The organism is Variovorax paradoxus B4, assembly GCF_000463015.1.
In the GTDB taxonomy this organism is placed as follows: domain Bacteria; phylum Pseudomonadota; class Gammaproteobacteria; order Burkholderiales; family Burkholderiaceae_C; genus Variovorax; species Variovorax paradoxus_E.
In genome coordinates this window covers 3,191,467-3,248,025 of the sequence record NC_022247.1, presented here as the reverse complement: position 1 = coordinate 3,248,025, position 56,559 = coordinate 3,191,467, and the positions used below count along the sequence as shown (strand labels likewise).

Sequence of the window (56,559 nt, the reverse complement as noted above, 5' to 3'; positions counted from 1 at the left end):
CGCCGGCGGAGAAGGGCGCGAACAGGCGCTGGCGGAGTTCGGCCGGAATGCCCGGCCCCTCGTCGCGCACCGTCAGCACGGCGTCCTGGCCGTCGCGGCGCACCATCACCGAAAGGGCGCCGCCGCGCGGGCTTTGCTTGATGGCGTTGTGCAGCAGGTTGCGCGTGAGTTCCTGCAGCATCCATTGGTGCGCGCGCACCACGACCGGCTGGTCGATGGCCAGTTCGAAGTCGAGCGCCTTGTCGGCGATCAGCGGCGACAGGTCCAGCGCAATCTGGCGCACCACCTCGCCGAGCTCCAGCGGCACCGACTCCGGCTGCTGGCGCAGCTGCTCGACCTTGGCAAGCGACAGCATCTGGTTGGCGAGCGTGGTGGCGCGCTCCACGGTCTGGCTGATTTCGCCCAGCGCCTGCTCGGGCGGCACGTCGCCGCGGCGCGCCGACTGCACCTGCGCCTTGAGCACCGCCAGCGGCGTGCGCAACTGATGGGCACTGTCGCGCACGAAGCGCTTCTGGTGGTCGAGCAGGCGCTGCAGCCGGCCCATGACCTCGGTGGTGGCATCGACCAGCGGGCGCAACTCGCGCGGCGCATCGGGCGCGTCGATGGGGGAGAAGTCGTCGGCCGCGCGCTTCTCGATGGCTTCGCCGAGCTCCCTGACCGGCCGCGTGGCGCGCTGCACCACCAGCACGGTCACCAGCGCGATCACGCCCATCAGCAGCAGCTGGCGCCACAGCATGTCGACGAGCAGCTTGCGCACCAGCGTTTCGCGCAACTCGAGGGTTTCGGCCACCTGCACCACGGCCATGCCGCGGCCGTGGGCGCTGGCCACGGGCTGCAGCAATACCGCCACCCGCACCGGCTGGTTGCGAAAACGCGCGTCGTAGAAGTCGACCAGGGCCGAATAGGCCCCGCGGTCGGGGATGCGGCCGCGCCAGAACGGCAGTTCGGCAAAGCCCGAGACCATCTCGCCGTCGAGCGCGGAAACGCGATAGAAGAGGCGGCTGCGGTTGTCGGCCTCGAAGGCCTCGAGCGCGGAATAGGGCACGACGGCGCGCAGCCGCGCCTTCTCGTCGTAGCCTTCCACGTCGAGCTGTTCGCCGATGGTCTTGGCCGATGCGAGCAGGGTGCGGTCGTAGGCCGTGGTGGCCGCGGCCAGGCTTTGCCGGTACAGGCTCACGCTGTTGATCACGATGAACAGCGCCACCGGCGCGAGAATGCCTAACAGCAGCCTCGCGCGCAGCGACAAGGCGGTCTTCATGGCTCCGCGCGCAACAGGTAGCCCAGCCCGCGCAGGGTCATCAAGGCCGCGCCGGTGCCCGCGAGCTTCTTGCGCAGGCGATACACCACCACTTCGATGGCCTCGTACTGCACATCGGTTTCGCCCGGAAACACGAGTTCGAAGAGCCGCTCCTTGCTCACCGCATGGCCGGGCTTCATCATCAGCGCCTTGAGCAGCGCCAGTTCGCGCGGCGTGAGTTCCAGGATGCCGCTTCGGTGATAGATGGCGCCGCTTTCGGGTTCGAAGCGCAGCCCGCCCACCTCCTGGGGATTCAGGACCACGTCGGCGCCGGCGTTCTGGTGGCGCCGGCGCAGCGCCCGGATGCGCGCTTCCAGTTCGTCGAGATCGAAGGGCTTGGGCAGGTAGTCGTCGGCGCCGGCATTCAGGCCCATGATGCGGTCGCCGACCGTGCCGCGGGCAGTGAGCAGCAGCACGGGCGTGCGCAGCCCCGCGGCGCGCGCCTGGGCCAGCACCTGCAGGCCGTCGAGGTTGGGCAGGCTCAGGTCGAGCGCCACCACGTCGGGCTCCAGGGCGCGCCATTGCTCGACGGCCAGGGCGCCGTCGCCGCAGACGCGCACGTCGATCTTGCTGCGGGCGAGGGCGCGCTGCAGGGTGACCTGCATCGAGGGATCGTCTTCGACCAGCAGCAGCTTCATGGGGGTGTGGTGGGGAATGGTACTTCGGTGTTTTCCCCAGTCCGGTGGACAGCCAACTGACAGCGGGGCGGCGCATGATAGCGGCTCAGGTCCAAGTCAGGTTTTCTTTAGTTCTCAGGAGACAACGATGCGTCGCGACACCTTTTTGAAGTCATTGGCCGCGCTGGCCGCCGCCGGAGCCCTGCCGTTGTCGGCGCGCGCCGCAGCCAACGTCAAGATGATGGTTCCAGCCAACCCGGGCGGCGGCTGGGATACCACGGGCCGCGCGCTGGGCAAGGCCCTGACCGAAGCCAAGCTGGCCGACACGGTCACCTACGACAACAAGGGCGGCGCCGCTGGCGCACTGGGCCTGGCCCAGTTCGTGAACGGCTCCAAGGGCGATCCGAACGCGCTCATGGTGATGGGCTCCGTCATGCTCGGCGGCATCATCACCGGCAAGCCGCCGGTCAATCTCTCGCAGGCCACGCCGATTGCGCGCATGACCACCGAATACAACGTGTTCGTGCTGCCGGCCAATTCGCCGTTCAAGACCATGAAGGACGTGGTCGAGCAGCTCAAGAAGGACCCGGGCAGCGTCAAGTGGGGCGGCGGTTCGCGCGGCTCCACCGAGCACATTGCCGCGGCCATGATCGCGCAGAAGGTCGGCGCCGATCCGTCGAAGATCAACTACGTGGCCTTCCGCGGAGGCGGCGAGGCCACGGCCGCCATCCTGGGCGGCAACGTCACCATCGGCGGCAGCGGCTACAGCGAATTTGCCGAGTACATCGCCGCCGGCAAGATGAAGGCCATTGCGGTCACGTCGGCCCAGCGCCTGCCCGGCATCAACGTGCCCACGCTCAAGGAGCAGGGCATCGACGTGGAGATCGGCAACTGGCGCGGCGTGTATGGCGCCCCAGGCATCAGCGCCGAGCAGCGCAAGGCGCTGACCGACATGGTGCTGGCCGCCCTCAAGAGTCCGTCGTGGGCCGAATCGCTCAAGAAGAACGACTGGACGCCGGCCGTGCTTTCGGGCGAGGCCTTTGCCAGGTTCGTCGACGACGACTTCGCGAGCCTGCGCGCCATCATGGCCAAGTCCGGGATGATCTGAATTTGGCTCGCCCCCAGTCTTCGCGCACTTCGTGTCGTTACGCCCCCTACCGGGGGCAACACCAGAGGCCCGGCGGAGCCGGTTCCTCGGTGTTCCTGGAAGGGGACGGGGCTTTTTCGAAGAATGAGGGCTTTGAACGCGGGCCTTTCTTTCCCTGACTGCGGGAACAAAAAATGACAATTCCAGAATCCTCGGTCTCGCCGCAACCTGCGGCCGTGTGGCCGCAAACCCTGGTCGGCGCCGGCGTGCTGCTGACCGGCCTGGCGCTGGCTTTCGGCGCCATCGGCATTTCTTCCGAAGCCGGCTACGGCGGCGTCGGACCCAACTTCCTGCCCTGGCTGGTGTCGGGCGTGCTCACGCTGTGCGGCGGCTGGATCCTCTGGGAAGCACGCACCGGCGGCTTTCGCGAGCTCGATGCACCTTCGGGCGCCGAGCATGCCTACTGGCCGGGCTTCGTCTGGGTATCGGCGGGCCTGCTGCTCAACGCGGCGCTCATCGTCCAGCTTGGCTTCGTCCTGAGCTGCACGCTGTGCTACGTGCTGGCGGTGCAGGGCTTGCGCCGCGCGAGCGGCCAGCCCTCGGCCAACCTGCCGCGCACGTGGGCCATCGACTTCCTGACCGGTGCGCTCATCGCCGCCCCTGTGTTCTGGATGTTCACCAAGTTCCTGGCCATCAACCTGCCGGGCCTCACAACGTCGGGATGGCTCTGACATGGACATCTTCAACGCACTCATGACGGGTTTCGCCGCGGCGATCACCCCCGTCAACCTGCTCTGGTGCCTGGTGGGCTGCGCCCTGGGTACAGCCGTCGGCGTGCTGCCGGGCATCGGCCCGGCCGTGGCGGTGGCCATGCTGCTGCCCATTACCGGCAAGGTCGACATCACGGCCTCGATGATCTTCTTCTCGGGCATCTACTATGGCGCCATGTACGGCGGCTCGACCACGTCGATCCTGCTCAACACGCCGGGTGAAACGGCCAGCATGGTCACGGCAATGGAAGGCAACAAGATGGCCAAGAGCGGCAGGGCGGGCGCTGCGCTCGCCACTGCCGCCATCGGGTCCTTCGTGGCCGGCACCATCGCCACCGTCATCGTCACGCTGTTCGCACCCTTCGTGGCCGAGTTCGCGGTGAAGCTCGGGCCGCCCGAGTATTTCCTGCTGATGCTGCTGGCCTTCACCACGGTGAGCGCGGTGCTCGGCAAGAGCACGCTGCGCGGCATGACGGCACTGTTCATCGGCCTGGCGGCCGGCTGCGTCGGGCTGGACCAGATCTCCGGCCAGGGCCGCTACACCGGCGGTGTGCCCGAACTGCTCGACGGCATCGAGATCGTGCTGGTGGCGGTGGGGCTGTTTGCCGTGGCCGAAGTCCTGTACGCCGTGCTCTACGAGGGCAAGGTGGTGGAGGCCCAGAACAAGCTGAGCCGAGTGCACATGAGCAAGCGCGACTGGAAGCGTTCCATTCCGGCGTGGTTGCGCGGCACCGCCATCGGTACGCCGTTCGGCTGCATTCCCGCGGGCGGCACCGAGATTCCGACTTTCCTGAGCTATGCGATGGAAAAGAAGCTGGCCAAGGACCCGCAAGACAAGGCCGAGTTCGGTACCACCGGCGCCATCGAAGGCGTGGCCGGCCCCGAAGCCGCCAACAACGCCACGGTGACGGCGGCGCTGATTCCGCTGCTCACGCTCGGCATTCCCACGTCGAACACCACCGCCATCCTGCTGGGCGCGTTCCAGAACTACGGCATCCAGCCGGGGCCGCAGCTGTTCACCACATCGGCTGCGCTGGTGTGGGCGCTGATTGCCTCGCTCTACATCGGCAACGTGATGCTGCTGGTGCTGAACCTGCCGATGGTGGGCCTGTGGGTCAAGCTGCTGAAGATTCCCAAGCCGCAGCTCTATGCAGGCATCCTGATCTTTGCGACGGTGGGGGCCTACGGCATGCGCCAGAGCGCATTCGACCTGTTCCTGCTCTACGGCATCGGCCTGCTCGGCGTGGCGATGCGGCGCTTCGACTTCCCGACCGCACCCGTGGTGGTGGGCATGATCCTCGGGCCGCTGGCCGAAGCGCAGCTGCGCAACGCCATGTCCATCGGCGAGGGCAGTGCGGTGGTGTTCTTCCAGCGGCCGATGTCCATCACGCTGGTGGTCGTCATCGTGGCTGTGCTGGTGCTGCCGCGCGTTGCCAAGCGCATGAGCGAACGCAAGCTGGCGAGGCTGGCGGCCTGAGCCCTTGCGCGAATCGTCTTCTTCCTTCTTCCCGGAATGCCGCGGTGTCTTGCTGGCCCCGCGGCATTTTTCTTCTTTTCAAGCCGCCGACACGGGCGCGAGGAAGTACGCCGTCTCCTGCCTGAGCGAGGCGTAGCTGTACTCGTTGCGCGCGATCACGCTCTTGTTGCCCTTGCTCTTGTCGTTGCGGTCGGGGCCGAAGGCGTTGCCGTCGATGCTCTCCATCCGGTCGTTGCCGTTCGAAGTGACGATGAAGTGGTGGTTGCGTCCACCCGGGGCGATGCCGCTCACCACCCCGATGCAGCCCGGAAACACGGCCGAATAGTCGGTGATCCGCCGGAACACCGTGCTGTCGAACACGTTCTTGCTGTGCTGGGCCCAGCCGCCCGGCACATGGACGCCGGCCGTGCGGTACACGTAGATGCAGAAGATGCCGCACCATGCGCACAGGTCGTTGGCGTTGCGCCAATTGCCGGCGTCCATTTCCTGCCATTTCGACACGGCCGTCGCGCTGATGGTGGGGCAGCGGCCGATGTAGGCGCCGGCGGCGTTCGCATCCTGGAAGATTTTCTGCAGGCCCATGCCGCCCTGGCGCGGACGCTGCGGGCTCGCCGGATTTGCGCACAGCGCCGCGGCAATGCGCTCGATGTTCGGGCTGGGCTGGGACGAGGTCGTCCATCCCCATCGGAGTAGCGCCGCCTCCGCTGCTGCAACCGCGCTGTCGCCCAGCGCCGATGCCGGTTTGCCGCCGGGCGGCGGCGTGACCATGCCGATGACCTGGGCGATCAGCGTTTCGAGCATGCCCCAGGTCTTCGGCCCGACGATGGCATCGGGCACCAGCTTGCAGAAACCCTGGTATTCCTTGACCTTGGAAGTGGTCTTGGATCCGAACTGCCCGTCGGCCACCAGCTGCGGAAGCCTGGAGGCCACCCACTGGTTCAGGGCCGATTGCAGAAGCGAGACGTCGGCGCCTTGTGAGCCGAATCGCAGGGTGGGTCGAATCATGGGGTCTCGCCGCGCAATGCCGGTGCCTTGTGTGTGTACAGGCACCGGATTATTCGAAGCGGCGCCCTTCGGCGGAATCCGCCATGCAGCCTATTCCTCTGGCCGAACGGGCAGCCCCTTTGCCGCTCGATCCCTCCTCCCGCCCATGGCGAGGAGGAGGGAGTGGAGGAGGGAATCGCAGCCGCTCAGGCCGCGGGGCGGGGCGGTGTCTCGACCAGGTCGTCGTCGATGTGCGGATCGGCCGGCTGCCCGCGCAGCTTGCGCACGGTGCGCCGTATCCAGTGCTCGATGTCGTCCACGTACGTGAACACCGCCGGCACCACCAGCAGGCTCAGCACGGTGGACGTGATCAGCCCGCCGATCACCGCCATTGCCATCGGCGAGCGGAAGCTCGAATCGGCGGTGCCGAAGCCCACGGCAATCGGCAGCATGCCGGCGCCCATCGCGAGCGTGGTCATGATGATGGGCCGCGCCCGCTTGTGGCAGGCGTCGCGCAGGGCGTCCCAGCGGCTCATGCCGTGGTCGCGGCGCGCCACGATGGCGTATTCCACCAGCAGGATCGAGTTCTTGGTGGCGATGCCCATCAGCATGATCAGGCCGATCAGCGACGGCATCGACAGCGCCTTCTGCCCGATCAAGAGGCCGACGAAGGCGCCGCCGAGCGCCAGCGGCAGTGCGCAGAGGATCGTCACCGGATGCAGGAAGTCCTTGAACAGCAGCACCAGCACGATGTAGATGCACAGCACGCCCGTGAGCATCGCGAGGCCGAAGCTCGCGAACAGCTCGGTCATCACTTCCGCATCGCCCACCTCGGTCACGCGCACGCCGGGCGGCAGCTTCTGGATCGATGGCAGCGCCGTGACTGCGGCCTTGGCATCGCCCAGGCCCACGCCGGAGAGCTCGATCTCGAAGTTGACGTTGCGCGAGCGGTCGTAGCGGTCGATGACGGCCGGGCCGCCTTCCATCGTCAGCGAGGCCACCTGGCTCAGCATGACCGGGCCGCGCGCGCCGGGCACCGAGAGGCGGCCGAGCAGCTCGAGGTTCTGCCGTGCCGAATCCTCGAGCTTCACCACGATGGGCACCTGCCGCTGCGCCAGGTTGAGCTTGGCCAGCGCCTGGTCGTAGTCGCCCAGCGTGGCCACGCGCAGCGTTTCGGCGATGGCCGAGCTGGTCACGCCCAGGTCGGCGGCGCGCGCGAAGTCGGGGCGCACGGCGATCTCGGGTCGGATCAGGCTCGCGGTGGAAGTGATGTTGCCGAGGCCGGGCACCGTGCGCAGGTCTTTCTCGACCGCGCTGGCCGCGCTGGCCAGCGCGGCGGGGTCTTCACCCGTGAGCGCGAGGATGTACTTTTCACCCGAGCCGCCCAGGCCCACGGTGCTGCGCACGCCGGGCAGCGTTTCGAGCGCGGCGCGGATCTGGTTCTCGATCACCTGCTTGCGCGGACGGTCGCCGCGCTCGTCGAGCTTGATGGTGAGCGTGGCCTTGCGCGTCTCGGGCGTGCCGAAGTTAGCGAACGGGTCGCCGCCCGCGCTGCCGCCGGCCACCGTGGTGTAGACGCTTCTCACATGCTTGATCTGCATCACGCGGTGGCGGGTTTCCTCCGCGGCCGCGGTGGTCTGTGCGAGCGTGGAGCCGGGTGCGAGCGAGAGATAGATCTGCGTTTGCGAGTTGTCATCCGGCGGAATGAAACCGGTCTTCAGCAGCGGGATCATCGCCAGCGAGCCGAAGAAGAAGAGGGTGGCGAGCACCATCGTCTTGAAGCGATGGTGCGTGCTCCACTCCACGGCGCGCATGTAGGCCGTGAGCCAGCGCGGCTCCTTTTCGGCACCGACCACCGGCTTCAGGATGTAGGCCGCCATCATCGGCGTGAGCACCCGCGCCACCACCAGCGACGCGAACACCGCCAGCGAGGCCGTCCAGCCGAACTGCTTGAAGAACTTGCCGGCTACACCACTCATGAAGGCGGTGGGCAGGAACACCGCGATCAGTGTGAAGGTGGTGGCGATCACCGCCAGCCCGATCTCGTCGGCCGCCTCCATGGCCGCCTCGTAGGGCGACTTGCCCATGCGCAGGTGGCGCACGATGTTCTCCACCTCCACGATGGCGTCGTCCACCAATATGCCCACCACCAGCGAGAGCGCCAGCAGCGAGATCACGTTGACCGAAAAGCCCAGCAGGTGCATGCCGATGAAGGCCGGGATCACCGACATGGGCAGCGCCACGGCCGAGACGAAGGTGGCGCGCCAGTCGCGCAGGAACAGCCACACCACGATCACGGCCAGGATCGCGCCCTCGTACAGCAGGTGCAGCGAGCCGTCGTACTCTTCTTCCACCGGATCGACGAAGTTGAAGGCCTCGGTCAGCTCGATGTCGGGACGCTGCGCGCGCAGCTCGGCCAGCGCCTTCTGGATCGCACGGCCCACCTCGACCTCGCTCGCGCCGCGGCTGCGCGCCACTTCGAAGCCGACCACCGGCTTGCCGTTGAGCAGCGCTGCGGCGCGTGGCTCGGCGATGGTGTCGCTGATGCGCGCCACCTGGTCGAGCCGGATGCGGCGGCCGTCGGAAAGGGCGATCTGCATGTCCGCCAGCTGGTCGGCCGACTGCACGGTGGCCATGGTGCGCACCGGCTGCTCGCTGCCGCCCAGGTCGATGCGGCCACCTGCGCTTTCGGTCTGCACCTGGCGCAGCTGGCGCGAGATGTCGGCCGCCGAGGCGCCCAGCGCCTGCAGCTTGGCCGGATCGAGATCGACGTGCACCTGGCGCGTGACGCCGCCCACGCGGTTCACCGCGCCCACGCCGGGCAGCGCAAGCAGCTTCTTGGTGATGTCGTTGTCCACGAACCAGCTCAGCGCCTCGCCATCCATGCGCGACGAGGCGATTGTGAAGGCCAGCACCGGCTGGGCCGCGAAGTCGAGCTTGGTGACCACCGGGTCGCGCACGTCGGCCGGCAGGTCGGCGCGCACGCGCTGCACTGCGGAGCGCACGTCGTCCACGGCTTCCTGCACCGGCTTCTCGAGGCGGAACTCGACGATCAGCGTGGCCGCGCCGTCCTGCACCTTGGTGGTGATGTGCTTGAGGCCCTGCACCGTGGCAATGGAGTTCTCGAGCTTGCGCGCGACGTCGGTCTCGAGCTGCGAAGGCGCGGCGCCGGGCAGCGATGCCGAGACCGTCACGGTCGGCAGGTCGATGTCCGGAAAGTTCTGCACCTTCATGGCGTTGAACGACAGCAGCCCGCCGAAGCTGAGCAGCACGAACAGCATCACCGCCGGAATCGGGTTGCGGATGGACCAGGCGGAAACGTTCATGGGCGTGCCCTCGTTTCGCCGGTGCCCTGGCCGCCTGCGGCGGGCGCTGCGGCGGGCTGGGCCCCGGCGCCCGCGGGCGCAGCCGCGGCCACGACGCGAACCAGGTCGCCGTCGTTCAGGAAGCCGGCGCCTTGCACCACGATCTGCGCGCCCTCGGGCAGCGCATTGGTGATCTCCACCCGCTCGCCGACGCGGCGGCCGGTCTGTACCTTGAGCTGTGCCACGCGGTTGTCGGGCAGCAGCATGAAGACGTTGTTGAAGCCGTCGCGCGGAACGATGGAGCTCTGCGGCACGGTGGGTGCCGAGCTGCGTCCGAGTTCGAAATCGCCGCGCGCGAACATGCCGGCCTTGATGCCGGTGTTCTGCTGCACGTTGGGCAGGTCGACATAGACCAGCGCCGCACGGGTTTGCGGATCGACCGTGGGTGCGATGCTGCGCACCTTGCCGCGCACCTGGGCGCCGCTCGCGCTCACCACGAAGGCCGTGGTGCCCACCGCAATGCGGCTGAGCTCGGCCGAGGTGACTTCGGCGCGCCATTCGAGCCGGCCCTGGCGGATCAGCCGGAACAGCTCGGTGCCGGCGGCCACCACGCTGCCGACGGTGGCGGTGCGCGAAGAGATCACCCCGTCGTCGGGCGCCAGCACCTGCGTGTTGCGGCCGCGCACTTCCTGCGCTGCCAGCACGGCCTCGGCAGCTTCGACGCGCGCCTTGGCGGTCTGCTCGGCCGTCTGGTACTGGTTGATCTGCTGCTGGCTCAATGCGCCGGTGGCCTGCAGCGTGCGGGCGCGTGCCGCGTTGCCCGCGGCGTCGGCCGCAGTGGCCCTCGCCTCGGCGAGCGAGGCGCGCGATTGCGCGATGTCCGCGCGCACCGTCTCGGGCGAGAACACGGCGAGCAGCTGGCCCTTCTTCACCTCGTCGCCCACGTTCACGCGCACTTCGGCGAGCTTGAGGCCGCTGGATTCGGAGCCCACGCTGGCCTCCTGCCAGGCCGCCACGTTGCCGTTGGCCGCGAGCGTGAGCGCGAGCTCGGTGGGCTCGGCCTTGGCGACGGTGACCGTCAGTGTCGGGCGAGCGGCCGGTGCACCCGCCTTGCCCTTGGCGGCGGCGGCCGGCGTGCCGGGTTCGTTCGCGGGCTTGCGGGTCAGCCACACGGCTGCGGCGGCGATGACGACCAGCGCCAGCAGTGCGATGGCAAGGGTAGAGCGTTTGATTCTTTTCATGGCGACGTCGCGACCTTGGCGGCCGGGTTGGAAGTCATTGAGGGCGATTCGGGGCGGGCCCAGCCGCCGCCCATCGAGCGGTAGAGCGCAACCCAGGCTTCGGTGCGTTCGCGTTGCAGCGAGACGCGGGAGGTCTGCGCGGCAAAGAGCGTGCGGCGCGAATCCTCGAGCTCGAACAGGCTGGCCAGGCCGCTCTGGTAGCGCGCCTGGGTGGCGTCGAATGAGGCCTGGTAGTTCTTCACCGCAGAGTCGGCGTCGGCGGCGCGCGCGTCGGTGGCGTCGAGGTTGACCAGCGCTTCCTCCACCTCGCGCACCGCCTGCCGCACGTTCGCACGGTAGAGCGACACGGCCTCGGTGTAGCGCGCCTTGGCCGCGTCGCTGTTGGCCGCGCGGGCACCGCCGTCGAGCAGTGGCACCGTGAGAGACACCGGTCCGATCGTCCAGGTGTCGAGCGACTCGCGGAAGCCGCTGGTGCGGATCTGCATGCGGCCGATGGAGCCGGAGATGCTGAGCTTGGGGTAGCGCTCGGCTTCGGCGGAGCCCACGTCGGCGCTGGCCGACGCCACGCCGAGCTCGGCTGCGTACACGTCGGGCCGCTGCGAGATGGCCTGCGCCGGCACGCTGGCGATGCTGCCGACCGCCGGCAGCGTGCGCTGCGCGGGCGAGGCGGCGAGCTTCTGTTCGAGCGTGGTCTCGTCGATGCCGCTGAGCGCGACCAGTGCCTTGCGCTGCACCGCGCACTGGGCCCGCTGCTGGGTGAGTCGGCCCGACGCGTCGGAGGCGCTGGCGCGTGCGAGCGCAGCATCGGCCGGCGCGGTGAAGCCGGCGCGTGCCGACAGGTCGGTCAGGCGCGCGGTTTCGCTGCGCGATTTAGCGTCGGACTCGGCCACGCGCAGTTGCTGCTGGCAGGCGCGTTCGGCGAAGTACGCGTTGGCGGTTTCAGCCGCTACGGCCACGCGCGCGTCGTGCCACTTGGCGGTGGCGCTGTTGAACTTCTGCTCGGCCGAATCGCGGTCGGCGCGCAGGCGGCCGAAGAGGTCGATCTCCCACTTGGACTGCAGGCCGGCCTGCAGCGTGGTCAGCGGCGCGATGGCGGCAGTGCTGCTGCTGGATGAGGAAGCCGTGCCGCCCGAGCCGAAGGAGGAGCCCGAGACGCCGCGGCTGGCCGACGCCGTGCCGTCCAGGTTGGGCAGCAGCGCCGCGCCGGCCTGCACGCGCGTGGAGCGCGCCTCGGCCACGCGCGCCGCGGCGCTCGCGAGATTGGGGCTTGCGGCTTCGGCTGCGGCAATCAGTTCGACCAGCAGCGGGTCGTCGAGCTGGCGCCACCAGTCGGCCAGCGACGCCAGCGAGCCGCCGTGGGGCAGGGGCGCGTGCCATTGCGCGGGGAAGGGGGCCTCGACTGTGGCCGGCGGACGCGTCAGGCCGCAGCCGGCAAGCCCGAGACCCAGGCCCAGCGGCAGGCAGAGGGCGGCAATCGATCGGAGTCGTCTCATGTCTTCTTTCTCCCGGAACGGGCAGGTGCGGCTGCGGGCTTGGCAGCGGCCTGGCGGCGCAGGGCTTCGGCCTCGACCAGCGCAATGGCATAGCCCGTGAGGCGCTGCGCCCAGGTGTCCACGCTGCGCGGCGTATTCAGCAAGGAAGGGCGTATGGCCTCAACCAGATCCTGGCTCACGAAAAGCTGCATCGCGAGGCCGGTGATGGCAAAGCTAAGCCGGTGCACGTCGTCGTCGGGCCGCGCAAGGCCCAGGCGGCGGCACAGCACGCCCGCGATGGCGTTGTGCGGGCCCTTGATGTCGCGCTCCATCTCCTCGGCCCACTGGCTGGTCGGTTCGAGCATTTCGCGCAGGTGCAACTGGATGCACTGCCGCACGATCTCTCCCTGCTTCAGGGGCTCGATCATGCGAGTGAAGAAAACTTGCAGCGCTTCTTCCATCGGCAGGCCGGGCGCGTCATAGAGCGAGATGAAATCGCCCGCGTTGCCGCCCATCGGTTCGCCGAAGGTGGCGGCATACAAGCCGGCCTTGTCGCCGAAGTAGTAGCTGATGGCCGAGATGTTCACGCCCGCCGCGCGCGCGATCTCGCGGGTCGAGGTCTTGGCGTAGCCGTTGGCGGCAAACAGCGCGAGGGCGGCATACAGAAGGCGCTGTCGTGCTTCGACGCCGTCGCTGCGTGGCGCGCGGGCGGAAAGTGCTTGGAGGGCGGAGGCGCTCATGCCCGCGATTAGACCATGCAGGCAATCAAACGTTTGATTTACTTATTCCTGCATGAGGGCTTTCTTCGCATTGGCGGCGAATGTGCATTTGGGGCATTTCCGGTGGCCGCATCGACGCCCCAATGAGCGGCCGAATGATGCGCGCTACGATCCGCCCATGTCCGCCGTTCCGCCTGTTGCCGCATCGCCCGCCTTGCCTCTCGACGCCGAAGGCATCCTCGCGCTGGCTGCGCGTTCGATGTTCCATCTGTTCTCGAGCATCAGCCAGGGCATGTTCCTGGTGGACCGCAGCGGGCGCATCGTGTGGGTCAACGAAGGCTATCGCCGCTTCCTGCCGGCGCTGGGTTTTTCGTCGATCGACCAGTTCATGGGCCACATGGTCGAGGACGTCATTCCCAACACCCAGATGCGCCGTGTACTCGAAACCGGCGAGCCGATCCTGGTCGACCTGCTCAACAACAAGGCGGGCACCTTCGTGGTCAGCCGCATTCCGCTGCGCGCCGAGAGCGATGGGCGCGAGGGGCAGGCAGGAGAAGTCATCGGCGCCATCGGCATCGTGCTGTTCGACCAGCCCGAGACCACGCTGCAGCCGCTGATCAGCAAGTTCGCGCTGCTGCAGCGCGACCTCGACGACGCGCGGCGCGAGCTCGCAAGCCAGCGCAACAACCCGCTCTACCAGCACGCGGCCGACGGGCAGCGCCGCTCCAAGTACACCTTTGCCAGCTTCATCGGCAGCAGCCCGGCCGCGGTGGAGGTGAAGCGCCATGCGCGGCGCGCCGCGCAGTCCGCAAGCCCGGTGCTGCTGCTGGGCGAAACCGGCACCGGCAAGGAACTGCTGGCGCATGCGATCCACGCATCGTCGGCGCGCGCCAAGGGCCACTTCGTCAGCGTCAACATCGCGGCCGTGCCCGACACATTGCTCGAAGCCGAGTTCTTCGGCTTCGCGCCCGGCGCCTTCACGGGCGCCGACAGGCGAGGGCGCGAAGGCAAGTTCAAGCTGGCCGATGGCGGCAGCCTGTTCCTCGACGAGATCGGCGACATGCCGCTCGGCCTGCAGGCCAAGCTGCTGCGCGCGCTGCAGGAGGGCGAGATCGAACCGCTCGGCTCCAACAAGCTCGTGCCCTTCGATGCGCGCGTGATCGCCGCCACCTCGCGCGACCTGCCCGAGCTGGTGCGCCGCGGCCTGTTCCGCGAAGACCTCTACTACCGCCTCAACGTGCTGCCGTTGCGCGTGCCGCCGCTGCGCGAGCGGCGCAGCGACATTCCGGCGCTGGTCGAGGCGCTGGGCGAGGACATGGCGCTGCGCAGCGGCGAAGCCCCGTCCGAGATCACGCCCGATGCGCTTGCGCTGCTCGCCGGCCAGCACTGGCGCGGCAACATCCGCGAGCTGCGCAACGTGCTGGAGCAGGTGACCATGCGCAGCGACTCGCAGCGCATCGACGCCGCGCAGCTCGAACGCATCCTGCGCGAAGCCGGGCTGGAGCAGATCGAACTGCCCGCCACCCTGCAGAGCGCGCACGATGCCGACGAGCAGGCGATGCTGCTGCGGCCGCTCGCGCAGCAGGTGGCCGAACTGGAGCGCAAGGCGATCGCCGCCGCGCTCGCAAGCACGGGCGGCAACAAGCTCGCCACCTCGCGGCTTCTCGGCATTTCCCGCGCGACGCTGTACGAGCGCATGACGAGCCAGGAGCGGCCGGCGTGAAGCCGCCGAGCCTCGTGCGCCGGATCGGCCTGGAGCGAGCGCGCCTGTGAGCGTCCGAGCCCTGCGTTCCACCTTCGGCCCCAACTGCCATTGGTGCGGCCTGGCCATGGACTTCGACGAGCCGCACGGCAGGCCCGAGTCCGCGACCATCGAGCACCTGATCGATTCGACGCTCGGCGGCGTGCGCTCGCAAAAACACCGCCGGCTTGCGCACGCCGCCTGCAATCACGCGCGTAACGAGTTCCGCATGCAGGCCGAGCGCCAGTTCCAACGCTGGATCGCCGAGCGCCAAGTCTCCGAGAAAACCCTGACCGATAAATAGACAGTTGATTGAAATTCAGACACATCAAGTGTTCTGAATTCAGTCGAATGGCGCTTCCTCCGAATGAAGAAGCGTTTGGTATCAAGGGGTTAGCAGATGGCACGAAGTGTGCAATATTCAGTCACCTATTTCAGGAGACAAAGAATGAACCGTCGCCACCTCGTTGCCCTGGCCGCACTCACCGCCTGCGCCACCGCCGCACCCGCCTGGGCTCAGTCCAGCGAAATCCGCATTGCCCACATCTACAGCAAGACCGGTCCGCTCGAGGCCTACGGCAAGCAGACCCAGACCGGCTTCACGATGGGCTTGGACTACGCCACCGGCGGCACGATGATGGTCAACGGCAAGAAGCTCGTGGTCATCGAGAAAGACGACCAGGGCAAGCCCGACCTGGGCAAGTCGCTGCTGGCCGCTGCGTACTCCGACGACAAGGCTGCGCTGGCGGTGGGCCCCACGGCCTCGGGCGTGGCGCTCGCCATGCTGCCGGTGGCCGAGGAGTACAAGAAGATCCTGATCGTGGAGCCGGCGGTCGCCGATTCGATCACCGGCGACAAGTGGAACAAGTACATCTTCCGCACCGGCCGCAATTCGAGCCAGGACGCGATCTCCAACGCCGTGGCCATCGACAAGGCCGGCGTGACCGTGGCCACGCTCGCGCAGGACAACGCCTTCGGCCGCGACGGCGTGAAGGCCTTCGGTACCGCGCTCAAGAAGGCGAAGCTGGTGCACGAGGAGTACCTGCCGCCCGCCACCACCGACTTCACGGCCGGCGCGCAGCGCCTGATCGACAAGCTCAAGGACCAGCCGGGCCGCAAGATCATCTGGATCGTCTGGGCCGGCGCGGGCAATCCGTTCAAGATCGTCGACCTCGACCTGAAGCGCTACGGCATCGAGATTGCCACCGGCGGCAACATCCTGCCGGCCATGGCGGCCTACAAGAACCTGCCGGGCATGGAAGGCGCGGCGTACTACTACTTCGGCATCCCGAAGAACCCGGTCAACGAGGCGATGGTGGCCGCGCACTACAAGCAATTCAAGGCACCGCCGGACTTCTTCACTGCCGGTGGTTTCTCGGCCGCGATGGCGGTGGTCACGGCGCTCAAGAAGACGGGCGGCGACACCGGCACCAACAAGCTCATCAGCACCATGGAAGGCATGAGCTTCGACACGCCCAAGGGCAAGATGACCTTCCGCAAGGAAGACCACCAGGCGATGCAGTCGATGTACCACTTCAAGATCAAGGCCGACCCGGCATTCGCCTGGGGCGTACCGGAGCTGGTGCACGAGATCAAACCCGAAGAGATGGACATCCCGATCAAGAACAAACGCTGATCGGCGCCCCGCGATCGCGGCCCTGAGGCCGCACTCCCTTCGCCCCGGAATGGCCGCCGGGCGAAGCGCCAGCCTGCGCTGCCGAAGCGCGGGCGGGCGCAACCAACGGCCGATTCGTCAGCAATCCAGCAAGCGTTCGATACACCTACAACAGAAGGAGACAGCGATGGCAGCGATGCGATGGAAAAACTGGAAGGGATGGGCCGCGGCTGCGGCGATCACGATGGCGGCAGGGCAGGCCGCGACAGCGGCGGTGCCGCTGCCGGCGCTGGGCGCCAATCCGGCGGAGGTGAGCGTGTCCGGCCTCTCGGCGGGCGGCTTCATGGCTGTGCAGTTGCACGTGGCCTATTCGGCCACCTTCAAGCGTGGTGCCGGCGTGGTGGCGGGTGGTCCGTACTACTGCGCCGAGGGTTCGGTGGTCAATGCCACCGGGCGCTGCATGGCCCACAGCAGCAGCATTCCCGTGTCGTCTCTCGTGAGCACCACCAACAGCTGGGCCGCCAGCGGCGCGATCGACCCGGTGTCGAACATGACCGGCTCCAAGGTGTACCTTTTTTCCGGCACCTCGGATAACACCGTCAAGCCGGCGGTGATGGACGACCTCAAGACCTACTACCAGAGCTTCGTGCCCGCGGCCAACACGGTCTACAGGAACAACATCGGCGCCGGCCACGCGATGGTCACCGACGACTACGGCGGCGCCTGCAGCACCACCGCCGCGCCCTACATCAATAACTGCGGCTTCGACCTGGCAGGCGAGATCCTGCAGCAGCTCTACGGGCCGCTGAACCCGCGCAACAACGGCACGCTGGGCGGCACTTTCACCGAGTTCAACCAGTCGGAATTCATCACCGGCCACGGCGTGGCCGCCACCGGCTGGATCTACGTGCCGCAGGCCTGCACCACCACGTCGTGCCGCGTGCACCTGGTGCTGCATGGCTGCAAGCAGAACTACACCGACGTGGGCGACCAGTACGTGCGCAAGACCGGCTACAACCGCTGGGCCGACACCAACAACATCGTCCTGATCTACCCGCAGACCAGCACCGCCGCCACCAACAGCTGCTGGGACTGGTGGGGCTACGACAACGCGAACTACGCGAAGAAGTCGGGCCCGCAGATGGCGGCGCTCAAGGCCATGGTCGACCGGGTGACCGGCTCCGGCGGTGGCTCGTCGCTGCCGGCTCCTACCGGCGTGGGCACCTCGGGCGCGACCAGCAGCAGCATGGTGGTCGGCTGGGCCGGCGTCTCGGGTGCGAGCGGCTACAACGTCTACCGCAGCGGCAGCAAGGTCAACGCCGCGCCGGTGGCCGGCACCAACTACACCGATACCGGCCTGGCCCCGTCCACCACCTACAGCTGGACCGTGGCGGCGCTGGACGCCGGCAACGCGCAAGGCGCAATGTCGACCGCGGCCACAGGCACCACCCTGGCCGGCAGCGGTGGCGGCGGAACCTGCTACACCGCCAGCAACTACGCGCACACCGTGGCGGGGCGCGCCTACGCGCTGTGGGGCCTCACCTATGCCTACGGCTCGGGCCAGTCGATGGGCCTGTGGAACGTCTATGTCACCACCACGCTCAAGCAGACCGGGCCCAATTACTACGTGATCGGCACCTGCTGAGGCCGATCGGCACCTACTTTTTTGTTTGCAATGACACACGATGCTTGAGACGCTAGACCTGACCATCCGCTTCGGCGGGCACGTGGCCGTCAACGGCGTGAGCTGCGCGTTCGCGCCGGGCACGCTGACGGCCATCGTCGGCCCCAACGGGGCGGGCAAGACCACCTACTTCAACCTGATCTCGGGCCAGCTCAAGGCGAGCGCGGGCACGGTGTCGCTCGATGGGCAGCTGCTGTCGGGGCTGTCGCCGTCGGCGCGTACGCACGCGGGGCTGGGGCGGGCCTTCCAGCTCACCAACCTGTTCCCGAACCTCACGGTGCTGGAGAACGTGCGACTGGCAGTGCAGGCCACGCGCGAGGGCGCGCACCGGCGCGGGCTCAACCTGTGGAGCATCTGGAGCGACCACAAGGGGCTGACCGAGCGCGCCGACCAGATCCTGTCCGACGTGGCGCTGAAGTCGCGCGAGCATGCGACGGTGGCCAGCCTGCCGCACGGCGACCAGCGCAAGCTCGAGGTGGCGCTGCTGATGGCGCTCGAGCCCAAGGTCTTCATGTTCGATGAACCGACGGCCGGCATGAATGCGGCCGAGGCGCCCGTCATCCTCGACCTGATCCGCAAGCTCAAGCAGGACAAGACCAAGACCATCCTGCTGGTCGAACACAAGATGGACGTGGTGCGCGAGCTTGCGGACCGGATCATCGTGCTGCACAACGGCACGCTGGTGGCCGATGGAGAACCGGCGGAGGTGATTGCTTCTCCGGTGGTGCAGGAGGCCTATCTGGGCATTGCGAAGGAGGCTGCATGAGCACGAACCTGTTGACGCTCGAAGCAGTGCAGACGCACATCGGGGCGTATCACATCCTCCACGGCGTGGACCTCGCCGTGCCCCGCGGCCAGCTCACCATGCTGCTGGGCCGCAACGGCGCGGGCAAGACGACGACGCTGCGAACCATCATGGGCCTCTGGCATGCTTCGCAAGGCCGGGTGCGGTTCGGCGACAAGGACATCACCGCGCTGCAGACACCGCAGATCGCGGGCCTCGGCATCGCCTACGTGCCCGAGAACATGGGCATCTTCTCCGACCTCACGGTGAAGGAGAACATGCTGCTCGCCGCGCGCGGCGCGAAGAACGCCGGGCAGATCGACGACACGCGCCTGAAGTGGATCTTCAAGCTCTTCCCTGCGGTCGAGAAGTTCTGGAACCACCCAGCGGGCAAGCTCTCGGGCGGGCAGAAGCAGATGCTGGCGGTGTCGCGCGCCATCGTCGAGCCGCGCGAACTGCTGCTGATCGACGAGCCCAGCAAGGGCCTCGCGCCCGTGATGATCAACAACATGATCGACGCCTTCGCCGAGCTCAAGGCGAGCGGCGTGACGATCCTGCTGGTGGAGCAGAACATCAACTTTGCCCAGCGCCTGGGCGACACCGTCGCGGTGATGGACAACGGCCGCGTGGTGCACAGCGGCTCGATGGCGGCGTTCTCCGCCGACGCGCAACTGCAGCAATCGCTGCTTGGACTGGCTCTATGAAATTCGACTTCGACTGGAAGCCGCTGCTACTCGCCCCGATCCTCGCGCTGGTCGCGCTGCCGCTCACGGGCTCGTTCTCGACCTGGCTCACGCTCACGGTCGCGGGGCTGGCGATGGGCATGATCATCTTCATCATCGCGTCGGGCCTCACGCTCGTGTTCGGGCTGATGGACGTGCTCAACTTCGGCCACGGCGTGTTCATCGCGCTCGGCGCCTTCGTGGCCAGCAGCGTGCTCGGCCTGATGGGAGACTGGACGGGCTCGGGCGAACTGTGGCGCAACCTCGTCGCCGTGTTTCCGGCCATGCTGGTCGCAATGGCGGTGGCCGGTGCGGTCGGCCTCGCGTTCGAGCGCTTCATCGTGCGGCCGGTGTATGGCCAGCACCTGAAGCAGATCCTGATCACCATGGGCGGCATGATCATCGGCGAGGAGCTCATCAAGGTGATCTGGGGGCCGGCGCAGATCCCGCTGCCGCTGCCCGAGGCGCTGCGGGGCTCGCTGTTCGTGGCCGACGCGGCCATCAGCAAGTACCGGCTGCTCGCGGTGGCAGTGGGCGTGGTGGTGTTCGGGCTGCTCGCATGGACGCTGGGGCGCACCAAGATCGGCCTGCTCATCCGCGCCGGGGTGCAGGACCGCGAGATGGTCGAGTCGCTCGGCTACCGCATCGGCCGGCTGTTCGTCGGCGTGTTCGTGGTGGGCAGCGCACTGGCCGGTCTGGGCGGCGTGATGTGGGGGCTGTTCCAGCAGAACCTGGTGCCGCAGATGGGCGCGCAAGTCAACGTGCTGATCTTCATCGTGATCATCATCGGCGGGCTCGGCTCGACGGGCGGCGCGCTGATCGGTGCGCTGCTGGTGGGGCTCATGACCAACTACATCGGCTTCCTGCTGCCCACGCTCACGCAGTTCGCGAGCATCTTCCTGATGGTGGCCGTGCTGTTGTGGCGTCCGCAGGGCGTGTACCCGGTGGCGAATCGTTGAGAAAGAAGAGTCCGCCATGTTCCTGAAACGTCTTCTCTCCAACGACATGCCCCGAAGCCGCCTGCTGGCGCTGCTGCTGGTGGTGCTGTTCATCGCGCTGGCCTTCGCGCCGTTCATCTTCCCGGGCGTGAAGGCGCTCAGCGTCGCGGCCAAGGTGCTGGTGTTCGTGGTGCTGGTCGCGAGCTTCGACCTGCTCCTGGGCTACACCGGCATCGTGAGCTTCGCGCACACCATGTTCTTCGGCATCGGCGCGTATGGCATCGCCATCTCGGCGTCGCGGCTCGGGCCCAACTGGGGCGCGGTGCTGCTCGGGCTCGTGGCGTCACTCGCGATCTCGCTGGTGCTTTCGTTCGCCATCGGGCTGTTCTCGCTCAGGGTGCGCGCGATCTTCTTCGCGATGATCACGCTGGCCGTGGCCTCGGCCTTCCAGACGCTGGCCTCGCAGCTGTCGGACTTCACCGGCGGCGAGGACGGCCTGACCTTCAAGCTGCCCGAGCTGATCTCGCCGAGCTTCGAGTTCTCCGAGGAGCCCTTCCTCGGCGTCTCGCTCGACGGCCGGCTGCTGTGCTACTACCTGCTCTTCGTGGCTGCGGTGGTGCTGGTGCTCGCGCTGCTGCGCATCGTGAATTCGCCCTTCGGCCGCGTGCTGCAGGCCATCCGCGAGAACGAGTTCCGCGCCGAGGCCATCGGCTACCGCGTGGTGGTGTACCGCACCACGGCGGCCGTGCTGTCGGCGCTGTTCGCCACGCTGGCCGGCGCCATGCTCGCGATCTGGCTGCGCTACAACGGGCCCGACACCTCGCTGAGCTTCGAGATCATGATCGACGTGCTGCTGATCGTGGTGATCGGCGGCATGGGCACCATCTACGGCGCGGCCGTCGGTGCGGTGCTGTTCGTGGTCGCGCAAAGCTACCTGCAAGACCTGCTGCGCGTGGGCAGCGAGGCCGCGAGCGGGCTGCCGTGGCTCGCGGCGCTCTTGTCGCCCGACCGCTGGCTGCTGTGGCTGGGGGTGCTGTTCGTGCTCTCGGTCTATTACTTTCCCACCGGCATTGTCGGCAAGCTGAGGGCGAGGGCCGCACGATGAGCAACGATCTTTCCGTTCCGGCCTCTTGCTACGCCCAGCTTGCGGGCCGCGAAGTCCATTGGCTCGACTGGGGCGCACCGGACGCGCCGGTGGTCATTGCCTGGCACGGCCTCGCGCGCACCTGCCGCGACATGGACGAACTGGCGCAGCACTTTGCAGCGCGCGGCTTCCGCGTGATCTGCCCCGACACCATCGGCCGTGGCCTGAGCCAGTGGAGTCCGCTGCCCGACGAGGAGTACCAGCTCTCGTTCTACGCCCGCATTGCTGGCGCGCTGTGCGACGAGCTGCGGCTGGCCCGCATGCACTGGGTCGGCACTTCCATGGGCGGCGCCATCGGCACGGTCTGCGCCTCGGGCCTGTTCGAGCCGCGCATGAAGGCGCGCATTGCGAGCCTCACGCTCAACGACAACGCACCGCAGCTCGCGCAGGCGGCCATCGAACGCATCCGCGCCTATGCCGGCGAGCCGCCCGCGTTCGGCACGGTGGTCGAGCTGGAGGCGTTCTTCCGCACGGTCTACAAGCCCTATGGCTGGCTCAGCGATGCGCAGTGGCGCCGGCTGACCGAAAGCTCCACGCGCCGCCTGCCCGACGGCCGCGTGACGCCGCATTACGACCCGGCGATGGTCCGCCAGTTCAGCGCGCACGACAACGACTACCTGATCTGGCCGCACTACGACGTGATCGAGGCGCCGGTGCTGTGCCTGCGCGGCGCCGAGTCGGACCTGGTGCTGCCCGAGGTGACACAGGAGATGCAGCAGCGGGGGCCGGGCGCCGCCGGGTTGCTGAAGGTGGTCGAAATCCAGGGGTGCGGCCACGCACCTGCGCTCAACGTGCCGGAACAACTGGAGCTGATCGAAGGGTTTATCCGGGCCGCCGGTCGCTAGCGGCGCGTCGGCGAGACAATCGCCGCCGATTCCAACCACAAGGATTAACGCCATGGCGCTTTCGATGTACGACCTCTCCGTGCCGGTCTTCTCCCGCGGACTCGGCCAGCTCACCCACCTGCTCGAGAAGAGCCTGGCGCACGCCAGGGCCAACGACATCGATCCGGCAACGCTGGTGGACGCGAGGCTCGCACCGGACATGCTCACGCTGGCCGGCCAGATCCAGCGCGCGAGCGACGCTTCGAAGCTCAGCGTGGCGCGCATCGCGGGCATCACGGCGCCGAGTTTTCCCGACGAGGAAAAGACCTATGACGAGCTGCTGGCCCGCATCGCGAAGACGCAGGATTTCCTCGCGACCGTGGACCGCACGCTGATCGACGGCCAGGAGGAACGCCCCGTGACCATCAAGGCACGCGAGGGCGAGGCGCATTTCACCGCGCAGCGCTACCTGCTCCAGTTCGCGCTGCCCAACTTCTTCTTCCATGTGACCACGGCCTACGACGTGCTGCGCCACAAGGGCATGCCCATCGGCAAGATGGACTATCTGGGCAAGTTCTGAGTGCCGGCGGCGGGCCGGGTGGGCCAGCCCGCCAGGTTGCGCTCGGCAATGCCCGTCAGCGCAGTGATCCACGCCGGGCTGTCGTTGAGGCAGGGGATGTAGCTGAAGGCCTCGCCGCCTGCATGCATGAAGGCTTCGCGGCCTTCCATGGCAATTTCTTCCAGCGTCTCCAGGCAGTCGGCCGGAAAGCCCGGGCACACCACGTCGATCCGCTTCACGCCGCTCGCGCCGAGTTCGCGCAGGGTCGGTTCGGTGTAGGGCTCGAGCCATTTGGCGCGGCCGAAACGCGACTGGAAGGTGACGCGGTGCTGTGCGGCTGAAAGGCCGAGCCGCGCCGCGAGCAGGCGCGCGGTTTCCAGGCACTGGGCCTGGTACGGATCGCCGAGCGCGATGTTGCGCACCGGAATGCCGTGGAAGCTCATCAGCAGCACCTCGCCGCGGCCCTCGCGCTTCCAGTGCGCTTCGATACCGAGCGCCAGCGCCTCGATGTAGGCGGGATCGTCGTGGTACTGGTTGACGAAGCGGAACTCCGGAATGCGGCGCTGGCGGCGGCTCCAGTCGCTCACCGCGTCGATCACGCTGGCCGTGGTGGTGGCCGAATACTGCGGATAGGCCTGCAGCACCAGCACCCGCGTTGCGCCTTCGGCCTGCAGCGCATCCAGGCGCGAAGCGATCGACGGACTGGCGTAGCGCATGGCGTCGTGCACCGTCAGGCGGTGGCCGCGCTCGCCGAGCCAGCCGGCGAGCAGCGTGGCCTGCTTGCGGGTCCACACCTTCAGCGGCGAACCCTCGGCCATCCAGATGCTCGCGTACTTGGCGGCCGACTTGGCGGGCCGCACGCGCAGGATGATGCCGTGCAGGATCAAGGCCCAGATCAGCCTGGGAATCTCGACCACGCGCGGGTCGCCGAGAAACTCCGCCAGGTAGGGCCGCACGGCGGCTGCGGTGGGGGCGTCCGGCGAGCCCAGGTTGCACCAGAGGATGGCGGTGCGTTCGATGGCGCGTCCGGGGGCGATGGAACCGTGGTTCCCATGGTCTTGAGGCATGCGATATTCTCGGGCATGACCTCCGTTTCCACGGCGCCGGCGGGCGCCGAGCCCCTCGATATCAAGCGCATCTCGGCGATCTCGCTCGACCTGGACGACACCCTCTGGCCGATCTGGCCGACCATCGAGCGTGCCGAGACCGTGCTGCAGGAATGGCTGCTGCGCGAGGCACCGAAGACCGCGTCGCTGCTGTTGACGCCGGGCGTCCTGCGCGAGCTTCGCGAAGCCACCGCCAAGGAGCGCTCCGACCTGGCGCACGACCTGAGCGCGCTGCGCCGCGAGTCGATCCGTGCGGCACTGAAGCACGCGGGCGAAGACCCGGCGCTGGCCGATCCGGCCTTCGACGCCTTCTTTGCCGAACGCCAGCGCGTGACGCTCTACGAAGACGCGCTGCCGGCCCTCAAGTGGCTCAGCGAACGTTATCCGCTGGTGGCGGTTTCGAACGGCAATGCGGACATCCACCAGACCGGCGTCGGCCGATGGTTCCGCACTGCGTTCAACGCGCGCGCCTTCGGCAGCGGCAAGCCGCATGCGCCGATCTTCCGTGCCGCGGCCGCGTCGGTCGGCCTGCTGCCGAAGGACGTGCTGCACGTGGGCGACGACGCGGAGCTCGACGTGGTCGGCGCACTCAGCGCCGGCATGCAGGCAGCCTGGCTGGTGCGCGACGAGCGCCCATGGGTGCACGGCGCGCGGCCGCAGCTGATCGTGCCGAACCTGCACGCCCTGTGCATGGCGCTCGGCGCCTGAACGCCGGTGCTATGAAAAGACCGGCCTGAAGAAGCTGCGCTCGTAGCTCAGGATGCACCGGGTGTCCTCGGCGTACCTGAAGGCGGCCTGGCATTCGGCGTCCTGCATCGAATCGGCGCGGTACCGCTCGTACGCGGCCAGGCTGGGAAAGCTGAACATCGCCAGCGCCACGTTGTTGGCGCCTTCCGACGGCAGGAAGTAGCCGTGGTGCTGGCCGCCGAATTTCTCGACCAGCGGGATCCACAGCTTGCCGTAATGCTCGAATTCCTTGAGCTTGTAGGGATCGACGATGTAGCGGAGGTAGCAGGTGACCATGGTTCTTTCCGTATGAACAGAGGGGACGTCAGTCCAGGCTGAACCGCTCGCGCAGCGCGGCGCAGAAGTCTTCCGTGCCGCTGAGCGAGAAGCTTACCGTGTCCAGCTCCGGCGCTTCGCGGGTCTGCTGCAGGTCGAAGTCCCAGGCCGCCCCCTCGTCGAGCGCGCCGCGCGCGTCGGGATAGGCGGCATCCGCCCAGGCCAGCACCTGTGCGATCTCGGCAAGCACTTCGTGTGTTCTTGTAGGCACGGTCGAGGCCATGGCATCGAAGGTGCCGTGGCCCTCGGTGTCTTCGCTGTAGTCGAAATCCAGGTAGCGCAGTTCGGTCATGGCGTTGTCGATGCTTTGGCGGCGGCCAGTCCGCTGAGGACCGCGCCTTCGAGTGTGGCAGGGTAGGGGCCTTCGGTGTAGTCGCCGCAGGCGTGCAGGCCGGGTGCGATGCGCATCGGCGGCCGTGCGAGCGCCGGCGTGCAGGCGAAGGTGGCGCGCTTTTCGATCACGGTCTGCACGATGTGCAGCGCCGTCTGGCCGAGCTGCACGGCGGCTTGCGCAAGCACCTGTTGCTCCAGCGTTTCGCGCGGAGTTTCGTTCGCGCTCACCACCAGCGCCAGCACGCCTTCCGGTCCGCCGAGGTGGCCGCGATCGAAAACGAATTGCGCCGGTGAGGTGGCGGGATGGCTGCGCAGCGCCAGCATCGGTTCCGCGAGCGGCGAGGCGCCGCGCACGTAGACGGTGGCAATGGCCTCGAAGCGCAGGGCCTCGGTGTTTTTGCACCAGCGGTCCGCTGCCAGGCCGGACGCGCGAACGAGCCGCGCCGCGTCCCAGGGCGCACACGCCAGAACGACGTGGTCGAAGCGCTCGCCGTCGACTCGCCATGCCGCGCCCTCGGGCGAGATGGCGTGCACGCGCGTGCCGATGCGAAGTGTCGCGTCGTGCTGCGCGAGCCACGCCAGGGCCGCATCGGGAAAGAGCGCGCCCAGATCGACGCGCGGCAGCAGCAGGTCCGCGCCGCCGCTGCCGCTGAAGAGCGCGTCGCGCAGCACGCGCAGGAACACCTCACCGCTCGACTGATCGATCGGCGTGTTGAGCGCGGACACGCACAGCGGCTCGATCAGCTCTTCCATCACGCGCGGCGTGAGGCCGGTGCAGAGCGTGGCCACGGTGGTGCCGGCGGCGCAGCGGAATCCCGCGAGGCGCCATTGCACGGCGGTGCGCAGCAGCGAGGACTTGTCGCGCCACGTCCAGCCGCGCGCCGTGAAGATGCCGGCCAGCAGATCGAGCGGGGCAGGCAGCCGCGGCAGCTTCAGGCCGCCGCCATCGGCAAAGCGCAGCGAGAGCGGCAGCCGCAGCAGTGCCTGGTCGATATCGATGCCCACCTCGTGCATCAGCTTCAGCGTCGCGGCGTAGGCGCCGATCAGGATGTGCTGCCCGTTGTCCAGCACCAGCCCATGCATGTGGTCGACCCGCCGCGCGCGACCGCCCGCCATGTGCGCCGCTTCATACAGCGTCACGGCATGGCCGAGCCGCGTGGCTTCGACGGCGCAGGCAAGCCCGGCCCAGCCGGCGCCGACGACGGCTGTTCTCAAATGCGCCCCAATGCTTGGACCTTCCACGCCAGCCAGAACTTGCGCACCGGCGTCAGGCTGACGCGCTGGTTCAGCACCTGGAAGTCGTCGCGCTCGATCTCGCGCAGCAGCGTGCGGTAGATGCTGGCCATCATGAGGCCGGGCTTCTGTGCGCGGCGGTCCGCGGCGGGCAGGAGGGCGATCGCTTCGTCGTACGCCGCATGCGCGCGCTCGGCCTGGAACTTCATGAGCGCGACGAAGCGCTCCGAATGCACGCGGTTGAGAATCTCGTGTGCCTTGACGTCGAATTTCTGCAGCTCGTTCACGGGCAGGTAGATGCGGCCGCGCAGCGCGTCCTCGCCGACGTCGCGAATGATGTTGGTGAGCTGCAGCGCCAGGCCGAGCTTGTGCGCATAGGCGGTGGTCTGCGGATCGGTCTGGCCGAAGATGCGCGCCGCGACTTCGCCCACCACGCCGGCCACCAGGTGGCAGTAGCGCGCGAGGCCGGGAAAGTCGAGGTAGCGGGTCTGGTCGAGGTCCATCTGGCAGCCGTCGATCACCTCGTTGAGCTGGCCGGGCTCGATGCCGTAGGCGGCGGCATGCGGCACCAGCGCCTGCATCACGGGATGGCGTGGCGGGCCGGAGAAGGACTGCGCCACCTCGGTGCGCCACCAGGCGAGCTTGGTGGCGGCCACGCCGGGGTCGCTGACCTCGTCGACCACGTCGTCGATCTCGCGGCAGAAGGCATAGAACGCGGTGATCGCGGCACGCCGCGGCTTGGGAAGGAACAGAAACGCGTAATAGAAACTGCTGCCCGAGGCGGCGGCCTTGTCCTGTACGTATTGCTCGGGAGTCATCGGAGGGGCGCTTTCATGGGCGGCAATTGTCTCCGCATCCGCAGGGCCCGCCAGACCAGCAGGGGGGCGTCGGCCTTGCCGATCTTCGGTCGCTGCGAAAAGGTGTCGAAGCCCAGGTCTTCGATCTTGTCGAGAATGCGCAAGCCGCCCTGGACGACGAAGCGCAGCTCCCAGCCGGTGCGGCCGGGCAGGCGATGGACCAGGGGCGCGCCCTGGGCCATCAGCTCCCGCGCCCATGCGCTTTCGACGGCGATCAGGTTGATGGCTTCCTGCGGGGGCGGTGCATCGGCCAGCGGCATGAAGACCTTGAAGCTCTCGCGCGTCAGGCCGCGCCGGGCGCAGTCGGCCAGCGGCGGATAGAAGCGGCCGCGCGGCAGGTCCACGCTCGGGTCCTGCCAGAAATTGATGAGTTGCAGCGCGCTGCAGATGGCGTCGCTTTGCGCCAGCGCCTGCGCATCGTTCACGCCATACAGATGCAGCAACAGGCGGCCGACCGGGTTGGCGGAGCGGCGGCAGTAGTCGAGCAGTTCGGCGCGGTCGGCGTAGGTTGCGCCGTCGCGGGTCTTCTCGATGTCCTGCATGAAGGCGCTCAGCAGGTCGGCGAGCAGCTGTTCCGGGAGCTGGAACTGCGAGATGCTGTGGGCGAGGGGGCCGAACACCTGCGGCCAGCGCGAGGAGGCCGTCACCTGGCCGCGCGCCGCGGCTGCGAGTTCCTCGCGGTAGTGGCGCAAGTCGGCCAGCCGCTGGTCGGGCGAGGCATCGCCTTCGTCTGCGATGTCGTCCGCGGTGCGCGCGAAATGGTAGATCGCGGCGATCGGCGGCCGCAGATGCGGCGGGCACAGCCAGGAGGCCACTGGGAAATTCTCGTAGTGCGCCGGCGGCGCGGCAATGTGGGGTGGTGCAGACACGCGGCGATTGTCCGCGACGCGTGGCGCGGACTATGCTCGCAGCGTCGCCAACGCCCCACTTCTTTTTCATGAATGCACCGACGCCGGCTCCCGCCGCCCCGAGTCCAGCGCCAGGCGAGGCGCCTCATGCGGCGGGTCCGGGCCTGATGATCGCGGCGCTGGGGGTGGTGTTCGGCGACATCGGCACCTCGCCGCTCTACGCCTTCAAGGAAACGCTGAACCCCGAGCACGGCGTGGCGTTCACGCCCGATGCGGTGCTGGGCCTGCTCTCGCTGATCTTCTGGGGCCTGATGTTCGTGGTCACGCTCAAGTACGTGGTGTTCGTGCTGCGCGCCGACCACGACGGAGAGGGCGGCATCCTTGCGCTGCAGGCGCTCGCGCGCAGCGCGGCCGCGGGCCCCCGGACCCGGCCCTGGGTGTGGAACGCCATCGGGGTGCTCGGCCTGGTCGGCGCGGCCATGTTCTATGGCGACAGCCTCATCACGCCTGCCATTTCCGTCCTGTCGGCGGTCGAGGGGCTGGAGGTGCAGGCGCCGGTGCTGCAGCGCGTGGTGATTCCGATCACCATCCTCATCCTGCTCGCGCTTTTCGCGGTGCAGCGCAAGGGGACCGGCGTGGTGGGCAAGGTGTTCGGGCCGGTCATGGTGTTGTGGTTCCTGGTGCTGGCCATCGCAGGGGGCTGGCAGGTACTGCAGCATCCGCAGGTGCTGGCGGCGCTCGATCCGCGCCGGGCCATCGGTTTCCTGGTCGAGCACCGGCTCCAGTCGCTGGGGGTGCTGGGCGCGGTATTTCTCGCTTTTACCGGAGGCGAAGCGCTGTACGCCGACATGGGGCACTTCGGCGCGCGGGCGATCCGGCTCGCATGGCTCTTCATTGCGCTGCCGGGGCTGGCGCTGAACTATTTCGGCCAGGGTGCACTGGTGCTGGCGAATCCAGCGGCCATAGACAACCCGTTCTTCCGGCTCTTTCCTGCCTGGGGCGTCGTGCCGATGGTGGTGCTCGCCGCCATGGCGACCGTCATCGCATCTCAAGCTGTGATTTCGGGCGCCTTTTCCCTCACAGCCCAGGCCATGCGCATGGGCTACCTGCCGCGCATGCGCGTGGTGCAGACCTCGAGCTCGGCCATCGGCCAGATCTACGTGCCCGTGGTCAACTGGCTGCTGATGACGGGGGTGCTGCTGCTGGTGCTGGGCTTTCGCAGTTCGGGGGCGCTATCGGCGGCCTACGGCATCGCGGTATCGGTCACGATGGTGACCACCACGCTGCTGGCCGGCATCGTGGCCTGGGGCCTCTGGCGCTGGAACAGGGTGGCGGTGGTGCTCGGGGTGGTGGCTTTTGCTGTCGTCGACCTGGCTTTCGTGGCGGCCAACAGCCTCAAGATCGCCGAGGGCGGCTGGCTCACGCTCGCGGTGGCGGCTGGGGTGATGGTGCTGTTCACGACCTGGGCGAAGGGCCGCCGGCTGGGCCTGGAAGCCGCCGCGGCCGAAAGCCTGCCGCTCGATTCCTTCGTCGAATCGCTGGCGCTCAACATGCCGCACCGCGTGCGCGGCACGGCCGTATTCCTGAACGCCGATGCGACCGCCGTGCCCCACGCCCTGCTTCACAACCTCAAGCACAACCAGGTGCTGCACGAGCAGGTGATCGTGCTGCGGGTGCTGGCCTGCGACACGCCGCGCGTGGACGCGCGGCACCGCATCGAGGCTGAATCGCTGACGGGCGGCGTCTGGATGGTGACGGCGCGCCACGGCTTCATGGAGCGGCCCGACGTGCCCGAGTTCGTCCGTATCCTGGCCTACCAGAAGACGCTGGCCATCGATTCGATGACGACCTCCTACTTCGTCTCGCGCGCCTCGGTGGGGGAGGAGAACCTGCCCGGCATGAACCCCGTGCGCCGCGCGCTCTTCGGCTGGCTGCAGCGCAACGCGGGCCGCGCGTCGGATTATTTCGAGCTGCCGGACAACCGGCTGGTCGAAATGGGGCAGAGGACCTAGCAACCCCCGAACAACCCCCGAACGGCGATTGACAGTGCCTGAGGTTTACCCTAGATTACTAACCGGTGGGTCATTAATGATCCGGTTCGACCTTTCTAGGGTGTCCCATGACTGCCTCTTCCGGCTTTTCTCCTCTTGCCCGCGGTGCCGCCTGGCTGCTGCTTTCCGCCTTGTTCCTGGCCGGCTGTTCGCAGTCGAAGCCGGCCGAGGAGCCTGTGCGCGCGGTCAAGCTGGTGACCGTGGGCACCAGCGATTTCGATGCCCAGCCCGAGTTCTCGGCCGAGGTCCGGGCGCGTGTCGAATCGCGGCTGGGCTTCCGCGTGGCGGGCAAGATCACCAAACGCCAGGCCGAACTCGGCCAGCACGTGCAGGCCGGCCAGGTGCTGGCCCAGCTCGATCCGCAGGACTACAGGCTGGCTGCTGAAGCGGCGCGCGCCCAGCTCGCCGCGGCGCAGACCAACCGCGATCTCGCGGCGGCCGATCTCAAGCGCTACAGCGAACTGCGCGAGCAGAACTTCATCAGCGGCGCCGAGCTGGAACGCCGCGAATCCACATGGAAAGCCGCGCAGGCGCAGCTCGAGCAAGCGCAGGCGCAGCTTTCATCCCAAGGCAACCAGGCCAGCTACACCACGCTGGTGGCCGACGTGGCCGGCATCATCACCGCCATCGAGGCCGAGCCGGGGCAGGTGGTGCAGGCGGGCACGCCCGTCGTGCGCATTGCGCAGGACGGCGCGCGCGACGTGGTCTTTGCGGTGCCCGAAGACCGGGCGGCGCTCATCAAGCCCGGCTCGCCGGTCGCGGTGCGCGGCTGGTCGGGCGGCAGCGAACTGCAGGGCCAGGTGCGCGAAGTGGCGGCCAGCGCCGACGCGGTCACGCGCACCTACGCGGTCAAGGTGGCCATCGATGCCGCCACGTCGCCGGCGCTCGGCGCCACCGTGTATGCCCGCCCGCAGGCGCTGGCACGCACCGGCGGCGCGGTCATGAAGCTGCCGACCAGCGCGTTGCGCCAGGAAGGCAAGGGCACCTCGGTCTGGGTGCTCGACAAGCCGACCATGACGGTGCGTTCGCAGCCCGTGCAGGTGGCCACGGCCGACGGCAACGAGGCCGTGATCGGCGCCGGGCTCACGCCCGGCACGATGGTCGTGGCCGCAGGTGTGCATGTGCTCTCGCCGGGGCAGAAGGTCACCATCTACCAGTCGAAGGAGGCTGCAGCGGCAGCCGCCAACGCGAAGGAATCGGCGCAGCCGGTCGAGGCCGTGGCGGCCACGAAGAAGGAGATCGCTGCAGGTGCTTCCAAATGACGGAAGGCGCAGCAACCACCGCCAAGCCCGCCGGCTTCAATCTTTCCAAATGGGCGCTGGACCACGCGCCCCTCACGCGCTACCTGATGGTGGTGCTGATGGTGCTGGGCGCCTTCGCATACTTCCAGCTTGGCCAGGACGAGGACCCGCCGTTCACTTTCCGTGCCATGGTGGTTCGCACCTACTGGCCCGGCGCCACCGCGCAGCAGGTGGCCGAGCAGGTCACCGACAAGCTCGAGCGCACGCTGCAGGAGGCGCCGTATGCCGACAAGATCCGCAGCTACTCGAAGCCCGGCGAGTCGCAGATCATCTTCCAGATCAAGGACTCGTCCAAGGCCGCCGACGTGGCGAACGTCTGGTACACCGTGCGCAAGAAGGTCGGCGACATGCGCAACACGCTGCCGCCGGGCGTGCAGGGCCCGTTCTTCAATGACGATTTCGGCGACGTCTATGGCGTGATCTACGCGCTGGAGAGCGAAGGCTTCAGCCCGGCCGAGCTCAAGACCCTGGCCGACGAGGTGCGCCAGCAGCTGCTGCGCGTGAAGGACGTTGCCAAGGTCGACCAGTTCGGCGTGCAGGACCAGAAGGTCTACATCGAAATCTCGCAGAAACGCGTCGCGCAGCTGGGGCTGGACTTCAACGCGGTGCTTGCCCAGCTCGGCTCGCAGAACGCGATCGAAAGCGCGGGCACGATCCAGTCGCCGCTGGACGTGGTGCAGGTGCGCGTGGGCGGGCAGTTCACCAGCGTGGAGCAACTGCGCGAGATGCCGATCCGCGGCAGCTCGGGCAACCAGCTGAAGCTCGGCGACATTGCCGAGATTCGCCGCGGCTACGTCGACCCGCCGGCCGTGAAGGTACATCACCAGGGCAAGGAGGTCGTTGCGCTCGGCGTTTCCATGGCCAAGGGCGGCGACATCATCGCGCTGGGCAAGGCGCTGCGCGCCACCACCGCGCAGATCGACCAGCGCCTGCCGGCCGGCGTGAAGCTCGCGCAGGTGCAGGACCAGCCGGTGTCGGTGGCCAGCTCGGTGAACGAATTCGTCGGCGTGCTGATCGAGGCCGTGGCCATCGTGCTGGCCGTGAGCATCATCTCGCTGGGCCTGCACAAGGGCGGGCGCTTCGGCTGGTACATCGACATCCGACCGGGGCTGGTGGTGGCCATCACGATTCCGCTGGTGCTGGCCGTGACCTTCCTGGCCATGAACTACTTCGGCATCGGCCTGCACAAGATATCGCTGGGCTCGCTGATCATCGCGCTCGGCCTGCTGGTGGACGACGCGATCATCGCGGTCGAGATGATGGTGCGGAAGATGGAAGAGGGCTACGACAAGGTGCGCGCCGCCACCTTCGCCTACGACGTCACGGCCAAGCCCATGCTGACCGGTACGCTCATCACCGCTGCGGGCTTCCTGCCGATCGGCATCGCCAAGTCGGTCACGGGCGAATACACCTTCGCGATCTTCGCGGTGACGGTGATTGCGCTGGTGCTGTCGTGGATCGTTTCGGTGTACTTCGTGCCCTACCTGGGCACGCTGCTGCTCAAGGTCAAGCCGCACGACCCCAATGCGCCGCCGCACGAGCTGTTCGACACGCCGTTCTACAACAATTTCCGCCGCGCGGTGAACTGGTGCGTGCAGCACCGGTGGCTGACCATCGGCGCCACGGTGCTGATCTTCGCGCTCGGCATCGTCGGCATGGGCAAGGTGCAGCAGCAGTTCTTCCCGGATTCGAGCCGGCCGGAAATCATGGTGGACATCTGGTTCCCCGAGGGCACCTCGTTCGCGGCCAACGAAGAGGTCGCCAAGCGCGTCGAGCGGCGCATCATGAAAGAGGAGGGCGTGAAGACGGTCAGCACCTGGATCGGCTCCGGCGTGCCGCGCTTCTACCTGCCGCTTGACCAGGTGTTCCCGCAGACCAACGTGTCGCAGCTCATCGTGCTGGCCAAGGACCTGAAGGTGCGGGAGAGCCTGCGCATCAAGCTGCCGGCCCTGCTGGCGCAGGAATTTCCCGAAGTGCGCGGCCGCGTGAAGCTGCTGCCCAACGGGCCGCCGGTGCCGTATCCGGTGCAGTTCCGCGTGATCGGCACCGACCCCGCCCAGCTGCGCGCGCATGCGGACGAGGTCAAGGCCGTGCTGCGCGAGAACGCCAACATGCGCGGCGTGAACGACAACTGGAACGAATCGGTCAAGGTGATCCGGCTCGAAGTCGACCAGGCCAAGGCGCGCGCGCTCGGCGTGACGAGCCAGGCCATCGCCCAGGCCTCCAAGACGATGTTCTCCGGCACCACGGTGGGCCAATACCGAGAGAACGACCTGCTGATCGACATCGTGCTGCGCCAGTCGGCGGACGAGCGCGAGGCCATTTCGGACATCGGCAACGCCTACCTGCCCACCACCTCGGGCCGCTCGATTCCGCTGACGCAGATTGCCCGGCCCGTGTTCAGCTGGGAACCCGGCGTGATGTGGCGCGAGAACCGCGACTACGCCATCACGGTGCAGGGCGACGTGGTCGAAGGCCTGCAGGGCGCCACGGTGACCGAGCAGCTGCTGCCGAAGCTGCGCCAGCTCGAGGCCGGCTGGCATGCGGCCGGCGAGGGCGGCTACCGCATCGAGGTGGCGGGCGCAGTCGAAGAAAGCAGCAAGGGCTCGGCGTCCATCGTGGCGGGCGTGCCGATCATGCTGTTCCTGGTGTTCACGCTGCTGATGCTGCAGCTGCACAGCTTCAGCCGCTCGCTGCTGGTGTTCATCACCGGCCCGATGGGCATTGCCGGCGTGGCCGGTGCGCTGCTGGTGCTGAACCGGCCCTTCGGCTTCGTGGCGCTCCTGGGCGTGATCGCGCTGATGGGCATGATCCAGCGCAACGCGGTGATCCTGATCGACCAGATCGAGAGCGACCGCGAGGCGGGCGTGCCGGCCTGGGACGCGATCGTGGAATCGGCCGTGCGGCGCCTGCGGCCCATCGTGCTGACCGCCGCGGCAGCGGTGCTTGCCATGATCCCGCTCTCCCGCAGCGTGTTCTGGGGGCCGATGGCCGTGGCCATCATGGGCGGGCTGATCGTGGCCACCGTATTGACCCTGCTGGCGCTGCCGGCAATGTACGCCGCGGCGTTCCGCGTGAAGCGGGAGCCAAAAGAGGGTCCGATTCGCGCTTAAAATACGCGGTTGACCGATTTCAGGCGGACGGTCTTTGGGCGGCGGATATCCAGTATGGGGTGTTCGCTGCACCAGGGCCGTCCGCTTTTGCATTCACCTGAAAAATGGCAATAGCGCGGGTGGCGAAATTGGTAGACGCACCAGGTTTAGGTCCTGACGTTCGCAAGAACGTGCCGGTTCGAGTCCGGCCCCGCGCACCAGCCACACCCCTCACAAGGAAGACACCATGACCGTGACCGTTGAAACTCTCGAGAAGCTCGAACGCAAGATCACGCTGACCCTGCCGGTCGGCACCATCCAGTCCGAAGTCGATTCGCGCCTCAAGAAGCTCGCGCGCACCGTCAAGATGGATGGCTTCCGTCCTGGCAAGGTGCCGATGAACGTCGTGGCCCAGCGCTACGGCTACTCGGTGCACTACGAGGTCATGAACGACAAGGTCGGCGAAGCCTTCTCGCAGGCCGCCAACGAAGCCAAGCTGCGCGTGGCCGGCCAGCCCCGCATCACCGAGAAGGAAGAGTCGCCCGAAGGCCAGCTCGCCTTCGACGCCGTCTTCGAAGTGTTCCCCGAAGTCAAGATCAACGACCTGGCAGGCGCCGAAGTCGAGAAGCTCTCGGCCGAAGTGGGCGACGACGCCATCGACAAGACGCTCGACATCCTGCGCAAGCAGCGCCGCACCTTCGCGCAGCGCGCGCAAGACGCCGTCGCGCAGGACGACGACCGCGTGACGGTCGATTTCGAAGGCAAGATCGACGGCGAGCCCTTCCCGGGCGGCAAGGCCGAAGACTTCCAGTTCATCGTCGGCGAAGGCCAGATGCTGAAGGAATTCGAAGACGCCGTGCGCGGCATGAAGGCCGGCGACAGCCGCACCTTCCCGCTCTCGTTCCCGGCCGACTACCACGGCAAGGACGTGGCCGGCAAGCAAGCCGACTTCATGGTCACCGTGAAGAAGATCGAAGCCTCGCACCTGCCCGAAGTCAACGAGCAGCTCGCCAAGTCGCTCGGCATTGCCGAAGCCACGGTCGAGGGCCTGCGCGCCGACATCAAGAAGAACCTCGAGCGCGAAGTGAAGTTCCGCCTGCTGGCGCGCAACAAGAACGCCGTGATGGACACCCTGGTGGCCAACGCCGAACTCGACCTGCCCAACGCGAGCGTGCAGTCCGAAGTGAACCGCATGGTCGAAGGCGCCCGCGCCGAACTCAAGCAGCGCGGCATCAAGGACGCCGACAAGGCGCCGATTCCCGACGAAGTGTTCCGTCCGCAAGCCGAGCGCCGCGTGCGCCTGGGCCTGGTGGTGGCCGAACTGGTGCGTGCCAACAACCTGCAGGCCAAGCCCGAGCAGATCAAGGCCCACATCGACGAGCTGGCCGCCAGCTACGAAAAGCCGGCCGACGTCGTGCGCTGGTATTTCAGCGACAACAACCGCCTGGCCGAAGTCGAAGCCGTGGTCATCGAGAACAACGTGACCGAATTCGTGCTCGGCAAGGCCAAGGTCAATGAAAAGTCGGTGACGTTCGACGAACTGATGGCGCAACAGCAAGGTTGATCCGCCACCGCCCGCGATGCCAATGGGGCTTGTGCTTTGCGGCACGAGCCCCATTTCACTCTGGCGTACAGTTAAATTCGAACAGCGAACGAACCCTTTCCGGAGAGCAAATCAATGAGCGCACAGGAAATCAAAGGCCTCGGCATGATCCCGATGGTCATCGAGCAGTCGGGCCGCGGCGAGCGGTCCTACGACATCTATTCGCGTCTCCTCAAGGAGCGCATCATTTTCCTGGTGGGCGAGGTGAACGACCAGACTGCCAACCTCGTGGTGGCGCAGCTGCTGTTCCTCGAGAGCGAGAACCCGGACAAGGACATTTCGTTCTACATCAACTCCCCGGGCGGCAGCGTGAGCGCCGGCATGGCCATCTACGACACCATGCAGTTCATCAAGCCCGACGTTTCCACCATGTGCATCGGCTTTGCGGCCAGCATGGGCGCCTTCCTGCTGGCGGCCGGCGAAAAGGGCAAGCGCTTCTCGCTGCCCAATTCGAAGATCATGATCCACCAGGTGCTCGGCGGCGCGCGCGGCCAGGCCACGGACATCGAGATCCATGCCCGCGACATCCTGCGCACCAAGGACCAGATGAACCGCATCCTGGCCGAACGCACGGGCCAGCCGCTCGAAAAAGTCAAGTCGGACACCGAACGCGACTATTTCCTCACGGCCGACGAAGCCAAGGAATACGGCCTGGTGGACCAGGTCATTGCGAAGCGCAGCTGATCGATTGAGCCCGTGCCGCGGCGCCGGCGGCGCCAAAAAGGCAAAAACCGGCGTTTTCCACACGGGAAACGCCGTTTTTGTTTAGTTATCATTGTCCCCACCCCGTTACGAGGCACCTGTCCATGGCCGAAAAAAAAGGCTCTTCCAGCGAAAAAACGCTTTATTGCTCGTTCTGCGGCAAGAGCCAGCATGAGGTCAAGAAGCTGATCGCGGGCCCTTCGGTCTTCATTTGCGACGAGTGCATCGACCTTTGCAACGAAATCATCCGCGACGAGCTCCCGGCTGGTGAAGAGGCGCGCGAGGCGCGCAGCGACCTGCCCACGCCGCTGGAAATCAAGACCAACCTCGACAACTACGTGATCGGCCAGGAGCCGGCCAAGCGCATGCTGTCGGTGGCGGTCTACAACCACTACAAGCGCCTGCGCCACAAGGAAAAGGCCAAGGGCGACGACGTCGAGCTCAGCAAGAGCAACATCCTCTTGATCGGCCCCACGGGCTCGGGCAAGACGCTGCTCGCGCAAACGCTCGCGCGCATGCTCGACGTGCCCTTCGTGATGGCCGACGCCACCACGCTGACCGAGGCCGGCTACGTGGGCGAAGACGTCGAGAACATCATCCAGAAGCTGCTGCAGAGCTGCAACTACGAGGTCGAGCGCGCCCAGCGCGGCATCGTCTACATCGACGAAATCGACAAGATCTCGCGCAAGTCGGACAACCCGTCCATCACGCGCGACGTGTCGGGCGAGGGCGTGCAGCAGGCGCTGCTCAAGCTCATCGAAGGCACCATGGCCAGCGTGCCGCCCCAGGGCGGGCGCAAGCACCCGAACCAGGACTTCCTGCAGATCGACACGACCAACATCCTGTTCATCTGCGGCGGCGCCTTTGCCGGCCTCGAGAAGGTCATCGAGAACCGCACCGAAGCCTCGGGCATCGGCTTCGGCGCCTCGGTCAAGAGCAAGGCGCAGCGCAGCATCACCGAGGTGTTCCGCGAAGTCGAGCCTGAAGACCTGATCAAGTTCGGCCTGATCCCCGAACTGGTGGGCCGCATGCCGGTGGTGGCCTCGCTGGCCGAGCTCAGCGAAGACGCGCTGGTGCAGATCCTGACCGAGCCCAAGAACGCGGTGGTCAAGCAGTTCACCAAGCTGCTGCAGATGGAAGGCGTCGACCTGGAGATCCGTCCCGCGGCCCTCAAGGCCATTGCGCGCAAGGCGCTGGCCCGCAAGACCGGCGCGCGCGGCCTGCGTTCGATTCTCGAACAGTCGCTGATCGACACCATGTTCGAGCTGCCGAATGCCACCAACGTCGACAAGGTTGTGGTCGAGGAATCCACAATCGATGAAAACAAGCCGCCGCTGCTCGTGTACCGCGAAGCGGCCAAGAAGGCCTGAGTGAACGCGGCGCCGGCTCTTTTCACCAAGGCGTCCGGCGCCTTCGACAAAGACCGGGTGCACGGGCTTGAAATGCCCGAACACCCATCCATCTTTGCCTGATCAATCAAAGGATATTCATGTCCGGTCATACCCCCCTGCCTGCCGACGCGATCGACCTGCCGCTGCTGCCGCTGCGCGACGTCGTCGTGTTCCCCCACATGGTGATCCCGCTGTTCGTGGGGCGCCCCAAGAGCATCAAGGCGCTCGAACTGGCCATGGAAGCCGAGCGCCGCATCATGCTGGTGGCCCAGAAAGCCGCAGCCAAGGACGAGCCCTCGGTCGAGGACATGTTCGAGGTGGGTTGCGTCTCGACCATCCTGCAGATGCTCAAGCTGCCCGACGGTACCGTGAAGGTGCTGGTCGAGGGCCAGCAGCGCGCCCGCGTGAACCGCATCGACGACGGCGAGACCCACTTCTCGGCCAACGTGACGCCCGTCGAGGCGCCCGCGAGCGGCGAGAAGGGCACCGAGGTCGAGGCGCTGCGCCGCGCCGTGATGCAGCAGTTCGACCAGTACGTCAAGCTCAACAAGAAGATCCCGCCCGAGATCCTCACGTCGATCTCCAGCATCGACGATCCGGGCCGCCTGGCCGACACCATCGCGGCGCACCTGCCGCTGAAGCTCGACAACAAGCAGGCCGTGCTCGACCTGGACGACGTCAAGTCGCGGCTCGAGAACCTCTTCGGCCAGCTCGAGCGCGAGGTCGACATCCTCAACGTCGACAAGAAGATCCGTGGCCGCGTGAAGCGCCAGATGGAAAAGAACCAGCGCGACTTCTATCTCAACGAGCAGGTCAAGGCGATCCAGAAGGAGCTCGGCGAGGGCGAAGAGGGTGCGGACATCGAGGAGATCGAGAAGAAGATCAAGCTCGCCAAGATGCCCAAGGAAGCGCTCAAGAAGGCCGAGGGCGAGCTCAAGAAGCTCAAGCTGATGTCGCCCATGTCGGCCGAAGCCACCGTGGTGCGCAACTACATCGACGTGCTAGTCGGCCTGCCCTGGAGCAAGAAGACCAAGATCAAGCACGACCTGGCCAATGCCGAGGCGGTGCTCAATGCCGACCACTACGGCCTGGAGAAGGTCAAGGACCGCATCCTCGAATATCTCGCGGTGCAGCAGCGCGTCGACAAGGTCAAGGCGCCCATCCTGTGCCTCGTGGGCCCGCCCGGCGTGGGCAAGACCTCGCTCGGGCAGTCGATCGCGAAGGCGACCGGCCGCAAGTACACCCGCATGGCGCTTGGCGGCATGCGTGACGAGGCCGAGATCCGCGGCCACCGCCGCACCTACATCGGCGCACTGCCGGGCAAGGTGCTGCAGGGGCTGAACAAGATCGGCACGCGCAATCCGCTGTTCCTCCTCGACGAGATCGACAAGTTGGGGACCGACTTCCGCGGCGACCCTTCGAGCGCGCTGCTCGAGGTGCTCGACCCCGAGCAGAACCACACCTTCGGCGACCACTACGTCGAGGTCGACTTCGACCTTTCCGACGTGATGTTCGTCGCCACCTCGAACTCGATGAACATCCCGCCGGCGCTGCTCGACCGGATGGAAGTCATCCGCCTGTCGGGCTACACCGAGGACGAGAAGACGCACATCGCGCTCAAGTACCTGCTGCCCAAGCAGCTGAAGAACAACGGCGTCAAGGAAGACGAACTGCTCGTCACCGAAGAGGCCGTGCGCGACATCGTGCGCTACTACACGCGCGAAGCGGGCGTGCGTTCGCTCGAGCGCGAGCTTTCCAAGATCTGCCGCAAGGTGGTCAAGGGCCTGCTGCTCAAGCAGATGACGCCCAAGGTCGTGGTCGACGGTGCCAACCTCAACGACTTCCTCGGCGTGCGCAAGTACAGCTTCGGCCTGGCCGAGAAGCAGAATCAGGTCGGCCAGGTGGTCGGCCTGGCCTGGACCGAGGTGGGCGGCGACCTGCTCACCATCGAAGCGGTCACCATGCCCGGCAAGGGCGTGATCAGCCGCACCGGTTCGCTCGGCGACGTGATGAAGGAATCGGTCGAGGCCGCACGCACCGTGGTGCGCAGCCGTTCGCGCCGCCTGGGCATCAAGGACGAGGTGTTCGAGAAGCGCGACATCCACATCCACGTGCCCGATGGCGCAACGCCCAAGGATGGCCCGAGCGCGGGTGCCGCAATGACCACCGCCTTCGTGTCGGCGCTCACGGGCATTCCCGTGCGTGCAGACGTCGCCATGACCGGCGAGATCACGCTGCGCGGCGAGGTCACGGCCATCGGTGGCCTGAAGGAAAAGCTGCTGGCCGCATTGCGCGGCGGCATCAAGACGGTGCTGATTCCCGAAGAGAACGCGAAAGACCTGCAGGACATTCCCGAGAACGTGAAGAACGGCCTCGAGATCGTGCCTGTGAAGTGGATCGACAAGGTCCTGGAGATCGCACTCGAGAAGATGCCCGAGCCGCTGTCGGACGAGGAGGTTGCCGCCTCTGCTGCCGCCGTGGCCGAACTGGCCAAGCAGCGCGCTGGCGCCCCGGCTTCAGAGGGCTCTGTCAAACATTGATCGGCAAAACTTGCCGGGCCCCGAAAAAGTGTTCTATAATTCGAGGCTCGAAACGCGGGAATAGCTCAGTTGGTAGAGCGCAACCTTGCCAAGGTTGAGGTCGAGAGTTCGAGACTCTTTTCCCGCTCCAGTTTTGAAAAAGGGAAGCACTGCTTCCCTTTTTTTCGCGAATTCGATTTCGTTTTCAGCAGCGTGGCGCGATAGCAAAGCGGTTATGCAACGGATTGCAAATCCGTCTAGCCCGGTTCGACTCCGGGTCGCGCCTCCACCTCCCTGATCAAGTTCGATCCACTCCCCATTGAAAAACCCAGCCCCGCCAACCTGCGTTGCCGGGGCTCGTTTCGTTTGGGTTATCGTCGATGTTCAACCCGAGGCCCGGATGGTGAAATTGGTAGACACATCGGACTTAAAATCCGCCGCTTCCTTAATCGGGGCATACGGGTTCGACCCCCGTTCCGGGCACCACACTTAGACAAGGGAGCACTCCATGCCTCGTTACAACGCTCCATTTGAAATTCATGTGCACGGCGACGTGCCTTTGCGCTCCGACGTCGGCTTCGATCAGATCCAGGAAGCGCTCAAGCCGCTGTGGGCCTATGCGGGCGCCAAGTCGCTGGCCGACGGCGCGACGAGCACCTACGAAGAAGAACCCGGTATTCGCTTCGAGCAGAAGGACCACATGCTCCAGATCTGCTGGACGGTGCCGGGCGACGAAGACTTTCGCCAGGCGCTCGACGAGATGTGCATGGCCCTGAACGAACTGTCGGAGCGCGGCGCCGCCATCGAGGTCACCTTCTACGACACCGACTTCGACGAGGAAGAGGGCGACCCGGACGAGGAGTCCCGCGACGATTTCCTGATGCTGTTCGTCGGTCCCAACCCGGCCGCGATCATGCAGGTGCAGCGCGACCTGCTGGTGGAAGACGTCGTCAACCTGATGGAGCGCCATTTCGATGGCGCCGAGCTCGGTGGCGTGGTGTCCGAGATCGACCGCCTTTTCAGCGACCGCTTCGATGCGCTCGTGAATTCGCTCGAAATCGGCAAGCGCCCGCGCGGCACCGGCGGCAGTGGCAGCGGCGGCGGGCATGGCGGCGGCCGCCGCCCGCGCCATCTGCACTGACCCGGCCAGCGTTGTTGCGTCCGGCGACCGGTTGATCCATCGCCGCATGGCGCTGTTCCCGCCTTCTGCCCTGAATGCCGGCGTGCGCAAGCGCGAGGTGTTCGGCTGGGCCATGTACGACTTTGCCAATTCCGGCTACACCACGGTCGTCATCACGGCCGTGTTTGCCGCCTATTTCGTGGGTGGCATCGCCAAGGGCGCGCCATGGGCGGCCTTCGCCTGGACCGCGGCGCTCAGCGCGTCCTATGCCGTCGTCATGCTCTCGATGCCTGCCATCGGCGCCTGGGCCGACCGGCGCGCGGCCAAGAAGCGGGTGCTCGTGGTTGCGACGGTGGGCTGCGTCGTTGCGACAGCTGCGCTCGCATTCACGCCGAGGTTCGCAGGGCCCATGGGCGTCGCGGTTGCGATGGCGCTGATCATCGTCTCGAACACTTTCTATTCCTATGGCGAGTCGCTGACCGGCGCCTTCCTGCCCGAACTCGCGACAGCCGAGGGCATGGGCAAGGTCAGCGGGTGGGGCTGGAGTTTCGGCTACGTCGGCGGCATGCTCGCGCTGGGGCTGTGCCTGGCCTATGTGCTGTCGGCCCAGGCGAAAGGCTTGCCTGCGTCGCACTTCGTTCCGGTCACGATGCTGATCACGGCGGCCATCTACGGCGCGGCGGCTTCTGCCACCTTTGCTCTCTTGCCCGAACGCGCGCAGCCTCGAACGGCCAGCAGCGCAGTGGGAGCGTGGCAGCAACTGCGCGCCACCTTCCGGCAAGCCCGCGCCCACCGCGATTTCATGCAGTTGCTGGTTTGCACGGTCTGCTACCAGGGCGGCGTGGCGGTGGCCATCACGCTCGCGGCCATCTATGCCGAACAGGTCATCGGCTTCGTGGCGAGTGAAACCATGGTGCTGATCTTCGTGCTCAACATTGCGGCCGCGCTCGGCGCCTTCGGCTTCGGCTACGTGCAGGACCGCATCGGCCACAAGATCTCGCTGGCCGGTACGCTGGTGGCGTGGATCGCGGTCTGCGTGATTGCCGCGATGGCGACCACCAAGGGCACCTTCTGGTGGGCCGCTGCCATTGCAGGGCTCGCCATGGGCTCGAGCCAGTCGGCGGGCCGTGCCATGACGGGCTACCTGGCCCCGCCGCGGCAGCTCGCGGAGTTCTTCGGGCTCTGGACCTTTGCCACGCGGCTCGCGAGCATCGTCGGTCCGCTGATGTTCGGCGCCATCACGTGGGCCGCAAGCGGCAACCAGCGCATCGCCATTCTCTCGACCGCGGCGCTGTTCATTGCGGGACTGCTGCTGTTGCTGCCCATTGACATGGCGCGCGGCCGGGAAGCCGCGCAGCGCAGCCGGTGAGGCAGGCGGGTCAGGGCATCTGCGGCTTGAGAGACTTCGGCACCCGGTAGCGCTCGCCGTCGTAGCGCAGCGTCACGGTATTGAACCGCGCGGGCATGGCCTTTTCCGTGCAGCCCTGGTCTTCCTGCATCTGCGCGCGGCTCTGCATGACCGTGCGCGACAGCTGCAGATCGGCGTAGCCGTTGCCCGTCGACTTGCCGACCGAAAGCATCGTGCGAAGCTGCTCGAAGTGGCCGGTGCAGGTGCTGTCCCATTCGCCGCTGTCGTGGTCGAGTTCGACCTCTTGCAGTACCTGGCGCAGCTTGTTGCCGTGGTGCACGTAGAGGCGGATGGTTTCGCTTGCCACCGTGCTGCCCGGCGCCGTGCCCCGATAGCGCACGCGCAGCCCGAAGGCGCGCGTGTCGGACGACAGCACGTAGCGCGAGGTGTCGATCCGGATGTCCTGGATGGCGGTCGCGCTGTCTTCGTCGAGCGCCTCGGGCTGGAAGATGCGGCCGATCACCGTGTCGCGCTCGGTGTTGCCGTTGTCGGGCCGCTGGATGAGCAGCACTTCGAGATCGAAGACCTTGGCTCCCGTGCTGCTGGTTTCGCGTGGCACGGGCAGCACCACGATGCTGCGCCCCGCAAAGGCGGGCCAGAGCTTGCACGCGGCCAGGCGCTCGTCGAGCGGGCGGTTCGGATACAGCTTGGCGTGCATGCGCTCGGCAAGCCCGCTCTCGCAGGCCGCATGGCTCAGGCCGGCTGCCGAAAGGCAGAGCAGGAGCAGGGCGCGGCGCAAAAGAAGAAGACGCATGTTGTCGGTCGGCGTCAGGCGGCGGTTGCGGCAGGCGCCGAAGTATCTTGGGGCTCTTGCAGCCAGTGCGCGGCGGCGGCTTCGAGCACGGCGGGGTCGCCGCTGCCCTGCAGGACCAGCCCGCCTTCGCCGCTTTCCGCGAGGCGGCCGAGCGAAGACAGCACGCGCCGGGTCTGCTGCGCGACCGGCGCGCCGGTGTCGATGAAACGCAGCGCGGGCGGCGCATGGCGCTGCAGTTCATCTTTCACGAGCGGGTAGTGCGTGCAGCCGAGCACCACGGTATCGACCTGGCCGGGTGCGTCGCCGAAAGGACCGGCTTCGGCCATGTAGCGGGCGCAGAGTTCCGTGATGGCCGCGGTGTCGAAGCCCTCGATCGCCTTCACGAGTCCGTCGCATGGCACGGCACGGACGTTGGCCGACCCTGCGAATGAGTCGCGCAGGGCCGCGTACTTGGCACTGGCCAATGTTCCGCGCGTGGCCATCACCGAGATGTGGCCGGTACGGCTCGTCGCCACCGCGGGCTTGAGCGCAGGCTCGAGGCCCACGATGGGCAAGGCCGGATGTTCAGCACGCAGCAGGTGGATCGCTGCCGTGGTGGCCGTGTTGCAGGCCACCACCAGCGCCTTGATGCCGTGCTCGGCAATCAACTGGTCGGCGACCTTGCGCGAGCGCTCGATCACGTAGGCATTGCCGCGCTCGCCATACGGCGCGAAAGCGGTGTCGGCAAAGTACACGAAGCGCTCGTGCGGCAGCTCGGCGCGCAGCGCGGCGAGCACGCTGAGCCCGCCGACGCCGCTGTCGAAGACGCCGACCGGGTTGTTCAAGCCTCTTCCATCATGATGGTCTTGAACTCGCCGCTTGCGATGCGCTTCTGCCACTCGGCCGGGCCGGTGATGTGCGCGCTGGTGCCGCCGGCATCGACCGCCACCGTCACGGGCATGTCGACCACGTCGAATTCATAGATGGCTTCCATGCCCAGGTCCTCGAAGCCCACCACCTTGGCGGTCTTGATGGCCTTGCTCACGAGGTAGGCGGCGCCGCCCACGGCCATGAGGTAGGCGCTCTTGTGCTTCTTGATGGCCTCGATGGCGACCGGGCCGCGCTCGGCCTTGCCGATCATCGCGATCAGGCCGGTTTCGGCCAGCATCATCTCGGTGAAGCCGTCCATGCGCGTGGCGGTGGTCGGGCCGGCCGGGCCCACGGCTTCGTCGCCTACCGGATCGACCGGGCCGACGTAGTAGATGACGCGGTTCGTAAAGTCGACCGGCAGCTTTTCGCCCTTGGCCAGCATGCCCTGGATGCGCTTGTGCGCGGCGTCGCGGCCGGTGAGCATCTTGCCGTTGAGCAGCAGCGTGTCGCCCGGCTTCCAGCTCGCCACTTCGGCGGGCGTGAGCTTGTCGAGGTCGACGCGCTTGCTCTTCTTTTCGTCTGGCGCCCAGTTCACGTCGGGCCACAGGTCGAGCGAGGGCGGGTCGAGGTAGACCGCGCCGCTGCCGTCCATCACGAAGTGCGCATGCCGCGTGGCCGCGCAGTTCGGAATCATCGCCACCGGCTTGCTGGCCGCATGCGTCGGGTACATCTTGATCTTGATGTCGAGCACGGTGGCCAGGCCGCCCAGGCCCTGCGCGCCGATGCCCAGGGCATTGACCTTCTCGTACAGCTCGATGCGCAGCGCTTCGACCTTGCTGAGCTCGGCGCCCGAGGCCTTCTTGGCCTGCAGCTCGTGCATGTCCAGGTCGTCCATCAGGCTTTCCTTGGCCATCAGCGCGGCCTTCTCGGCGGTGCCGCCGATGCCGATGCCCAGCATGCCGGGCGGGCACCAGCCGGCGCCCATGGTGGGCACGGTCTTGAGCACCCAGTCGACCACGCTGTCGCCGGGGTTCAGCATGACCAGCTTGCTCTTGTTCTCGCTGCCGCCGCCCTTGGCCGCGACCGTCACTTCGACGGTGTTGCCGGGAACGATCTCGGTGAAGATCACCGCGGGCGTGTTGTCCTTGGTGTTCTTGCGGTCGAACTGCGGATCGGCCACGACCGAGGCGCGCAGCGTGTTGTCGGGGTGGTTGTAGCCGCGGCGCACGCCTTCGTTGATGGCGTCGTCCAGGCTGCCCGTGAAGCCGCCCCAGCGCACGTCCATGCCCACCTTGAGGAACACGTTGACGATGCCGGTGTCCTGGCAGATCGGGCGGTGGCCCGTGGCGCTCATCTTGCTGTTGGTCAGGATCTGCGCGATGGCGTCCTTGGCGGCGGGGCTCTGTTCGCGCTCGTAGGCGCGGGCCAGGTGGGCGATGTAGTCGGCGGGATGGTAGTAGCTGATGTACTGCAGCGCGGCGCTGATCGATTCGATCAGGTCGGCCTGCTGGATCGTGGTCGTCATGGTGGGGGATGCTTTTTGGAGTGTGGAAACGCCCCCCGATTATCTCAGCCGCCGCGTTCTATCTTGCGGCGGCCCGGGCTTCCTCGATCCAGCCGTCGAACAGCGGCCGATGCACCCGGATCCAGCCGTCCGTGTGGCGCTCCAGGTCCTGTTGCGTGTTGGCGCCCTGGCTCATGCGCAGGTTCTGGGCGTTGATGTCGCCGATCGGCAGTTTCATCACCTCGAACAACCTGCCGGCGGCCGGATTCTTCTCGACGAAGGCCTTGTTGGCGACGATCTGCTCCTGGTTGGCCTGGAAGCCGTAGTTCCTGCCGTTGGGAAGCTGCGTGTCCGCGTTTCCGCCCTGGGAGGACGAGAAGGGCACCTGCAGCCACACCACGTCCGCGCCGGGCCGCAGCACGGCGCTGACCCAGTAGGGCGTCCACGTGTAATACAGCACCGGCTTGTCCTGCTTGAAGCGGGCGATGGTGTCGGCCATCAGCGCGGCATAGCTGCCTTGCTTGTGCGTGACGGTGTCGCGCAGCTGATAGGCCGTCAGGTGGTTCTCGATCGCCAGTTCGCAGCCCCAGCCCGGGTTGCAGCCCGTCAGGTCGGCCTTGCCGTCGCCGTCGGCATCGAACAGCTTGGCGATGGCCGGGTCCTTCAGCTGTGCGATGTTGCTGATGTTGTACTGCTCGGCCGTCTTGCGGTCGATCAGGTAGCCCTGCACCGCGCCGTCCGAGTACACGCCCTTGCGCCACAGCTTGGCGTCGCCGCCGCTGTTCTTGTAGAAGTCGGCGTGCAGCAGGCTCCAGTGGTTGGCCATGAAGGTGGCGTCGCCGTTGGCGATGGCCAGGTGCTCGGTGGCGGGTTCGAGGTCTTTCATGGGTTCGACGGTGTAGCCGAGCTTTTCGAGCGCGCGCGCCACGAGCAGCGTCTGGAACGCCTCTTCGGCGAGCGAGCTCTTGAGCGGCTGCACGGTGACGCCCTTGCCGGGCAGGTCGTCGGCGGCTTGCGCCACCATGCCGAAGGCGGCGAAACCGACGGCCAGGAGGCCGCGGGCGATGGCGAGACTGGTTTTCTTCATGCGTTGAATTCCTGCGTGACGGGTCATTGCGCTTGCGTGGCGAGGGAGGGAGCGGGCTCGTTCGCACCGTTGCCGCGCGACGGCGTGCCCACGAGGCGCTGCAGCAGGCGCAGCGCCAGGCCGGCCGGGCCGGTGTGCCACCAGCGGCGCCCGGCGCTGCGGCGCGACTTGCCCATGGCCTGCGTGAGCCGGTCGAGCGAGATCGCCAGCAGCACGATACCCAGGCCGCCCACGGTCGCCAGGCCCATGTCGAGCCGGCCGATGCCGCGCAGCACCATCTGGCCCAGGCCGCCGACGGCGATCATCGAGGCGATCACCACCATCGACAGCGACAGCATCAGCGCCTGGTTGATGCCCGCCATGATCGAGGGCATGGCCAGCGGCAGCTGCACCTTCACGAGCATCTGCCAGGGCGAGGCGCCGTAGGCACGCGCCGCCTCGATCAGGTCGGGCCGTACCTGGCGCAGGCCCAGGTTGGTCAGGCGCACCAGCGGCGCCAGCGCAAAGATGATGGTCACGATCACGCCCGGCACGTTGCCGATGCCGAACAGCATCACCACCGGCACCAGGTAGACGAAGGCGGGCGTGGTCTGCATCGCGTCGAGCACCGGGCGCATGAGGCGCTGCGCGCGGTCGCTGCTGGCCAGCAGTACGCCGAGCGGCAGGCCGATGACCATGCAGAACACCAGCGAGGTCAGCACCAGCGACAGCGTCACCATGGCCTCGGGCCAGATGCCCAGCATGGCCACCAGCAGCAGTGCCACCGTGGTGCCGATGGCGAGCGCGCGGCCGGCGAACTGCCAGGCGAACAGGCCGATCAACGCGATCATCGCCAGCGTCGGCAGGCCGGTCAGCAGGCCCTGCACCCAGTTCAGCGTGCTGTCGATGGGCAGGCGCACGGTCTGGAAGAAGGGGCGGAAATGTTCGACCACCCAGCCGAGGCCCTGGTTGATCCAGGATTCGACGGGGAGGGAGCCGTCCCAGAGGCGGTGCAGCTGCAAGCCGCTGGCCGTTGCATCGGCCGATCCAGCCAGCTGATGGGCCGTGTTGACGGGGGCGTCGAGCCAGGCGCTGGTCGCGGAAGCGTCGGGCGCGGCGGACAGGGCCTCCCAGGGGTCGAGCGTGTGCGCCTGTGGAGCGAGCGTGGCGGCTGCGTCGTTCAGGGGGGCGAGTTCGGAGGTCGGTGCGGTGTCGTTCATCAAGGGATCCTTCGAAGTCGGTCAGGCAGCGGCCACAGCGGCGGCAAGTTGCTGGGGCTGATGTGCCGGGTCGATCGGCGGCGTGTCGCGGTCGAGGAACTTCAAGAGCGTGGTCTTGCTGATCGCGCCGCAGAAGCGGCCGTCGCCTGCCACCACCGGCACTGCGCAGGGGGCCTGCGCGAGCTGGCCGATCAGGCCGGCCACGGCGGCCTCGGCGTCGATCGATGGCAGCCCGTCGATGAATGCGTGCTGCAGCCCCAGCGGACCCGAATGGCCGTCGAGCGCCGCGCGCAGCGTGTCGGCCGACACCGTGCCCAGGTAGCGCTTGGTCGGGCTCGTCACGTAGGCGAAGTCGCGGTCCTGGTCTTCCAGCAGCTTGAGCGCCGCGCGCGCGCCGCGCTCGGGGTGCTCGCACACCACGGTCAGCGACTTGCGCGCGATGTCCGCCGCCTTGAACACGGCCGCGGCGTCCACCCCGCGCACGAAGCTGCGCACGTAGTCGTCGGCGGGGCTGCGCAGGATCTCGTCGGGCGTGCCGACCTGGATCACCTGGCCGTCCTTCATGATCGCGATGCGGTCGCCGATGCGCATGGCTTCGTCGAGGTCGTGCGAGATGAAGACGATGGTGCGCCGCTGCTCCTTCTGCAGCCGCAGCAGCTCCGACTGCATCTCGGTGCGGATGATCGGGTCGAGGGCCGAGAAGGCCTCGTCCATCAGCAGGATCGACGGGTCCGAGGCCAGCGCGCGCGCCAGGCCCACGCGCTGCTGCATGCCGCCCGAGAGCTCGTCGGGGTAGCTGTCGCCCCAGCCCGCGAGGCCCACCTGCGCGAGCGCCAGGTCGGCCTGCGCGAGGCGCTCCTTCCGGCTCGTGCCCGACAGTTCGAGGCCAAAGGCGGTGTTCTCGCGCACCGTCATGTGCGGCATCAGCGCGAACGACTGGAACACCATGCTGATGTCCTTGCGGCGCAGCGCGCGCAGCTTGGCGTCGGAGTGCTCGTTGATGTCCGCGCCGTCGATCACGATGCGCCCGGCGGTCGGTTCGATCAGACGGTTCAAGAGGCGCACCAGCGTCGACTTGCCCGAACCCGAGAGGCCCATGATGACGAAGATCTCGCCGGCCTGGATCTCGAAGGTGGCATCGAACACGCCGATCGACTGGCCCGTCTGCGCGAGGATTTCCTTCTTCGAAAAACCTTGGCGGACGAGTTCGAGTGCCTGTTCGGGCGAATCGCCGAACACCTTGAAGACATGGTCGATGAGAATTCCTTTGGCCATACGCCGGGGCTCCTTGTGTGAAGGTTGGACACAGCACCGCCCCGGAGGGCGGCAACGGCCACGCCATCAGCCGATGGGGATGCCCGAACAGAGAGCGCGTGAAGAAGGCGCGTGCAATGGCCCGGCGAGCCTCAAGGGCTGCCGACAGGCACTGAAGACGACATGGCGACGAAGCCAGTGCCCGCCGGATGCTTCATTCGCAGAGCGACGGGCCTGGTCGAGGGGCGCCGCCTGGATGAGCGTGACGTGGCAATGGGGCCGGAAGGATCCGGCCAGTTTGCCGGGCAGGGCCCGGCGGAAAGAGCCTTGCACCGCGACGGGATTCGGTGATCCGCGAGTAGCGCAAGGGAAACCAACATGACTTGTTGGTCGTCTGAAGACCGCAATTATAACTTTTTGACATGACGCGCGTCAACCCCGGGGCGTATCGTGAGCTGCGCGCCTGGAGGCAAAAGCCTCGCCAGATGCGAGCTATTCTTATCGAGGCCATACTCGGCGTCGCGCCCGGCGAGCGGGCGCAACCATCCAAGACTGCGGAGCTTTTTCATCATGACGACTTCCCCCAAGACCCGTGCCGAGCGCGATACCTTTGGACCGATCGACGTGCCGGCCGACAAGCTGTGGGGTGCGCAAACGCAGCGCTCGCTGCAGAACTTCGACATCTCCGGCGAGCAGCAGCCGCGCGAGATCATCAAGGCGCTGGCCCAGGTCAAGCGCGCCTCGGCCGTGGTCAACCACGCGCTGGGCCTGCAGGACGAGAAGAAGACCCAGGCCATCGTGGCCGCGGCCGACGAAGTCATTGCCGGCAAGCATCCGGGCGAGTTCCCGCTGGTGGTCTGGCAGACCGGCTCGGGCACGCAGACCAACATGAACGTCAACGAGGTGCTGGCCAACCGCGCCAGCGAACTGCTCGGCGGCGAGCGCGGGGAAGGGCGCCTCGTGCACCCGAACGACGACGTGAACCGCAGCCAGTCGAGCAACGACGTGTTCCCCACCGCCATGCACGTGGCGGCGGTCGAGGCCATCACGCACAAGCTGCTGCCGGCCATTGCCAAGCTGCGCGGCACGCTCGCGCAGAAGTCGAAGGACTTTGCCGACATCGTGAAGATCGGCCGCACCCACCTGCAGGACGCCACGCCCCTCACGCTGGGCCAGGAGTTCTCGGGCTACGTGGCGCAGCTGGCGCACGGCGAGGCGCATGTGCGCGCCGCGCTGCCGCACCTGTGCGAACTGGCGCTGGGCGGCACGGCCGTCGGCACCGGGCTCAACGCGCCCAAGGGCTATGCGGAGCAGGTGGCGGCCGAGCTGGCGAAGCTCACGGGCCTGCCGTTCGTGACCGCGCCCAACAAGTTCGAAGCCATGGCCAGCGTCGATGCGCTGGTGCATGCCCACGGCGCGCTCAAGACGCTCGCCGCCAGCATGAACAAGATCGCCAACGACGTGCGCTGGCTCGCGAGCGGCCCGCGCAGCGGCATCGGCGAACTCAGCATTCCAGAGAACGAACCCGGCTCGTCGATCATGCCGGGCAAGGTCAACCCGACGCAAAGCGAAGCCGTCACCATGCTGGCCGCGCAGGTGTTCGGCAACGACGTGGCGATCAACATCGGCGGTGCTTCGGGCAACTTCGAACTCAATGTGTTCCGCCCGATGGTGGCGCACAACTTCCTGCAGAGCGTGCGCCTGCTGGCCGACGGCATGGTGAGCTTCAACGACCACTGCGCCGTGGGCATCGAGCCGAACCGCGAACGCATCACGGAGCTGGTGCAGCGTTCGCTGATGCTGGTGACCGCACTCAACACGCACATCGGCTACGACAAGTCGGCCTACATCGCGAAGAAGGCGCACAAGGAGGGCACCAGCCTGCGCGAAGCCGCGATTGCCTCGGGGCACCTCACGGCCGAGCAGTTCGACCAGTGGGTGGTGCCGGAGAACATGACGGGTCGTTGATCCGGACAGTCACATGAAAAAAGGACCCGCGGGTCCTTTTCTATTGCGGCCGATCAGTAGCCGACGGTGTAGCGCTGGCGCGAATGGACTGGTTTCTCGAGCTCGTCGATGAACGCGATCGCGTAGTCCTCGAAAGTGATCCAGCTGCGGCCTTCGGCGCTCACCAGCAGGTCGTCCTTGCCCAGGCGGAACTTGCCCGTGCGCTCGCCTTCGACGAATTCGGCAGAGGGCGAGAGGAAGGTCCAGTCGAGTCCCTTCTCGTTGCGCAGTGCATCGAGAAACACGCCGCCGGCCGAGGCTTCGGCCTTGTATGCCTCGGGGAAGTTCGGCGTGTCGATCACCTTCAGGCCCGGTGCCGCGAACAGGCTGCCGGCGCCGCCGACCACCAGCAGGCGCTTCACGCCCGCGCGCCTGGCCGGCTCAATGATGGCCGCGGGCGGCACGGTGGCGAAGTGCGCGGCGCTGAACACGGCGTCGTGGCCGGCCAGTGCCTTTTCGAGCGCGGCACCGTCGAGCACGTCGAGGTCCACGGCCTTCACGTTGGCACGGCCCGACAGCTTGTCGCTGGCCTTGCGTGCGATGGCCGTCACGCTGTGGCCGCGGCGCAGGGCCTCTTCGAGAAGGCGGCCGCCGGCGCGTCCGGTGGCGCCGATGATGGCGATGTGGCTCATGAGTGGCTCCAGAAATTGAGTGGGATGAATCGCATCTTAGGTTTCTGGTTTCGAAAGAAATACCTCGAATTTCGCGCTTGTTTATTCCTAAAATCGTTCGAATGGACCGATTGAATGCAATGCACGTGTTCGTCACCGTGGTGGATGCGGGCAGCCTCTCTGCCGCGGCCGACAAGCTCGACCTCTCGCGGCCGGTGGTCACGCGCTACGTGGCCGAGCTCGAGCAATGGACGGGTGCGCGCCTCCTGCACCGCACGACGCGCCGGCTGAGCCTCACGGCGGCGGGCGAGGAACTGCTGCCGCGCTGCCGCCAGGTGCTCGAACTCGCGGGCGACATGCAGGAGGCCGTGCGGCACCCGGCCGAGGCGCCGCGCGGCCAGCTGCGCATCACGGCCAGCACCTCGTTCGCGCAGGCGCAGCTGGCCGATGCGGTGGCCGACTACGTGCGGCTCTATCCCGGCGTGGCGGTCGACCTGGTGCTGATGGACCGGGCGGTGAACCTGGTGGACGAGCGCATCGACCTGGCGATCCGCGTGGCGGTGGAGATCGATCCCAACCTCATTGCGCGGCGGCTCACCGATTGCCGCTCGGTGGTGTGCGCATCACCCGGCTACCTGAAGGAGCACGGGCAGCCGCTGCGCGTGGAGGAGCTGGCCCAGCGCAACTGCCTCACGCACTCGTACTTCGGGCGCAGCCTCTGGAATTTCACGCGCAAGGACGACGGCACGCCCGTTTCGGTGGCCGTCGGCGGCAACGTGTCGACCAACGATGCCGCGAGCCTGATGCATCTTGCGCGGGCAGGGGCCGGCATCGCGATGCTGCCGACCTACCTGACCGCCGGCTTGCTGCAGGCGGGCGAACTGGTGCGGCTGTTCCCGGAATTCGAGCCGCAGGTGGTCGGCATGTACGCGGTGTACGCCTCGCGCAAGCACATGCCGGCCACGCTGCGCACGATGCTCGACTTCCTGGCCGGACGATTCACCGAGGTGCCTGCGTGGGACCTGCCGCCGGCGGGCCGGGAGCTCAGTGCGACCCGCCGCCCTGTGGCGCGTTCGACGTCATGAGCTTGTCGGTGTAGGCAATGGCCATGGCCGAGAACAGGAAGGCGATGTGGATCACGGTCTGCGCAATCAGCACGCGATCGGTGTAGTTGTCCGCGTTGATGAAGGTCTTCAGCAGGTGGATCGAGCTGATGCCGATGATGGCCGTGGCCAGCTTCACCTTGAGCACCGAGGCATTCACATGGCTCAGCCATTCGGGCTGGTCGCGGTGGCCTTCGAGGTCCATGCGGCTCACGAAGGTTTCGTAGCCGCCCACGATCACCATGATCAGCAGGTTGGAGATCATCACCACGTCGATCAGCGCCAGCACCACCAGCATGATCACCGTTTCGTTGAGCGTGCCCACCGGGGCGGTGGTCTTGTAGCCGATGCTGGTGATCAGCGCCTGCAGCGCGTCCTTGCTGCCGAAGGCGGCTTCGACCAGGTGCAGCAGCTCGACCAGGAAGTGCACCACGTACACCGCCTGTGCCACGATCAGGCCCAGGTACAGCGGCAGTTGCAGCCAGCGGCTTGCGAAAATCAGCTTGGGCAGCGGCCTGAGCGGCGAGCCTTTGGCTGGAATTGATGGATTATTGCGGGAATCGAAAGGGTCGGTAGCGGACATCGGCAGGGTGGTCGTGAAAGACTGGCGATTCTAGGGGTGCCCCCGTGTCGGACTCGTGATAACCCTGCGAACTAACATCGGACCCGTCAGTGACCCGTAAGTGCGGCGGCCGACATTACGCCGCATCCATCCAGGAGACAAAGCGAATGAGCAGCGCATCGAAAAACATTGAATCCGTACTGGTCGAGAACCGCGTGTTCCCCCCCGACGCCCGCGCCAGCGAGGGCGCCCGCATCTCCGGCATGGCCGCCTACGAGGCCCTGTGCCGGGAAGCCGAACAGGACTTCGAGGGCTTCTGGACCCGCCTGGCCCAGGGCAACCTGCAGTGGACCAGGCCCTTCACCAGGACCCTGGACGAGTCCAAGGCGCCGTTCTACGAATGGTTCGGCGACGGCGAGCTCAACGCCAGCGCCAACTGCCTGGACCGCCACATCGGCACCCCCGTCGAGCACAAGACCGCCATCGTCTTCGAGGCCGACGACGGCGCCGTCACCCGCGTCAGCTACAAGGAACTGCTCGCCCGCGTGAGCCAGTTCGCCAATGCGCTGAAGGCCGCGGGCATCCGCAAGGGCGACCGCGTCATCATCTACATGCCCATGACCATCGAGGGCGTGGTCGCCATGCAGGCCTGCGCGCGCATCGGCGCCACCCACAGCGTGGTGTTCGGCGGCTTCTCGGCCAAGGCGCTGCAGGAGCGCATCATCGACGCCGGCGCGGTGGCCGTCATCACCGCCAACTACCAGCTGCGCGGCGGCAAGGAACTGCCGCTCAAGGCCATCGTCGACGACGGCATCGCGCTCGGCGGCTGCGAATCGATCCAGACCGTGTTCGTCTACGAGCGCACCCCCACCGCGTGGGCCCGCGTCGAAGGCCGCGACAAGAGCTTCGCCGAAGCGCTGAAAGGGCAAAGCACCGACTGCGCTCCCGTGCCGGTCAATGCCGAGCACCCGCTCTTCATCCTCTACACCTCCGGCTCCACCGGCAAGCCCAAGGGCGTGCAGCACGCCACCGGCGGCTACCTGCTGTGGGCCAAGCTCACCATGGACTGGACCTTCGACATCCGGCCCGAGGACGTGTTCTGGTGCACCGCCGACATCGGCTGGATCACCGGCCACACCTACGTGGCCTACGGGCCCCTGGCCGCCGGCGCCACCCAGGTGGTGTTCGAGGGCATCCCCACCTTCCCGCACGCCGGGCGCTTCTGGCAGATGATCGAGCAGCACAAGGTGTCGGTGTTCTACACCGCGCCCACCGCCATCCGCTCGCTCATCAAGGCGGCCGAGGGCGACGAGAAAGTGCATCCGAAGAACTGGAACCTGGACAGCCTGCGCATCCTCGGTTCGGTGGGCGAGCCCATCAATCCCGAAGCCTGGATGTGGTACCACCGGAACATCGGCCGCGAGAAGTGTCCGATCGTCGACACCTTCTGGCAGACCGAGACCGGCGGCCACGTGATCACGCCGCTGCCGGGTGCCACGCCGCTGGTGCCGGGCTCGTGCACCTTGCCGCTGCCGGGCATCATGGCCGCCATCGTCGACGAAACGGGCAAGGACCTGCCCAACGGCGCCGGCGGCATGCTGGTCATCAAGCGGCCCTGGCCCTCGATGATCCGCACCATCTGGAACGACCCCGAGCGCTTCAAGAAGAGCTATTTCCCCGAGGAGATGGGCGGCACGATCTACCTGGCCGGCGACGGCGCGGTGCGCAGCGCGGACCGCGGCTACTTCCGCATCACCGGGCGCATCGACGACGTGCTGAACGTGTCGGGCCACCGCCTGGGCACGATGGAAATCGAATCGGCGCTGGTGGCCAAGACCGACCTCGTGGCGGAAGCCGCGGTGGTGGGCCGGCCCGACGACGTGACGGGCGAGGCCGTGTGCGCCTTCGTCGTGCTCAAGCGCTCACGCCCGACCGGCGAGGAGGCCAGGCAGATCGCCAACGAGCTGCGCAACTGGGTGGCCAAGGAGATCGGCCCCATCGCCAAGCCCAAGGACATCCGCTT

47 protein-coding genes and 4 tRNA genes (2 of these 51 cut by a window edge) are annotated in these 56,559 nt (G+C 67.2%); 30 read left to right on the top strand and 21 right to left on the bottom strand.

Annotated features, from left to right (window positions below; genetic code table 11):
• On the bottom strand, nt 1-1,258 hold the 5' portion of the coding sequence (locus VAPA_RS15155) for a sensor histidine kinase (protein WP_021007647.1). It extends 164 nt beyond the left edge of the window; 1,258 of the gene's 1,422 nt are visible here — the first part of the coding sequence; the start codon lies at nt 1,256-1,258; its stop codon lies beyond the left edge, outside the window.
• Entirely contained in the window at nt 1,255-1,935 is a 681-nt protein-coding gene (locus tag VAPA_RS15150) for a response regulator transcription factor (protein ID WP_021007646.1), read from the bottom strand. Before VAPA_RS15150 ends, VAPA_RS15155 begins: the two co-directional genes overlap by 4 nt.
• Nucleotides 1,936-2,062: 127 nt before the next feature.
• Between VAPA_RS15150 and VAPA_RS15145 the strand changes: the two genes are divergently transcribed.
• From VAPA_RS15145 to VAPA_RS15135, 3 genes are all read left to right on the top strand, one after another.
• Nucleotides 2,063-3,022, top strand: coding sequence for a Bug family tripartite tricarboxylate transporter substrate binding protein (locus tag VAPA_RS15145; RefSeq protein ID WP_021007645.1), 960 nt, complete (start codon nt 2,063-2,065; stop codon nt 3,020-3,022).
• Between the two features lie 173 nt (nt 3,023-3,195).
• Entirely contained in the window at nt 3,196-3,732 is a 537-nt protein-coding gene (locus VAPA_RS15140; protein WP_021007644.1) for a tripartite tricarboxylate transporter TctB family protein, read from the top strand.
• 1 nt (nt 3,733) lies between these two features.
• Complete coding sequence (locus VAPA_RS15135) at nt 3,734-5,248, top strand: tripartite tricarboxylate transporter permease (RefSeq protein WP_021007643.1); 1,515 nt, start codon at nt 3,734-3,736, stop codon at nt 5,246-5,248.
• A gap of 78 nt (nt 5,249-5,326) precedes the next feature.
• Here VAPA_RS15135 and VAPA_RS15130 read toward each other — a convergent pair whose 3' ends face one another.
• From VAPA_RS15130 to VAPA_RS15110, 5 genes are all read right to left on the bottom strand, one after another.
• Nucleotides 5,327-6,253 carry a peptidoglycan-binding domain-containing protein gene (locus VAPA_RS15130; RefSeq protein WP_021007642.1) on the bottom strand — a complete coding sequence of 309 codons (927 nt, stop codon included), beginning with the start codon at nt 6,251-6,253 and terminating at the stop codon, nt 5,327-5,329.
• 185 nt (nt 6,254-6,438) lie between these two features.
• Complete coding sequence (locus tag VAPA_RS15125) at nt 6,439-9,558, bottom strand: efflux RND transporter permease subunit (protein ID WP_021007641.1); 3,120 nt, start codon at nt 9,556-9,558, stop codon at nt 6,439-6,441.
• Nucleotides 9,555-10,778 (bottom strand): efflux RND transporter periplasmic adaptor subunit, encoded by a 1,224-nt coding sequence (locus VAPA_RS15120; RefSeq protein WP_021007640.1) that lies wholly within the window; start codon nt 10,776-10,778, stop codon nt 9,555-9,557. The genes VAPA_RS15125 and VAPA_RS15120 overlap by 4 nt, the downstream gene beginning before the upstream one ends.
• Complete coding sequence (locus VAPA_RS15115; RefSeq protein ID WP_021007639.1) at nt 10,775-12,271, bottom strand: efflux transporter outer membrane subunit; 1,497 nt, start codon at nt 12,269-12,271, stop codon at nt 10,775-10,777. The genes VAPA_RS15120 and VAPA_RS15115 overlap by 4 nt, the downstream gene beginning before the upstream one ends.
• Entirely contained in the window at nt 12,268-12,990 is a 723-nt protein-coding gene (locus VAPA_RS15110; protein WP_021007638.1) for a CerR family C-terminal domain-containing protein, read from the bottom strand. The genes VAPA_RS15115 and VAPA_RS15110 overlap by 4 nt, the downstream gene beginning before the upstream one ends.
• A gap of 157 nt (nt 12,991-13,147) precedes the next feature.
• Between VAPA_RS15110 and VAPA_RS15105 the strand changes: the two genes are divergently transcribed.
• From VAPA_RS15105 to VAPA_RS15060, 10 genes are all read left to right on the top strand, one after another.
• The gene (locus tag VAPA_RS15105) at nt 13,148-14,692 is read left to right on the top strand and encodes a sigma-54 interaction domain-containing protein (RefSeq protein ID WP_021007637.1); all 1,545 of its coding nucleotides are present in this window, start codon (nt 13,148-13,150) and stop codon (nt 14,690-14,692) included.
• A gap of 106 nt (nt 14,693-14,798) precedes the next feature.
• Nucleotides 14,799-15,014: a hypothetical protein gene (locus VAPA_RS15100; RefSeq protein WP_021007636.1), complete on the top strand. Its 216-nt coding sequence runs from the start codon at nt 14,799-14,801 to the stop codon at nt 15,012-15,014.
• Nucleotides 15,015-15,158: 144 nt separating this feature from the next.
• On the top strand, nt 15,159-16,346 hold the full coding sequence (locus tag VAPA_RS15095) for a substrate-binding domain-containing protein (protein ID WP_021007635.1): 1,188 nt from the start codon (nt 15,159-15,161) through the stop codon (nt 16,344-16,346).
• Between the two features lie 166 nt (nt 16,347-16,512).
• On the top strand, nt 16,513-17,970 hold the full coding sequence (locus VAPA_RS15090) for an extracellular catalytic domain type 2 short-chain-length polyhydroxyalkanoate depolymerase (RefSeq protein ID WP_021007634.1): 1,458 nt from the start codon (nt 16,513-16,515) through the stop codon (nt 17,968-17,970).
• A 40-nt stretch (nt 17,971-18,010) separates the two neighbouring features.
• On the top strand, nt 18,011-18,775 hold the full coding sequence (locus tag VAPA_RS15085) for an ABC transporter ATP-binding protein (RefSeq protein WP_021007633.1): 765 nt from the start codon (nt 18,011-18,013) through the stop codon (nt 18,773-18,775).
• The gene (locus VAPA_RS15080; protein ID WP_021007632.1) at nt 18,772-19,497 is read left to right on the top strand and encodes an ABC transporter ATP-binding protein; all 726 of its coding nucleotides are present in this window, start codon (nt 18,772-18,774) and stop codon (nt 19,495-19,497) included. The genes VAPA_RS15085 and VAPA_RS15080 overlap by 4 nt, the downstream gene beginning before the upstream one ends.
• Nucleotides 19,494-20,474, top strand: coding sequence for a branched-chain amino acid ABC transporter permease (locus tag VAPA_RS15075; protein WP_021007631.1), 981 nt, complete (start codon nt 19,494-19,496; stop codon nt 20,472-20,474). Before VAPA_RS15080 ends, VAPA_RS15075 begins: the two co-directional genes overlap by 4 nt.
• Nucleotides 20,475-20,490: 16 nt before the next feature.
• Complete coding sequence (locus tag VAPA_RS15070) at nt 20,491-21,558, top strand: branched-chain amino acid ABC transporter permease (protein WP_021007630.1); 1,068 nt, start codon at nt 20,491-20,493, stop codon at nt 21,556-21,558.
• Complete coding sequence (locus VAPA_RS15065) at nt 21,555-22,442, top strand: alpha/beta fold hydrolase (protein ID WP_021007629.1); 888 nt, start codon at nt 21,555-21,557, stop codon at nt 22,440-22,442. The genes VAPA_RS15070 and VAPA_RS15065 overlap by 4 nt, the downstream gene beginning before the upstream one ends.
• Nucleotides 22,443-22,494: 52 nt before the next feature.
• Complete coding sequence (locus VAPA_RS15060) at nt 22,495-23,001, top strand: DUF1993 domain-containing protein (protein WP_021007628.1); 507 nt, start codon at nt 22,495-22,497, stop codon at nt 22,999-23,001.
• Here VAPA_RS15060 and hemH read toward each other — a convergent pair.
• Nucleotides 22,983-24,047: a ferrochelatase gene (gene hemH, locus VAPA_RS15055; protein WP_021007627.1), complete on the bottom strand. Its 1,065-nt coding sequence runs from the start codon at nt 24,045-24,047 to the stop codon at nt 22,983-22,985. The genes VAPA_RS15060 and hemH overlap by 19 nt on opposite strands.
• A 15-nt stretch (nt 24,048-24,062) precedes the next feature.
• Here hemH and VAPA_RS15050 point away from each other — a divergent pair, with 15 nt between their 5' ends.
• Nucleotides 24,063-24,794, top strand: coding sequence for an HAD family hydrolase (locus VAPA_RS15050; RefSeq protein ID WP_021007626.1), 732 nt, complete (start codon nt 24,063-24,065; stop codon nt 24,792-24,794).
• A 9-nt stretch (nt 24,795-24,803) separates the two neighbouring features.
• On the opposite strand, the gene VAPA_RS15045 is transcribed toward VAPA_RS15050, so the two are convergent.
• The 5 genes from VAPA_RS15045 to hpnC are packed head-to-tail and all read right to left on the bottom strand — an operon-like array spanning nt 24,804 to nt 28,440.
• Complete coding sequence (locus VAPA_RS15045) at nt 24,804-25,109, bottom strand: NIPSNAP family protein (RefSeq protein WP_021007625.1); 306 nt, start codon at nt 25,107-25,109, stop codon at nt 24,804-24,806.
• A gap of 28 nt (nt 25,110-25,137) precedes the next feature.
• Entirely contained in the window at nt 25,138-25,440 is a 303-nt protein-coding gene (locus VAPA_RS15040; RefSeq protein ID WP_021007624.1) for a hypothetical protein, read from the bottom strand.
• Nucleotides 25,437-26,696: a hydroxysqualene dehydroxylase HpnE gene (gene hpnE, locus VAPA_RS15035; protein ID WP_021007623.1), complete on the bottom strand. Its 1,260-nt coding sequence runs from the start codon at nt 26,694-26,696 to the stop codon at nt 25,437-25,439. The genes VAPA_RS15040 and hpnE overlap by 4 nt, the downstream gene beginning before the upstream one ends.
• Nucleotides 26,693-27,532 carry a presqualene diphosphate synthase HpnD gene (gene hpnD / locus VAPA_RS15030; protein ID WP_021007622.1) on the bottom strand — a complete coding sequence of 280 codons (840 nt, stop codon included), beginning with the start codon at nt 27,530-27,532 and terminating at the stop codon, nt 26,693-26,695. Before hpnD ends, hpnE begins: the two co-directional genes overlap by 4 nt.
• Nucleotides 27,529-28,440 (bottom strand): squalene synthase HpnC, encoded by a 912-nt coding sequence (gene hpnC / locus VAPA_RS15025; protein ID WP_041946125.1) that lies wholly within the window; start codon nt 28,438-28,440, stop codon nt 27,529-27,531. Before hpnC ends, hpnD begins: the two co-directional genes overlap by 4 nt.
• Nucleotides 28,441-28,508: 68 nt before the next feature.
• Here hpnC and VAPA_RS15020 point away from each other — a divergent pair, with 68 nt between their 5' ends.
• The 13 genes from VAPA_RS15020 to VAPA_RS14960 all read left to right on the top strand — a co-directional run bounded on the left by VAPA_RS15020 (nt 28,509) and on the right by VAPA_RS14960 (nt 43,567).
• On the top strand, nt 28,509-30,431 hold the full coding sequence (locus tag VAPA_RS15020) for a potassium transporter Kup (protein ID WP_413470468.1): 1,923 nt from the start codon (nt 28,509-28,511) through the stop codon (nt 30,429-30,431).
• Between the two features lie 107 nt (nt 30,432-30,538).
• On the top strand, nt 30,539-31,732 hold the full coding sequence (locus VAPA_RS15015; RefSeq protein ID WP_021007619.1) for an efflux RND transporter periplasmic adaptor subunit: 1,194 nt from the start codon (nt 30,539-30,541) through the stop codon (nt 31,730-31,732).
• A complete protein-coding gene (locus VAPA_RS15010) occupies nt 31,729-34,884 on the top strand; it encodes an efflux RND transporter permease subunit (RefSeq protein WP_021007618.1) in 3,156 nt (1,051 codons plus the stop codon). Before VAPA_RS15015 ends, VAPA_RS15010 begins: the two co-directional genes overlap by 4 nt.
• Before the next feature lie 113 nt (nt 34,885-34,997).
• Nucleotides 34,998-35,084: transfer RNA gene (locus tag VAPA_RS15005), tRNA-Leu, on the top strand.
• A gap of 26 nt (nt 35,085-35,110) precedes the next feature.
• Nucleotides 35,111-36,427, top strand: coding sequence for a trigger factor (gene tig, locus VAPA_RS15000; RefSeq protein ID WP_021007617.1), 1,317 nt, complete (start codon nt 35,111-35,113; stop codon nt 36,425-36,427).
• A gap of 114 nt (nt 36,428-36,541) precedes the next feature.
• The gene (gene clpP / locus VAPA_RS14995) at nt 36,542-37,150 is read left to right on the top strand and encodes an ATP-dependent Clp endopeptidase proteolytic subunit ClpP (protein ID WP_021007616.1); all 609 of its coding nucleotides are present in this window, start codon (nt 36,542-36,544) and stop codon (nt 37,148-37,150) included.
• A gap of 122 nt (nt 37,151-37,272) precedes the next feature.
• The gene (clpX, locus tag VAPA_RS14990; protein ID WP_012747621.1) at nt 37,273-38,538 is read left to right on the top strand and encodes an ATP-dependent Clp protease ATP-binding subunit ClpX; all 1,266 of its coding nucleotides are present in this window, start codon (nt 37,273-37,275) and stop codon (nt 38,536-38,538) included.
• A gap of 119 nt (nt 38,539-38,657) precedes the next feature.
• The gene (gene lon / locus VAPA_RS14985; RefSeq protein WP_021007615.1) at nt 38,658-41,099 is read left to right on the top strand and encodes an endopeptidase La; all 2,442 of its coding nucleotides are present in this window, start codon (nt 38,658-38,660) and stop codon (nt 41,097-41,099) included.
• A 54-nt stretch (nt 41,100-41,153) separates the two neighbouring features.
• Nucleotides 41,154-41,229, top strand: a tRNA-Gly gene (locus tag VAPA_RS14980).
• 64 nt (nt 41,230-41,293) lie between these two features.
• Nucleotides 41,294-41,367 (top strand) — tRNA-Cys (locus VAPA_RS14975).
• Nucleotides 41,368-41,472: 105 nt separating this feature from the next.
• A tRNA-Leu gene (locus VAPA_RS14970) sits at nt 41,473-41,564 on the top strand.
• Nucleotides 41,565-41,586: 22 nt separating this feature from the next.
• Nucleotides 41,587-42,219, top strand: coding sequence for a DUF6806 family protein (locus VAPA_RS14965; protein ID WP_012747623.1), 633 nt, complete (start codon nt 41,587-41,589; stop codon nt 42,217-42,219).
• 46 nt (nt 42,220-42,265) lie between these two features.
• Entirely contained in the window at nt 42,266-43,567 is a 1,302-nt protein-coding gene (locus VAPA_RS14960; protein ID WP_021007614.1) for an MFS transporter, read from the top strand.
• A gap of 10 nt (nt 43,568-43,577) precedes the next feature.
• On the opposite strand, the gene VAPA_RS14955 is transcribed toward VAPA_RS14960, so the two are convergent.
• The 6 genes from VAPA_RS14955 to proV are packed head-to-tail and all read right to left on the bottom strand — an operon-like array spanning nt 43,578 to nt 50,274.
• The gene (locus VAPA_RS14955) at nt 43,578-44,360 is read right to left on the bottom strand and encodes a PA3715 family protein (RefSeq protein ID WP_021007613.1); all 783 of its coding nucleotides are present in this window, start codon (nt 44,358-44,360) and stop codon (nt 43,578-43,580) included.
• Nucleotides 44,361-44,374: 14 nt separating this feature from the next.
• On the bottom strand, nt 44,375-45,184 hold the full coding sequence (gene murI / locus VAPA_RS14950) for a glutamate racemase (RefSeq protein ID WP_021007612.1): 810 nt from the start codon (nt 45,182-45,184) through the stop codon (nt 44,375-44,377).
• Entirely contained in the window at nt 45,181-46,734 is a 1,554-nt protein-coding gene (locus tag VAPA_RS14945) for a fumarate hydratase (RefSeq protein ID WP_021007611.1), read from the bottom strand. Before VAPA_RS14945 ends, murI begins: the two co-directional genes overlap by 4 nt.
• Before the next feature lie 58 nt (nt 46,735-46,792).
• Complete coding sequence (gene proX, locus VAPA_RS14940; protein ID WP_021007610.1) at nt 46,793-47,800, bottom strand: glycine betaine/L-proline ABC transporter substrate-binding protein ProX; 1,008 nt, start codon at nt 47,798-47,800, stop codon at nt 46,793-46,795.
• Nucleotides 47,801-47,823: 23 nt separating this feature from the next.
• On the bottom strand, nt 47,824-48,999 hold the full coding sequence (gene proW / locus VAPA_RS14935) for a glycine betaine/L-proline ABC transporter permease ProW (RefSeq protein WP_021007609.1): 1,176 nt from the start codon (nt 48,997-48,999) through the stop codon (nt 47,824-47,826).
• 21 nt (nt 49,000-49,020) lie between these two features.
• Entirely contained in the window at nt 49,021-50,274 is a 1,254-nt protein-coding gene (gene proV, locus VAPA_RS14930) for a glycine betaine/L-proline ABC transporter ATP-binding protein ProV (RefSeq protein ID WP_021007608.1), read from the bottom strand.
• A gap of 549 nt (nt 50,275-50,823) precedes the next feature.
• Between proV and fumC the strand changes: the two genes are divergently transcribed.
• Nucleotides 50,824-52,221: a class II fumarate hydratase gene (gene fumC / locus VAPA_RS14925; protein WP_021007607.1), complete on the top strand. Its 1,398-nt coding sequence runs from the start codon at nt 50,824-50,826 to the stop codon at nt 52,219-52,221.
• A gap of 53 nt (nt 52,222-52,274) precedes the next feature.
• Here fumC and VAPA_RS14920 read toward each other — a convergent pair whose 3' ends face one another.
• Entirely contained in the window at nt 52,275-52,892 is a 618-nt protein-coding gene (locus tag VAPA_RS14920) for an NAD(P)-dependent oxidoreductase (RefSeq protein WP_021007606.1), read from the bottom strand.
• Between the two features lie 101 nt (nt 52,893-52,993).
• Here VAPA_RS14920 and VAPA_RS14915 point away from each other — a divergent pair, with 101 nt between their 5' ends.
• Complete coding sequence (locus tag VAPA_RS14915) at nt 52,994-53,956, top strand: LysR family transcriptional regulator (protein ID WP_021007605.1); 963 nt, start codon at nt 52,994-52,996, stop codon at nt 53,954-53,956.
• Here the strand turns inward: VAPA_RS14915 and VAPA_RS14910 are convergent.
• The gene (locus VAPA_RS14910) at nt 53,916-54,557 is read right to left on the bottom strand and encodes a YqhA family protein (RefSeq protein ID WP_021007604.1); all 642 of its coding nucleotides are present in this window, start codon (nt 54,555-54,557) and stop codon (nt 53,916-53,918) included. The genes VAPA_RS14915 and VAPA_RS14910 overlap by 41 nt on opposite strands.
• A gap of 146 nt (nt 54,558-54,703) precedes the next feature.
• Between VAPA_RS14910 and acs the strand changes: the two genes are divergently transcribed.
• Nucleotides 54,704-56,559: the 5' portion of an acetate--CoA ligase gene (acs, locus tag VAPA_RS14905; RefSeq protein WP_021007603.1), read on the top strand. The gene runs 142 nt beyond the window's last position; the window shows 1,856 of its 1,998 coding nt (coding positions 1-1,856); its start codon is at nt 54,704-54,706; its stop codon lies beyond the right edge, outside the window.

What these genes read in the sequence shown, in the direction of transcription:
- VAPA_RS15150 (WP_021007646.1), bottom strand. Translation starts at nt 1,935, where the DNA reads ATGAAGCTGCTGCTGGTCGAAGACGATCCCTCGATGCAGGTCACCCTG.
- VAPA_RS15145 (WP_021007645.1), top strand. Translation starts at nt 2,063, where the DNA reads ATGCGTCGCGACACCTTTTTGAAGTCATTGGCCGCGCTGGCCGCCGCC.
- VAPA_RS15140 (WP_021007644.1), top strand. Translation starts at nt 3,196, where the DNA reads ATGACAATTCCAGAATCCTCGGTCTCGCCGCAACCTGCGGCCGTGTGG.
- VAPA_RS15135 (WP_021007643.1), top strand. Translation starts at nt 3,734, where the DNA reads ATGGACATCTTCAACGCACTCATGACGGGTTTCGCCGCGGCGATCACC.
- VAPA_RS15130 (WP_021007642.1), bottom strand. Translation starts at nt 6,253, where the DNA reads ATGATTCGACCCACCCTGCGATTCGGCTCACAAGGCGCCGACGTCTCG.
- VAPA_RS15125 (WP_021007641.1), bottom strand. Translation starts at nt 9,558, where the DNA reads ATGAACGTTTCCGCCTGGTCCATCCGCAACCCGATTCCGGCGGTGATG.
- VAPA_RS15120 (WP_021007640.1), bottom strand. Translation starts at nt 10,778, where the DNA reads ATGAAAAGAATCAAACGCTCTACCCTTGCCATCGCACTGCTGGCGCTG.
- VAPA_RS15115 (WP_021007639.1), bottom strand. Translation starts at nt 12,271, where the DNA reads ATGAGACGACTCCGATCGATTGCCGCCCTCTGCCTGCCGCTGGGCCTG.
- VAPA_RS15110 (WP_021007638.1), bottom strand. Translation starts at nt 12,990, where the DNA reads ATGAGCGCCTCCGCCCTCCAAGCACTTTCCGCCCGCGCGCCACGCAGC.
- VAPA_RS15105 (WP_021007637.1), top strand. Translation starts at nt 13,148, where the DNA reads ATGTCCGCCGTTCCGCCTGTTGCCGCATCGCCCGCCTTGCCTCTCGAC.
- VAPA_RS15100 (WP_021007636.1), top strand. Translation starts at nt 14,799, where the DNA reads ATGGACTTCGACGAGCCGCACGGCAGGCCCGAGTCCGCGACCATCGAG.
- VAPA_RS15095 (WP_021007635.1), top strand. Translation starts at nt 15,159, where the DNA reads ATGAACCGTCGCCACCTCGTTGCCCTGGCCGCACTCACCGCCTGCGCC.
- VAPA_RS15090 (WP_021007634.1), top strand. Translation starts at nt 16,513, where the DNA reads ATGGCAGCGATGCGATGGAAAAACTGGAAGGGATGGGCCGCGGCTGCG.
- VAPA_RS15085 (WP_021007633.1), top strand. Translation starts at nt 18,011, where the DNA reads ATGCTTGAGACGCTAGACCTGACCATCCGCTTCGGCGGGCACGTGGCC.
- VAPA_RS15080 (WP_021007632.1), top strand. Translation starts at nt 18,772, where the DNA reads ATGAGCACGAACCTGTTGACGCTCGAAGCAGTGCAGACGCACATCGGG.
- VAPA_RS15075 (WP_021007631.1), top strand. Translation starts at nt 19,494, where the DNA reads ATGAAATTCGACTTCGACTGGAAGCCGCTGCTACTCGCCCCGATCCTC.
- VAPA_RS15070 (WP_021007630.1), top strand. Translation starts at nt 20,491, where the DNA reads ATGTTCCTGAAACGTCTTCTCTCCAACGACATGCCCCGAAGCCGCCTG.
- VAPA_RS15065 (WP_021007629.1), top strand. Translation starts at nt 21,555, where the DNA reads ATGAGCAACGATCTTTCCGTTCCGGCCTCTTGCTACGCCCAGCTTGCG.
- VAPA_RS15060 (WP_021007628.1), top strand. Translation starts at nt 22,495, where the DNA reads ATGGCGCTTTCGATGTACGACCTCTCCGTGCCGGTCTTCTCCCGCGGA.
- hemH (WP_021007627.1), bottom strand. Translation starts at nt 24,047, where the DNA reads ATGCCTCAAGACCATGGGAACCACGGTTCCATCGCCCCCGGACGCGCC.
- VAPA_RS15050 (WP_021007626.1), top strand. Translation starts at nt 24,063, where the DNA reads ATGACCTCCGTTTCCACGGCGCCGGCGGGCGCCGAGCCCCTCGATATC.
- VAPA_RS15045 (WP_021007625.1), bottom strand. Translation starts at nt 25,109, where the DNA reads ATGGTCACCTGCTACCTCCGCTACATCGTCGATCCCTACAAGCTCAAG.
- VAPA_RS15040 (WP_021007624.1), bottom strand. Translation starts at nt 25,440, where the DNA reads ATGACCGAACTGCGCTACCTGGATTTCGACTACAGCGAAGACACCGAG.
- hpnD (WP_021007622.1), bottom strand. Translation starts at nt 27,532, where the DNA reads ATGACTCCCGAGCAATACGTACAGGACAAGGCCGCCGCCTCGGGCAGC.
- VAPA_RS15020 (WP_413470468.1), top strand. Translation starts at nt 28,509, where the DNA reads ATGAATGCACCGACGCCGGCTCCCGCCGCCCCGAGTCCAGCGCCAGGC.
- VAPA_RS15015 (WP_021007619.1), top strand. Translation starts at nt 30,539, where the DNA reads ATGACTGCCTCTTCCGGCTTTTCTCCTCTTGCCCGCGGTGCCGCCTGG.
- VAPA_RS15010 (WP_021007618.1), top strand. Translation starts at nt 31,729, where the DNA reads ATGACGGAAGGCGCAGCAACCACCGCCAAGCCCGCCGGCTTCAATCTT.
- tig (WP_021007617.1), top strand. Translation starts at nt 35,111, where the DNA reads ATGACCGTGACCGTTGAAACTCTCGAGAAGCTCGAACGCAAGATCACG.
- clpP (WP_021007616.1), top strand. Translation starts at nt 36,542, where the DNA reads ATGAGCGCACAGGAAATCAAAGGCCTCGGCATGATCCCGATGGTCATC.
- clpX (WP_012747621.1), top strand. Translation starts at nt 37,273, where the DNA reads ATGGCCGAAAAAAAAGGCTCTTCCAGCGAAAAAACGCTTTATTGCTCG.
- lon (WP_021007615.1), top strand. Translation starts at nt 38,658, where the DNA reads ATGTCCGGTCATACCCCCCTGCCTGCCGACGCGATCGACCTGCCGCTG.
- VAPA_RS14965 (WP_012747623.1), top strand. Translation starts at nt 41,587, where the DNA reads ATGCCTCGTTACAACGCTCCATTTGAAATTCATGTGCACGGCGACGTG.
- VAPA_RS14960 (WP_021007614.1), top strand. Translation starts at nt 42,266, where the DNA reads ATGGCGCTGTTCCCGCCTTCTGCCCTGAATGCCGGCGTGCGCAAGCGC.
- VAPA_RS14955 (WP_021007613.1), bottom strand. Translation starts at nt 44,360, where the DNA reads ATGCGTCTTCTTCTTTTGCGCCGCGCCCTGCTCCTGCTCTGCCTTTCG.
- VAPA_RS14945 (WP_021007611.1), bottom strand. Translation starts at nt 46,734, where the DNA reads ATGACGACCACGATCCAGCAGGCCGACCTGATCGAATCGATCAGCGCC.
- proX (WP_021007610.1), bottom strand. Translation starts at nt 47,800, where the DNA reads ATGAAGAAAACCAGTCTCGCCATCGCCCGCGGCCTCCTGGCCGTCGGT.
- proW (WP_021007609.1), bottom strand. Translation starts at nt 48,999, where the DNA reads ATGAACGACACCGCACCGACCTCCGAACTCGCCCCCCTGAACGACGCA.
- proV (WP_021007608.1), bottom strand. Translation starts at nt 50,274, where the DNA reads ATGGCCAAAGGAATTCTCATCGACCATGTCTTCAAGGTGTTCGGCGAT.
- fumC (WP_021007607.1), top strand. Translation starts at nt 50,824, where the DNA reads ATGACGACTTCCCCCAAGACCCGTGCCGAGCGCGATACCTTTGGACCG.
- VAPA_RS14920 (WP_021007606.1), bottom strand. Translation starts at nt 52,892, where the DNA reads ATGAGCCACATCGCCATCATCGGCGCCACCGGACGCGCCGGCGGCCGC.
- VAPA_RS14915 (WP_021007605.1), top strand. Translation starts at nt 52,994, where the DNA reads ATGGACCGATTGAATGCAATGCACGTGTTCGTCACCGTGGTGGATGCG.
- VAPA_RS14910 (WP_021007604.1), bottom strand. Translation starts at nt 54,557, where the DNA reads ATGTCCGCTACCGACCCTTTCGATTCCCGCAATAATCCATCAATTCCA.